This window comes from Halomonas heilongjiangensis, assembly GCF_002879645.1.
Lineage (GTDB): Bacteria > Pseudomonadota > Gammaproteobacteria > Pseudomonadales > Halomonadaceae > Halomonas > Halomonas heilongjiangensis.
Genome location: NZ_PNRE01000047.1, coordinates 56314 through 107622, shown reverse-complemented (window position 1 = coordinate 107622; position 51309 = coordinate 56314). Strand labels below are relative to the sequence as shown.

The 51309-nt window shown below is 65.4% G+C and carries 43 protein-coding genes and 1 tRNA gene; 24 read left to right on the top strand and 20 right to left on the bottom strand.

What is annotated here, in order from left to right:
• Positions 1-689 precede the first annotated feature (689 nt).
• Positions 690-2171, top strand: a complete 1482-nt coding sequence (locus tag C1H66_RS22600) for a hypothetical protein (protein ID WP_146010713.1) — start codon at positions 690-692, stop codon at positions 2169-2171.
• Positions 2172-4920: 2749 nt separating this feature from the next.
• Here C1H66_RS22600 and C1H66_RS10960 read toward each other — a convergent pair.
• Positions 4921-6291, bottom strand: coding sequence for a tyrosine-type recombinase/integrase (locus tag C1H66_RS10960; RefSeq protein ID WP_102627914.1), 1371 nt, complete (start codon positions 6289-6291; stop codon positions 4921-4923).
• 163 nt (positions 6292-6454) lie between these two features.
• Here C1H66_RS10960 and C1H66_RS10955 point away from each other — a divergent pair.
• A tRNA-Ile gene (locus C1H66_RS10955) sits at positions 6455-6528 on the top strand.
• Between the two features lie 114 nt (positions 6529-6642).
• On the opposite strand, the gene C1H66_RS10950 is transcribed toward C1H66_RS10955, so the two are convergent.
• The 12 genes from C1H66_RS10950 to C1H66_RS10895 all read right to left on the bottom strand — a co-directional run bounded on the left by C1H66_RS10950 (position 6643) and on the right by C1H66_RS10895 (position 16608).
• Positions 6643-6981, bottom strand: coding sequence for an AzlD domain-containing protein (locus C1H66_RS10950; protein WP_102627913.1), 339 nt, complete (start codon positions 6979-6981; stop codon positions 6643-6645).
• Positions 6974-7705 carry an AzlC family ABC transporter permease gene (locus tag C1H66_RS10945; protein ID WP_102627912.1) on the bottom strand — a complete coding sequence of 244 codons (732 nt, stop codon included), beginning with the start codon at positions 7703-7705 and terminating at the stop codon, positions 6974-6976. Before C1H66_RS10945 ends, C1H66_RS10950 begins: the two co-directional genes overlap by 8 nt.
• Entirely contained in the window at positions 7702-8232 is a 531-nt protein-coding gene (locus C1H66_RS10940) for a helix-turn-helix domain-containing protein (RefSeq protein ID WP_102627911.1), read from the bottom strand. The genes C1H66_RS10945 and C1H66_RS10940 overlap by 4 nt, the downstream gene beginning before the upstream one ends.
• Before the next feature lie 117 nt (positions 8233-8349).
• Positions 8350-9171, bottom strand: coding sequence for a formate/nitrite transporter family protein (locus C1H66_RS10935; protein WP_102627910.1), 822 nt, complete (start codon positions 9169-9171; stop codon positions 8350-8352).
• Positions 9172-9300: 129 nt separating this feature from the next.
• Positions 9301-10524, bottom strand: a complete 1224-nt coding sequence (gene sstT / locus C1H66_RS10930) for a serine/threonine transporter SstT (protein ID WP_102627909.1) — start codon at positions 10522-10524, stop codon at positions 9301-9303.
• A 648-nt stretch (positions 10525-11172) separates the two neighbouring features.
• Positions 11173-11727: a hypothetical protein gene (locus C1H66_RS10925; RefSeq protein WP_102627926.1), complete on the bottom strand. Its 555-nt coding sequence runs from the start codon at positions 11725-11727 to the stop codon at positions 11173-11175.
• 135 nt (positions 11728-11862) lie between these two features.
• Positions 11863-12057 carry a hypothetical protein gene (locus C1H66_RS10920; RefSeq protein ID WP_102627925.1) on the bottom strand — a complete coding sequence of 65 codons (195 nt, stop codon included), beginning with the start codon at positions 12055-12057 and terminating at the stop codon, positions 11863-11865.
• Between the two features lie 210 nt (positions 12058-12267).
• Positions 12268-14004, bottom strand: a complete 1737-nt coding sequence (locus C1H66_RS10915) for an isocitrate/isopropylmalate family dehydrogenase (protein WP_102627908.1) — start codon at positions 14002-14004, stop codon at positions 12268-12270.
• A 128-nt stretch (positions 14005-14132) separates the two neighbouring features.
• The gene (locus C1H66_RS10910; RefSeq protein ID WP_102627907.1) at positions 14133-14660 is read right to left on the bottom strand and encodes an HPP family protein; all 528 of its coding nucleotides are present in this window, start codon (positions 14658-14660) and stop codon (positions 14133-14135) included.
• 135 nt (positions 14661-14795) lie between these two features.
• Entirely contained in the window at positions 14796-15044 is a 249-nt protein-coding gene (locus C1H66_RS10905) for a hypothetical protein (RefSeq protein WP_146010712.1), read from the bottom strand.
• A gap of 79 nt (positions 15045-15123) precedes the next feature.
• Positions 15124-15906: a TSUP family transporter gene (locus C1H66_RS10900; protein WP_102627905.1), complete on the bottom strand. Its 783-nt coding sequence runs from the start codon at positions 15904-15906 to the stop codon at positions 15124-15126.
• A gap of 111 nt (positions 15907-16017) precedes the next feature.
• Positions 16018-16608, bottom strand: a complete 591-nt coding sequence (locus C1H66_RS10895) for a gamma-glutamylcyclotransferase (protein WP_102627904.1) — start codon at positions 16606-16608, stop codon at positions 16018-16020.
• A 146-nt stretch (positions 16609-16754) separates the two neighbouring features.
• On the opposite strand from C1H66_RS10895, the gene C1H66_RS10890 reads away from it, so the two are divergent.
• Positions 16755-17495 (top strand): tellurite resistance TerB family protein, encoded by a 741-nt coding sequence (locus tag C1H66_RS10890; protein ID WP_102627903.1) that lies wholly within the window; start codon positions 16755-16757, stop codon positions 17493-17495.
• 150 nt (positions 17496-17645) lie between these two features.
• Positions 17646-18212, top strand: a complete 567-nt coding sequence (locus C1H66_RS10885) for an NnrU family protein (RefSeq protein ID WP_102627902.1) — start codon at positions 17646-17648, stop codon at positions 18210-18212.
• A gap of 75 nt (positions 18213-18287) precedes the next feature.
• On the opposite strand, the gene C1H66_RS10880 is transcribed toward C1H66_RS10885, so the two are convergent.
• Positions 18288-18731 (bottom strand): YybH family protein, encoded by a 444-nt coding sequence (locus tag C1H66_RS10880; protein ID WP_102627901.1) that lies wholly within the window; start codon positions 18729-18731, stop codon positions 18288-18290.
• A 273-nt stretch (positions 18732-19004) separates the two neighbouring features.
• Here C1H66_RS10880 and C1H66_RS10875 point away from each other — a divergent pair, with 273 nt between their 5' ends.
• From C1H66_RS10875 to C1H66_RS10805, 15 genes are all read left to right on the top strand, one after another.
• A complete protein-coding gene (locus tag C1H66_RS10875; protein ID WP_102627900.1) occupies positions 19005-20084 on the top strand; it encodes an NAD(P)-dependent alcohol dehydrogenase in 1080 nt (359 codons plus the stop codon).
• 179 nt (positions 20085-20263) lie between these two features.
• The gene (locus C1H66_RS10870; RefSeq protein WP_102627899.1) at positions 20264-21379 is read left to right on the top strand and encodes an extracellular solute-binding protein; all 1116 of its coding nucleotides are present in this window, start codon (positions 20264-20266) and stop codon (positions 21377-21379) included.
• A 25-nt stretch (positions 21380-21404) separates the two neighbouring features.
• Positions 21405-22595: an ABC transporter ATP-binding protein gene (locus C1H66_RS10865; RefSeq protein ID WP_102627898.1), complete on the top strand. Its 1191-nt coding sequence runs from the start codon at positions 21405-21407 to the stop codon at positions 22593-22595.
• Positions 22579-23466: an ABC transporter permease gene (locus tag C1H66_RS10860; RefSeq protein ID WP_102627897.1), complete on the top strand. Its 888-nt coding sequence runs from the start codon at positions 22579-22581 to the stop codon at positions 23464-23466. Before C1H66_RS10865 ends, C1H66_RS10860 begins: the two co-directional genes overlap by 17 nt.
• Before the next feature lie 100 nt (positions 23467-23566).
• Positions 23567-24373, top strand: coding sequence for an ABC transporter permease (locus tag C1H66_RS10855; RefSeq protein WP_102627896.1), 807 nt, complete (start codon positions 23567-23569; stop codon positions 24371-24373).
• A gap of 67 nt (positions 24374-24440) precedes the next feature.
• A complete protein-coding gene (locus C1H66_RS10850) occupies positions 24441-26093 on the top strand; it encodes a GMC family oxidoreductase (protein ID WP_102627895.1) in 1653 nt (550 codons plus the stop codon).
• 201 nt (positions 26094-26294) lie between these two features.
• Positions 26295-26501 (top strand): cold-shock protein, encoded by a 207-nt coding sequence (locus tag C1H66_RS10845; protein ID WP_040185674.1) that lies wholly within the window; start codon positions 26295-26297, stop codon positions 26499-26501.
• 190 nt (positions 26502-26691) lie between these two features.
• A complete protein-coding gene (locus C1H66_RS10840) occupies positions 26692-28461 on the top strand; it encodes an SLC13 family permease (protein ID WP_102627894.1) in 1770 nt (589 codons plus the stop codon).
• Positions 28462-28548: 87 nt separating this feature from the next.
• Complete coding sequence (locus C1H66_RS10835) at positions 28549-29217, top strand: alpha/beta hydrolase (RefSeq protein WP_102627893.1); 669 nt, start codon at positions 28549-28551, stop codon at positions 29215-29217.
• Between the two features lie 187 nt (positions 29218-29404).
• Positions 29405-30871, top strand: a complete 1467-nt coding sequence (locus C1H66_RS10830) for a sensor domain-containing diguanylate cyclase (RefSeq protein ID WP_170064134.1) — start codon at positions 29405-29407, stop codon at positions 30869-30871.
• A gap of 47 nt (positions 30872-30918) precedes the next feature.
• Complete coding sequence (locus tag C1H66_RS10825) at positions 30919-31194, top strand: hypothetical protein (protein WP_240618281.1); 276 nt, start codon at positions 30919-30921, stop codon at positions 31192-31194.
• A 9-nt stretch (positions 31195-31203) separates the two neighbouring features.
• Positions 31204-31881 (top strand): hydrogenase subunit MbhD domain-containing protein, encoded by a 678-nt coding sequence (locus C1H66_RS10820; RefSeq protein WP_102627891.1) that lies wholly within the window; start codon positions 31204-31206, stop codon positions 31879-31881.
• Positions 31878-33365: a complex I subunit 5 family protein gene (locus C1H66_RS10815; protein WP_102627890.1), complete on the top strand. Its 1488-nt coding sequence runs from the start codon at positions 31878-31880 to the stop codon at positions 33363-33365. The genes C1H66_RS10820 and C1H66_RS10815 overlap by 4 nt, the downstream gene beginning before the upstream one ends.
• On the top strand, positions 33362-34867 hold the full coding sequence (locus C1H66_RS10810; protein WP_102627889.1) for a complex I subunit 5 family protein: 1506 nt from the start codon (positions 33362-33364) through the stop codon (positions 34865-34867). Before C1H66_RS10815 ends, C1H66_RS10810 begins: the two co-directional genes overlap by 4 nt.
• On the top strand, positions 34864-36669 hold the full coding sequence (locus C1H66_RS10805) for a complex I subunit 5 family protein (RefSeq protein WP_170064133.1): 1806 nt from the start codon (positions 34864-34866) through the stop codon (positions 36667-36669). Before C1H66_RS10810 ends, C1H66_RS10805 begins: the two co-directional genes overlap by 4 nt.
• Before the next feature lie 44 nt (positions 36670-36713).
• On the opposite strand, the gene C1H66_RS10800 is transcribed toward C1H66_RS10805, so the two are convergent.
• Positions 36714-38123: a PhoH family protein gene (locus C1H66_RS10800; RefSeq protein WP_102627888.1), complete on the bottom strand. Its 1410-nt coding sequence runs from the start codon at positions 38121-38123 to the stop codon at positions 36714-36716.
• A 419-nt stretch (positions 38124-38542) separates the two neighbouring features.
• On the opposite strand from C1H66_RS10800, the gene C1H66_RS10795 reads away from it, so the two are divergent.
• The 3 genes from C1H66_RS10795 to C1H66_RS10785 all read left to right on the top strand — a co-directional run bounded on the left by C1H66_RS10795 (position 38543) and on the right by C1H66_RS10785 (position 40407).
• Positions 38543-38920: a CidA/LrgA family protein gene (locus C1H66_RS10795; RefSeq protein WP_102627887.1), complete on the top strand. Its 378-nt coding sequence runs from the start codon at positions 38543-38545 to the stop codon at positions 38918-38920.
• The gene (locus tag C1H66_RS10790; RefSeq protein WP_102627886.1) at positions 38917-39627 is read left to right on the top strand and encodes an LrgB family protein; all 711 of its coding nucleotides are present in this window, start codon (positions 38917-38919) and stop codon (positions 39625-39627) included. The genes C1H66_RS10795 and C1H66_RS10790 overlap by 4 nt, the downstream gene beginning before the upstream one ends.
• Before the next feature lie 126 nt (positions 39628-39753).
• Positions 39754-40407 (top strand): sugar O-acetyltransferase, encoded by a 654-nt coding sequence (locus C1H66_RS10785; protein ID WP_102627885.1) that lies wholly within the window; start codon positions 39754-39756, stop codon positions 40405-40407.
• 170 nt (positions 40408-40577) lie between these two features.
• Here C1H66_RS10785 and nirD read toward each other — a convergent pair whose 3' ends face one another.
• The 5 genes from nirD to C1H66_RS10760 form a co-directional block, all read right to left on the bottom strand.
• The gene (nirD, locus tag C1H66_RS10780) at positions 40578-40949 is read right to left on the bottom strand and encodes a nitrite reductase small subunit NirD (protein ID WP_102627884.1); all 372 of its coding nucleotides are present in this window, start codon (positions 40947-40949) and stop codon (positions 40578-40580) included.
• A 187-nt stretch (positions 40950-41136) separates the two neighbouring features.
• On the bottom strand, positions 41137-43653 hold the full coding sequence (gene nirB, locus C1H66_RS10775; RefSeq protein ID WP_102627883.1) for a nitrite reductase large subunit NirB: 2517 nt from the start codon (positions 43651-43653) through the stop codon (positions 41137-41139).
• The gene (locus C1H66_RS10770) at positions 43650-44951 is read right to left on the bottom strand and encodes an NAD(P)/FAD-dependent oxidoreductase (protein WP_102627882.1); all 1302 of its coding nucleotides are present in this window, start codon (positions 44949-44951) and stop codon (positions 43650-43652) included. Before C1H66_RS10770 ends, nirB begins: the two co-directional genes overlap by 4 nt.
• A gap of 252 nt (positions 44952-45203) precedes the next feature.
• Positions 45204-46241 carry a CmpA/NrtA family ABC transporter substrate-binding protein gene (locus C1H66_RS10765; protein WP_102627881.1) on the bottom strand — a complete coding sequence of 346 codons (1038 nt, stop codon included), beginning with the start codon at positions 46239-46241 and terminating at the stop codon, positions 45204-45206.
• 26 nt (positions 46242-46267) lie between these two features.
• Positions 46268-46867, bottom strand: a complete 600-nt coding sequence (locus C1H66_RS10760; RefSeq protein WP_102627880.1) for an ANTAR domain-containing response regulator — start codon at positions 46865-46867, stop codon at positions 46268-46270.
• Positions 46868-47281: 414 nt separating this feature from the next.
• On the opposite strand from C1H66_RS10760, the gene C1H66_RS10755 reads away from it, so the two are divergent.
• Both C1H66_RS10755 and cobA read left to right on the top strand, forming a co-directional pair.
• Positions 47282-50032: a nitrate reductase gene (locus C1H66_RS10755; RefSeq protein ID WP_102627879.1), complete on the top strand. Its 2751-nt coding sequence runs from the start codon at positions 47282-47284 to the stop codon at positions 50030-50032.
• Complete coding sequence (gene cobA / locus C1H66_RS10750) at positions 49989-50906, top strand: uroporphyrinogen-III C-methyltransferase (RefSeq protein ID WP_102627878.1); 918 nt, start codon at positions 49989-49991, stop codon at positions 50904-50906. Before C1H66_RS10755 ends, cobA begins: the two co-directional genes overlap by 44 nt.
• The last annotated feature ends 403 nt before the right edge of the window (positions 50907-51309 follow it).

Below are 51309 nucleotides of genomic sequence, written 5' to 3'. Positions count from 1 at the left end.
CTCTGTCCATTAATGGACAAGGCTGATGTTCTGGAAGGGGAGGGGAAGGGGGTGGGCTGGGGCTGGGGCTGCCGTGCGGGTGTTCCACGAAGGAGTCACCGCCGATGGCGATTCCGACGCCTGGCTCATGCTCTGTCCATTAATGGACAAGGCTGATGTTCTGGAAGGGGGGCAGGCTGCCGTGCAAGCAGCTCCATGAAGGTGTCACTGCCGATGGAGATGGCGGTTCCGACACCTGGCCCACCCTATCTCCTGTCCATTAATGGACAAGGCTGAAGTTCCGGAAAGGGGCGGGCTGTCGTGCGAGCAGCTCCATGAAGGTATCACTGCCGATGGTGATGGCCGGTAGATCCGATGCCAGCTGGCGGCTTTGTCCATTGATGGACAAACTAATTTTCTGGATGGGGGCGGGCTGCCGTGCGGGTAGCTCCCCCGATGGCATCACTGCCGATGGCGATGGCTGATCCGATGCCAGTCGGCGGCTCTGTCCATTGATGGACAAAGACGTCATGCAGATCTGCCGACCGGACACAACGACACAGAGTGTCCTGATGGCGGGGATCTGAGCCGGCACCAAGTCTTGGACCTGTCCAGCGCTGGACAAGGCTGATGTCTTGTACATGATCGTTCATACGGCTGTTTCTTGTTGTGCCTGATGTGATACCATATTCCGACAATCACATCAGAAAATGCCTACCACCAAAAAATCGAAAGCCCATCGAGCACTCACCAGCTTTTTCCATTTCCGCCCTAAAGACTGGGATGTCCATTTATCTCAAGACCCATATTTTTCTTCCCTTCTCGAAAAAGAGAAGCGTGGGTTAGCTGCATTTATGTGGGCGATGTATGCCAATGCTATTCCCCATAAATCTCACCGTGTTGACCTCACGCCTATTCACTGGGAAGCGAAAAAATCTATTTTCGGTTCGGCAGCCCGATTCGATGAGATCAATGGCATGCTGGGTTGGTTTGAAAAAGAACTAGAGGGAGTGAAGGGCAAGTGGGCGTCTGGCTGGAAGCTGACCGATCATGGCTACAAGGTCGCATCTGGTTTTTTCCTGGAATTCCTCTTAAAGCTAGCCACAAAATATGATGATTTAGTAACTGGCTTGATCGACGCCGCAGGTTCTCCGTACCGTACTCCAGGTGATGCGTTTCGTAGTACTACGGCGACAGGGGCAAAATGCCGATTTCCTCGAAATGTCATGTCGTCTCTTGTAGAAGTAAACTCACAAAATCTCTTGGACTTGATCGGTGCGTCTGAGCGGTGGCTGAATAGGGACCCATTCCCAGAACATTTAGGATGGTTGAAATGCCACTGGGATGAGTATAAGCGGTGTTACGGCGATCAGAAATCATATAGTCGTGTTCTGCTAGCAGGCCGTCAAGCGCTTGTAATGCTGTCAATTGCCAATTCAAGTAAGAGTGATGATGCGTTGGTACCTACCATTTACTCTGAAAGCAAAGCTGGAAGGCTGTATGCGATGGGGCATGTTAATCTCCAGCGCTGCGTGGGTGAGGTCCGTCGTATGGCACTTCAAGGATGCTATGACGTCGATATAGAGAACTGTCACTGGTCGCTTCTTTCCCAGATGGCAATGCGGATCTGTATTGACACTCCATGCATATCCTATTACTTGGATAACAAGAATCTGCTTAGAAACGAGGTTGCACAGTTTGCTGGTATCACGCTTGATGATGCAAAGTTTGTACTGATTTCATTGATATATGGAGCTGTTCTTCAGTGCAGAGGAAAAATGGAATCATTTGAAAATAAACAAAATGCTATTGAGGCCAAGCTCGGAAGAGATGTGGTTGAGAGACTGGCTAGTCATCCGTTTCTGCAAGGCTTACTTAAGGATCTGAGAGAGGCGAGCAGGGGAGTTATTGATTATTATAGGGGGCAGACCAGTAAACGAGCTGGTGTCATAGTGAATGATGCAGGTAGAGAAATCAATGGTTCGCATTCTGACAGGGAAATTTTGTCCCACCTCTTGCAAGGTGCTGAGTCCGAAGCCATGAGAGTGATGATAGAAGAGTTGAGGGATAACATTGTGCTTCTACAGCATGATGGCGTCACAGTGATCGATAAGCCCGATGTTGTCGAATTGGAAAGAAGGATACTGGCTAGGACTGGGTACTCACTGAGCTTGGAGGTTGAATTGTTGTAAATTTTTTTGATGCCCTGTGCTAATTAGCGACGCCAGCTTGAAGCTGGCCTTGGTGCAGGGCTTCAGCGCTTTTATTTGTATGTGTTGTCCGGCTAATAGTATGTAATTGTCGTAAATATACACATACCTAATCTTTCATTATCCTCTAGCTCCTCCCATAACCCTTCATTCCATAGTAATTCTTAATATATGTTTATTGATTATACTAGATGTGTGAATGGTATTAAGGTTCTATGGCGATGTTGTTTAGGGCAATAGCGGATGTCCTATCCTGAAACTTTCATTCTTTACTCTTATTTTAATTTTCACCTCTTTGGTAAGGGTAGGCCTAGGGTATGGTCTGATTCAAATCCTAGTGAGTATTTTTGGCGTTCTATGGTGACCAGGTGAATGCTATTACATTTCACTAGGTATTATGATTCCCTGTGCCAATTAGTGGTACTGGCTTGAACCCGGCCGTGGTGGAGGGATTCAGGGCTTTTGTTTATACGTTTTGTCCGGCTAATAGTATGTATATGCCCCCTCCCTTTACCCTTTAATACATCATAACATGATCATATATATCGGTTATATATGAGCATTGTATTGTATGTGCTACCTTGTATATGCCCTTGACACCCTCCTTGTTATGCCTATATATCAATAATTTATTTATTTCCTTCTTTCTCTTGGAATTTATTGCTTGATGAGTGGGTATATCTCCAGCCTGCCATCAATTCGTATCGATTCTATACAAAAAATAAATGGTACATTTGATTTTGGCGTTGTCTTAGAGGATGTCGCTAGGGTGGGGGGCGAAATCAAAATAAACCCTTATTGTTATTATATGGCCTCGGCAACGAAAGGGGCAGGGACTCCTTGCACTGCGTGACTGAGCGACTACGTCGTGTTGGTGATCTCGCACACAATCTATTGGCGAGGTCGTAGGGCTGTGGCCACCAAGGGGGTCTACTCTGGGAGTGTGACGCCTCACTCCGCATGCCGTTGGGCACGCCGCCAGGAAGGCACTAAGCGTCACGCAGGGAGCGGTATGGCCATGGAGGCGCAAGGAGCAAAAACGAGAACGCCCCACGGGTGCGGGACGTAAAGGTTTTTGCCGGTGATTCGTTAGGGCGTGAGACAATGCCGGATATGTTAGACAGTGAGCGTTACATGACGTTGATGGGTGAGGAGAATCTTGACTGGTGCAGCTCTACCATTCAACTACATCCTATGACTTACTGAGATTTAACCCGTCGCACGATGCAGGCTGAGTTATTGTGTCACGGCTCCCTTTTCTCGTTAAGACCACCTCCCCAGTTGCATGGCTGTATTCGTACTGATCAAGGTGATGGAAGATTAGAATTTCATCACCTGTCTTCGGGTCTGTGCTGATGGAAAGCTCGCGCACATATATGGCTTCTAGCCAAGGGTTGTGTCCGCAGGTGATTGTTCCTGAAGATACTTGTGTTGCTGGATATGGGTTTTCACGAGGCCGCTTTGAAATATGAGCCTGCTCGACCAACGAGTAGCTTGAGACTGAGTAAAGTGTCTGAATGATCTCCGAGACCTTTTCGGAGGTGAGCCTTGGTCTGAGGATAGCCACTACCGGTCGTTCGATTGAAGCGTGGGCACCTTGCCAACGCCACCTGACCAACCAAGCACGCTGCTTGTAACCCATCGGTTCGTCCTGAGTCGAGATCCACTTCGCTTCTTCCAGAGAGTCGGATAGGTTGCCCTGGGACAGCTAGGCTGACCCAGGGCGGTGGCATTACAGCCTCAGCAAGCAGTACACCACTACACCAGTGACGAGCACCGCACCCCAAGCAGGGAGTGATGCAGCCAGAGCGGTGTATACGGTAGCGTATGCACATGCTTTGGCGATAAGGCCTGCTGAGCGCGTTGAGTTCGGGTATTTCATAGAGTTCCCTTGTCAACATCCCCCAAGGCTCTTGATGAGTCGGGAAAGGGGGGCTCAGACCTGCTGCCTGTTGGAGTTTAAGAGCAGTCGATCATGGCGGCAGCACCCGACTGCATAACCGGCTTCCCAAGCCGAAGCTCACTGAGCCATTCTTAATGTACCGTGACCATGGACTGAGGAAAAGTCCCTAGCTAGGTAGCCTTTGGTCGTAGAACATCAGCACTGGAAGTGGTCAGTGAAACTTGGACCACCGGATGTCCAGGTTGCGGGATGAGCGATACGGTGGGTATCTATCTGGTGTCAGGTGTCGAGATTGCTTAGGCGATCTGGCGGAGCGGGGAGGGCAGAATGCCCATGTGGTGGGAGCTGCTGTGGAGCGCCCATTGGGCATGCCGTCAAGAAGGCGCTACGCGTCACGCAGGGAGCGGATTGACCATGGAGGGCATCCTCGGGCCTCGCTCCCTTCACAGCGTTGATGGCCTTTTGGCAGCCTTGCCTCCTACGGCTAAGGTGGTAGAGTCACTCCAATGAGGACCTACCTGATGCCAGCCTACCGCACTATCACCCTATTTTTTTCTTCCAGGTCTGACCGATGTCACGTCGTATTTTCTCCAGATTGAGGCCAACGGCTGATAACCAGTTCGGGATTGAATATAAAGCGAAGGAAGTGTGGAGCGGCCGCCCAAGGTGTGAGTGTCTCAGGGTGGCCACCGATCAGAGGCTGTCCAGCACCTGCATCGAGCATTTCTGTTGTTAGGAGTGCACCTGTCGCTAAAACCTCCCACACACGGTGGTATACATGGCTCCGCCTTATTGTAAGTTTCTGTATTATTGTGTCGAGTTTATACCTTATTCGATGACTTTAAAGGTGATGCTTTTCTTTGCTTCGGTTTTATTGGGCTTTTGGTCTGGTGGTGCTATGGTGTGAACTTTGTCACCCTTGTAGGTCTCGGAAAATTCAATTCCGGCTTGCTCCAGGATCCATGCCTCATACTTTGTGTGCCAGTACCTAAGGATGTCTATGGGCCTAACTTCATAATGCCTTTCGGCAGTGGCGCTAGGCTTATGCCCTGCAATTTGATACACGATCCCTTTAGGTAAAGACACCCAGTTCGCAAGTGACACGAAGGATCTCCTGAGCCCATGAATCGTTAAATGATTAACTTTCGCTGCTTTTACAGCTTTATTGTGTGCTATATTTGGCTCCATCAAGCGCCCGCTTTTTGATCTTGGCGATGAAAACACCCATTCGTTAGTTCTGGGGAGTTGGCTCAATAGTTCTTTAACATAAGGGGTGAGAGGGATGGTTCTCCTACCATCAACTTTATCTTTTATATCAATTTGTGACCACTTGAAGTCAATGTTCTGCCACTGTAATGTAAGTATTTCTTCTCTTCTTGCACCCGTTATTAACATTGTCTGAAGATAGGCCGATATGATTGGGTTGAGTTTTTTGATTTCTCGAAACCATGGCTCTAATTGCTCTTTCTCTAATACATCTTTTTTTGCGCCTTGTTTGGGAACATTTTCTCTGACTTTTTTGGAATTAATTGCTTCGGCGGGCGCGAGTTGGCTGTATAACTTATCTTCTGAGCACCAGTTAACAAATCCGCGAAGCAGCCGGAATGCCAAGGCTGTCTGTGTTGGGCGTTTCTCCCTTTCTTTTTTAAGCCAGCTGATTACTACATCAGGTGTTAGATCATAGAGGCGAAGCTTTCCCAAGGGACTTAATATGCCTGGTTGTGTTCTTTTGGTGGACGTATTCTCCTTGTTATGATGCTTGTATGGCTCTCCTCCGGGCTTCATCATTTTCATATGATCGGAGAGAGTGTTTTCACTCCATACTTTGCGACGCTCTTCAATATATGAGTCCCAAGCTTGAGCAATAGTTATTACTCGCCTGTGTTGATTAAGTTTTTCATCCTTAATAGCTTGTTGCTTTTTTCTTTTTTCTTGTCGTGGATCGATGTTTTGGTCAATCAAGATTTGTATTCGACGAGCTTCTTTGCGAGCCTCATCGATGCTCCATGACTTGGGGTTTCCAATTGTTATTCTAATATCTTGTCCAGCAAGGTTGCCTTGGTAGACAAATGCCTTAGCCCCATTCTTTGTTGCACGAAGGCCTAAGCCTGGGGTGTTGGCATCCCACAGAAATTTTTGCTGCTTGCCATCAGAAGTGAAAGCGTTTATCCGTTTTTCTGTGAGGTTCTTGCGTGCCATGTGATATTCCTTTCTGCTTATATTGTGCTTGACATTCTCATGTAAGCGCTGGTGTAAGTGTATTTTGACTTTTTTGGACCATCGTGTCTAGCCGTATAACATAAGCATAAATTTCACAATCTGCAAGAATGTATTGAAAAACAATAGGATAGCAAGCCTTGAAAGGCCTATGGTTTGTGGTTAACCAGAGGACTCATAATCCCTTGGTCGCTGGTTCGAGTCCAGCTGGGCCCACCACGCTTTGTTTTCTCTGTAAGACGTGACCATATCTCTTCTCCAGCATCGTCCAATTGCGGGTTATTGCAGTGTCCAATTGCTGGCTGATGCCCCGTCCAATTGCGGGTTGATGGCTCAGCCAAGAAGCGTCACCACCACCCCATAGGCCGCCACGCCGGCGGCCACCGGCCAGCCCAGCGAGCGCAGTCGCCACCAGACCAGCAGGGTCACGAGCACGCCGAGTGCCGTGGCGAGCCAGGAGCTGGCGGCGGTGGTCACCGGGACCAGCGAGACGCCGAGTACCGCGGCGATCATCAAGGGGCCGAGGATGCCGAGCCACTGGGGCATGGCCTCGAGGCCGTCTTCACTGGCGGACTTCTGGAGACGGCGCTGCATCCACAGCAGCGGCAGCAGGCGCATCAGCAGGGTGCCTGCCGCCGAGGCCAGCACGGCCAACCAGAGTGCGCTACTCATCTCGTTCTCCTCTCGTTGTCACGTCGAACTTCACCAGGTAGAAGCACAGGGCCCCGCAGGCGGCGGCGAGGGGGATCGCGGCGTTGGTCAGCCCGTTCACGGTGAGCAGCGCCGCGATGGCGATGCTGCTGCCCAGCGCCAGCGACCAGCGCCGGGAGGTGAAGCGCGGCGCCACCAGCACCAGGAACAGGGCCGGCAGGGCGAAGGGCATGACCTCGCCGAGCAGCGGCCAGCGCGTGGTCAGCTCGTCGCCGGCCACGGCACCCAGTGCGGTGCCGCCGATCCAGCTGGCCCAGGCCAGCAGCGCGGCCCCGGTGAACCAGCCGAGGCGCTGCGAGGCCGGCAGCTGCGGCAGGCGGCTGTGGGCCAGGGCGAAGACCTGATCGGTCAGGCCGTGCATCAGCCAGGGCCACCAGCGGCTGGTGGTCAGCCAGGGCGCCAGGTTGGGGGCATAGACCACATGGCGCGCGTTGATCAGCAGCGTCATGACGACCACCAGCCACAGCGGTGCGCCGGCGGCGACCATGCCGACGAACAGGAACTGCGAGGCCCCGGCGTAGACGAGCGTCGAGATGATCACCGCCTCCCAGGTGCTGAAGCCGGCCTGGATGGCGATCAGCCCGAACGAGATGGCGACCGGCACATAGCCGCCCAGCAGCGGAATGGCCTCGCGCAGGCCCGCGAGCCAGGGGCGGGGTAGGGCGTGGGTGGCTTGCTGGCTCATGGGGGATCTCCTTGGCCGGTGTAGACGATGGTGAGCAGCAGCGTGGCCCAGGCGTCCTGGGTGCGATAGAGGTGTGGCCGGTCGGCGGCGAAGGTGAGGGTGTCGCCGGCCGAGAGCGTCTCGACGGCGCCTTCCGGGCCGGCCTCCAGCCGCCCGCTGATGAGGGTGAGCGACTCGCGGGCCCCCGGCGTATGCGCCTCGGCATGGCGTACGGTGTGGGGCGCGCAGCGCATCCAGTAGGCGTCGACCTGGGGGGTGTCCTTGCCCTGGTCGAGCAGCCGAACCTCCACGCCGTCCTCGCCCAGCGGCACGCGGATCGGCGCCACCAGGGTGCCGAAGGGCACGTTGAGTTGCACCGCCAGCCGCCAGATGGTGTCCAGGGTGGGGTTGCCGTTGCCCTGCTCGAGCCGCGACAGGTTCGACTTGGCGATGCCGGCGGCGGCGGCCAGTTGTGACAGCGACCACCCTTGGGCGAGTCGCAGGGTCTGCAGGTGTTGGCCGAGGGTGCCGAGCGAAAGCTTGTCCATGGTGTGCCCCTGCGTGTTCGTTATAAGGAACGTTCTATATAACGAACGGCATGCTTGTCAAGTAGCTGGCCAGCGGAGGGGGTACCAGGAGCCTGGGGGAAGGCACTTCCAGGGGGATCAGGCTGGGTCATCATCCGGTTGATCCGGGGCGCGCAGGTAGGCGAGCCAATACACGCATGCGACCAGCAGGGTGCCGCCGACGATGTTCCCGAGACTGACTACCGCGAGGTTGAGCAGGGAACCGGCGAGCGTCAGTGTCCCCGGCCCATCCATGGCGAGCCCCAGGGGAAGAAAGAACCAGTTGGCGATCGAGTGCTCGAAGCCGAGGGTGACGAAGGCGCTGATCGGTAGCACGATGGCCAGGATCCTGTCGGTGACGCTGTGTCCCCCCATGGCCAGCCATACCGCCAGGCACACCAGCACGTTGCACAGGATGCCGCGAGCGAAGGCCTCGACCAGGGAGAGTTCTGCCTTGGCATGGGCGATCTGCAGTGCCGTGGCTCCCACGCTGCCGCCCCCCAGGCTGGTGATCTCGGCGAGCATCACCAGCAGCACCGTACCCAGGCAGCCGACAACGTTGCCGAGGTAGACCAGGCCCCAGTTCCTCAGTAGCTCCCGGCCAGTGATCAAGCGGCTTGCCCAGGCCATGGCCAGGAGGTTGTTGCCGGTGAACAGCTCGGCACCCCCGATCACCACCAGGATCAGCCCGAGGCAGAAGCCCAGTCCACCGAGCAGGCGTGTCACGCCGAACCCCAGCGCGGAATCGGTCGTGATCACGGTGAACAGGATGGCACCCAGGGAGATGAAGGCGCCGGCGAGTACCGCCAGCACCAGCAGGGTCAGGCTGTCGGCACGGGCCTTGGCCACGCCCATGCTGGCCACTCGCTGAGCGATCTGTCGTGGTTGATAGGCATCGCCAAACAGGTGGTCCTTGTCCATGGTCGCTGCTCGCCCGTGCCGGAGATGGGGGTTTTCCAACTATAGCGGGTCGGGTGTGGCGCCTCGGCCGGTAACCGGCAGCGTGTGCAACTGATGGCCCCGCCGCCTCGCGGGGCCGGCGTCGTCATGTCACGCCTGCCGGTTCGCCTCGTTCTGGCAGGCGGCCGCGGTGAACAGCACGTCGGTGGAGGAGTTCAGCGCCGTTTCGGTGGCGTCCTGCACCACGCTGATCACGAAGCCGATCGCCACCACCTGCATGGCCACGTCGGTGGAGATGCCGAACAGGCTGGCGGCCATGGGGATCAGCAGCAGCGAGCCGCCGGCCACCCCGGAGACGCCGCAGGCGGCCAGGGCGGAGACGATGCACAGCAGCAGGGCGGTGGGGAAGTCGACGCCGATGCCTAGGGTGTGGGCGGCGGCGAGGGTGATCACGCTGATGGTGATGGCGGCCCCGCTCATGTTGATGGTCGCGCCCAGCGGGATCGCGATCGCGTAGGTGTCGGCGTGCAGCTTCAGCCGCTTGCACAGCTCCAGGTTGACCGGGATGTTGGCCGCCGAGCTGCGCGTGAAGAAGGCGGTGATGGCGCTGCCGCGCAGGCAGGTGAAGACCAGCGGGTAGGGGTTGCGGCGGGTCTGCCAGTAGACGATCAGCGGGTTGGTGACCAGCGCCACGAACAGCATGCAGCCGACGATCACCATCAGCAGGTGGCCATAGTCGAGCAGGGCGCCCATGCCGGACTCCGCCAGGGTGGCGGCGACCAGGCCGAAGATGCCCAGCGGGGCGAAGCGGATCACGATCCGGACGATGTTCGACACGGCGTCGGAGAGGTCGCTCAGCATCGTCCGGGTGCTCTCCTCGGCCTGGCGCAGCATGATGCCCAGCCCAATGGCCCATACCAGGATCGCGATGAAGTTGCCCTCCATCAGCGCAGTGACCGGGTTGGTGACGGCGCTCAGCAGCAGGTTCCGGAGGATCTCGACGATGCCGCCCGGCGGGTTGCCGCTGACCTCGGGCACGTCCAGGGCCAGGGTGGTGGGAAACACGAAGCTCGCGACGACGGCCACCAGGGCGGCGGTCAGGGTACCGATCACATAGAGCACCAGGACCGAGCGGATATGGGTGGGTTGGCCCTGCCGGTGGCCGGCGATGGCCGCCGCCACGAGCACGAACACCAGGATCGGGGCGACCGCCTTCAGGGCGGAGATGAACAGTTGGCCGAGTAGCGATACCGACTGGGCCGCCTCGGGCGAGACGGAGGCGAGCAGGATGCCGCAGACGATGCCGATGGCGATCTGGGGGATCAGCCCCAGGCGAAGCAGCGGGCGGCTGAGGGCGTGCACGGTGGCGAACATGGAGGGTCTCTCGGGGTTGTCATGGGCGGGCAGGCGCCACCCTGCCGGGCGCTCGGCGGTCGAGCCGTGGGCGCGGGTGAGCGCCGGGTCGAGCCGGCCGAGCCGCCCCGGGCGGGTAGCCCAAGGCAGGGGCGCCTGCTGTGCGCGCGAGATTCTAGCAATGTTCACGATACAGTTGGATGGTTTTCCTGCCTTTTAGACTAAAGGTAGAGGGCATTGCTGCCTTTACGGCATGACTCAGCATTCCGGCCGTGCGGCTAACCAGTGGCCAAGAGGGCGAGAGGGCCCCAGGAGCCCCGATGCCCGATGCGCTATCATCAGGCAGGAACATGGAGGCGGCGTCCGTGAGGCTGGACTTCAGGGCGAGAGGACGGGAGGCGATGGACAGGAAACAGGGCAAGAAGGGGCCACCGCCAGGCTGATCGGCCTGGGGGTATTGCTGCTGGTGGCGCTGACACTGCAGAACTGCGGGGTGATCTGAGCCACGGCCTGGTCGTGGGGAAACACGCGGCGGCCCCGGCCCGGCAGGGCCTGAGGGGGTCGGCGTGTGTTGCGCATTACCCGCTTGCGCGATGACCTGATGCTGGAGGCTGCCGAGACTGTCGACGCCGCATTAGGTCCCTGCACACCGGTAGATCCTTTCGTGGTCTAGCCTGGCGATAGCCTGTCGGTGGAAATGACCGGCAGGCTCGCGAGGTCGACGTCCCCGTGCTGGCTGGTCACCGTAAATCGGCTCTGGCTTCCCTGCTGCTGGGCAAGGCCGCCGATGCGATGGTCAAGGGTGTCATAGACCCGGAGGGTATCTCCGGTCTGCACGACGAGGCGCCGGGCCTGCGCAAAGTAGGCATAGCGCAAACCGTTCTGCTCGCCGGTCGCGTTGGGTGTGCCGAGTTCCGCCGGCCACCAGGCCGTGTTCGCTTCCGCGACGAGCCGGCCCGGCTGGTGGGCAAGGATCTCGCCAATCTCGTGGCACAGCGCATCCACCCGGGCGTTCAAGACATGGTTGAGGGGGGCGCTCAGCATCAGCATGCCACCCTGCATCCATTGGCCGGGGCCGCCGAACTCGGGATGCGAAAACATCGCCATCTGGCCATCACCGTCGGCCACGGCCGAGACCATATGCGCAATGGCGTCGCGACTGAAATGGTGACGCTCGGCGAGCCCGTCGACGACTGCGAGTGCCTGGGGGCTGAGTGAGATCATGATGCTAGCCATTTCCTGATGCCAATGCGCTAAGCCTAGTCGAAGAGCCATGCCAGCTCCTATTGCCGGATGGATGGCTTGCACAAACGGTCTCGCCAGGTCGTCAACGAGAACCCAGTGCCCTGCATCGAGTCCCTATGCTTCGAGCTCTGCCAGCGCCGCCGCAACGGCCTCCTCGTACTGGCCTTCCGTGATACCACAGTCGCTCAGCACGCTCTCGTCGGGCTTCTCCTTGGCCGCGGCACGCAGCTGCTCTGACGATTTTTCCTCGAAGCAGTGTTTGGCAAACGCCTTGGTCTGAGGGGCGTTGATATGGTTGATCAGTCGCAAGTCCATTCCTCATCGTTGGGCGTCTATGACAGTACCGATTGGCTGCTGGGGGAAACGAGTCGTCAGGCGAGATGCACTTCAGGGGCGCTCGTCCGCTGTGATGGTGATATCGCTCTCATTGTGACTCCGCGCCGAGCGACTTTCCCCAGTATCGACGCTGTGGCCGATATCGGCGAGCGGCGGCCTGACGTGGCCAGGCCGGCCGCCACCTCAGCCCAGGCGCTGGGCCACGGCATCGAGGAACCCCTGCATGTCCACGACCTGCTCCGCGTCCGGGTCGGTGGTCTTGCCCTTGAGGTCGCCGGTGATGATGCCGTCGGCGACGGTGTCGATCAGCGCGGCCTTGAGCCGCTGGGAGTAGTCGATCAGGGCGTCGTTGCTCTCGCGCTCGGCCAGCGTCTCGAGGGCGTTGGCCACGGCGTAGATCAGCGCCGAGGAGTTGAAGTGTGCCTCCTTGCCGTCGCTCTCGAGGTACGTCAGGTAGAGGTCGTGGGCGGTGCCGTGGGGGGCTTCGAAGAGCATGGTGCCGCTCTGGCTCTCGATGATCGAGCTGGCGGTGGCCAGGCTGCCGCCGAGCGCCGCGGAGATGTCCGAGAAGATGTCGCCGTCGAGGTTCTGCGCCGGGTAGAGGGCATTTCGCGGCGGGTCGGTGATCATCTTGATGAGCTGGCTGGAGGGCCGCATGATCATGAAAGAGGGCGGCGGGGTATCGGCCTGGGCCAGTTCGAGGCGTACCTCGGTGATCACCGTGCTGAAGACCTCGTCGTACTCCATGTACTCGCGCTTGAGGCCGAAGTAGACCTCCTTCTCCTTGCGCGAGGCGTCGCGGAACACCTGGCCGACCCAGTCCTTGATCGCCTGGCGGTCGTTGGACATCAGCAGGATGGGGTCGCCCTTCTTGACGCGCCGGGCGTGCTTCTCGTCGCCATCGACGACGACCTTGAGGATGCCGTCCTCTTCGGCGGGCATGTTGTAGCTGCCGTACTGGTCGCCGCCGCCGGCACTCATCCGTGACAGCGAGACATGGGCCTTGCGGCTGGGGATGCCGTGCCGCTTGAGCTGGTCGACGAGCTTGTAGAGCTTGCGGCCGGTGTTGTTGTCCGGCACGCCCCACAGCGCCCGCTCCGGCGGGGTGGCAACGAGGCGCGCGGCCTGGGCGTCGATCAGTTCGTAGTGGTACTCGAGCCCCAGGGCCTCGAACCGCCGGCGGTAGTCGGCGTCGAAGATGCGCTCGATGGCGGCCCGCATCACCCCGTCATAGCCGGCGATCACGGTGTCCTTCAGGCCCAGGTAGGCATCGCGCTGCTCGTCGAGGGCGCGCTGGAAGAAGTGGTGGGCCCAGGCCTTGACGTCATCCAGGTCGTTGGTGGCGAGCAGCCAGGGGTCGCCCTTGTTCACCTCGCGGCGGTGGAGCTCCACCGGGTCGCCACTGGCGCCGACGAACATCAGCTTGATCACTCCGGTGGCGGTGGAGAGCGCGTTGAAGCTGTCCTTGATGCCGCCCCGCTCCATGGTGTCGACCTCGATGTCGCGACCGACCCAGTCGGGCGTCCTGACCTGGAGGTTGCGGAACTGGATGTCCTCGCGGGTGATGTTGCCGCCGATGCCCTTGCGGATGGCGCCGTTGGGCGATTTGGTGGCGAGCGGATGCAGGCGGGTGCCGTCCAGCTCCGGGTGCTTGGCGAGCAGCTCGCCCAACTGTGTGCGGTTGACCGTCATGCCGGCATTCTTTACGCCCACCCCGTACCGCTTGAGGGCCTCGATGGCGTCGATCACCACCTGCCCGTTGGTGAGCAGGCGATGCTCCGCGGAGAGGTCGATCTCGACGAGCCCGATATCCAGGGGTGAGCTCACGAACTTCTCGAGGATCCTTTCGAAGGCCACCTGGGCCATCTCGTCACCGTGCAGGATGACCAGTGGTGCGGTCACCTTGATCCTGTTGCTCATCGCCTGCCTCTTTTTCAAGGGTATCGGGACTGCCGCTCATTCGGTTCAGAGTAAGCCCTCGATGTACCCCCGGCAAACGCCCCCGCCTCACGTCCGGCCGGGTGCCGAGGCGGCGACCGCTGCCGCCCCTACCAGAAACGTGGATAGCGGCGATGCCGCGCCAGGTTGTTCACCAGGATGGCGACCACCAGCATGACCGCGCAGCCGATGCCGATCGGCATCAGCGGATACCACCAGCCCAGGGCGGTGATCTGGGGGCCGCCGATCACCGCCACCAGGGCCGCGGCGGCGCCCGGCGGGTGCACGGTGTGGGTGAGCTGCATGAGCAGGACGGAAAGCGACACGGCGAGCGACACGGCCAGCGCCGTGGAGCCGAACAACTGGAAGCAGGCCACGCCCATCAGGGCCGACAGCATGCTGCCCACCAGCACGTTGCGCGGCTGGGCGAAGGGGCTCTCGGGGGCGGCATAGATCAGCACCGAGGTGGCGCCGAAGGAGGCCACGATCAGCAGGTGCTGTGACAGCCAGTGGGTGCTGAGCCAGCAGATGGCGCCCATGCCGGCGAAGGCACCGAGCCACGACCAGAGGGCGTCCTGCCAGTCGGCGCTGCCTGGCTGTGCGCGTTCGCCGCGCATCTTGTCCAGATATGTCTTCATTGTCAGGAGGGGGTGCACAAAATGAGTGCACGAGTCTCGCAGACTGCACCATGAATGTGAAGGCAGCGTTCTTCATGTCGTCATGAACGAAATTTGATCCACGCGGCTTGAGGGCCGCGCCTTCACACGAACTCTTCACACGAACTCTGGGTCGTCCGTCCTGACCGTCACGCCGACCTCGTCGCCCGGCACCATGACCGAGAACTCGCCGCCGCCCAGGTAGGTGACCTCGTGGCCCTCCCGGGTCCGGAAGGAGGGCAGCCCACGCTGGGTGGCGCCGGTGTGTTGGAGGTCGCTGATGTCCCGGACGCTGACGAAGACGTCGATGATGTACTCGCGGCCCTGGTCGTCGAAGGCCATGATGGTCGTTTCGTGCTGGGGCACTGGGTTCACCCTCCGCTGGGGATGACACCCTCATCATTAGCAGCAGGACGCCGGTTTGGCGAGTGCCGGGCCGCGCGCCTCACCCCGCGGGGTTGAGCAGCCCCACCACGCTGACGATGATCAGCACCACGCCCAGCACCCGGAAGTAGAGGCTCGTCGTGCCGGCCAGCATGTAGCGGTGGGCGCGTTCGCCGAGCAGGTGCCCGACCAGGGCGCAGGGCAGCAGCCAGAGATGGTGGACGAGCTGCAGGTCCACGCCGGCGATCACGAACGACACCATCTTGATCACCACCAGGATGAACCAGAGCACGAACAGGGTGTCGCGCAGCTGATGCGCGGCCACATGCGAGGCGAATACCGCGACGATCAGCGGGGCGCCGATCAGCGAGGTGCCGCTGACGTAGCCGCCCATCGCCAGCAGGGCGTAGTCCACGTAGCGGTGGTTACTGCGGAACGGCCTGTCGAGCACATAGCCGACCGCATAGACCAGCACGATCACGAAGATGATGCTGGTCATGACGTTGCCGGGCAGCGTCAGCAGCCCCACGACCCCCACCAGCTTGGGGACGATCATGATCTTCATCGCCTTGCGCAGGTACGCCCAGTCGATGTTGCTGGCGGCGGGCCGGCCGTTCTCGCTCGCGGCCACCAGTTGCCGGTGGCCGCGCCAGGCGATCCAGCTCGAGAAGATCATCAGGTGAACGGCGATGAGCGGCAGGAACACCAGCGGCTCGTTCAGTACCAGCAGCAGGAACGGCAGGGAGAGCACCGCGCCGCCGAAGCCCAGGCTCGTCCTGACGAAGCCGCTCCAGACGAAGATCAGGCCGATGAGGGCGAGCTGGTACCACGCCAGGTCCGCCATCAGCGTACGTCCCTCGCGGGCCGTTGACGCTGACGTGTCGCTGGGTGTTGCCGAGATGTCCTGTTCATGTGCGTTCCTTGCGCCTGTCTGAGGCCTCTCCGTGGTCGTGGTTCAGCGGCCGGAGGCAGCTGACGGGTGGGGCAGCCGCCGTGCCAGGGCGAACACGTGGGGGTCGTCCACGCCGAGGTCGCGAAGTGCCTGGACCAGGTTCAGCAGGTAGTCGCGATTCGGCCCGCTCGGGCCATGCGCCATGGCGATCTGCTCGGCGATGGCGTCGAGCGGTGCCTCGCCGAGAAAGGCGGCGTTGTCCTCGCTGGCGAGATAGAGCAGCCCCTCGGCGCTCTCCCCCTCGCCCTGGCCGTCATCGAAGTGCAGCCGGATGACCTCGCGCAGGTAGCCGTTCTTCTCGCGCACATCCAGGGGACGCAGCACCTCGGGCGCGATGCGATAGGCCATGCCGTGGCAGATGGCGCCGGGCTCGCGGACCAGGGTGGCGACCCGCCCCGGTGCCTCGGGGGTGCCGCGGTGGTCGTGGGAGCCCTGCCAGAAGCGCCGCACCCAGCCATGGATGTGCGCCGGGCGGCGTTCCAGGAAGGGGAAGTCCGCCTTCCAGATCAGCGAGCCGTAGCCGAACAGCCAGATCTCGTCGTGGCCGTCGAAATGGGTCATGCGCCGGTTGAGCAGGGTGGTGTCGAGGGTCATGGATGGCATCGGCAGGTGTCGGCGTTATCCGCCATGATGCGATGCACGGTGACGAATGTCGAAACTCGCCGGGCTTCGGCGGGTCAACGTGATGCTTGTCGAGGCCTCCTCGACCTTTACTCGATCATGACGCCAAGGAGAGCAGGATGAACGCCAGCAGGATTCTCGAGCAACTGATGCAGCAGGCCGGCGGCAAGCAGGCGGCCGGCGGGGTGGACGTGAAGGGCATGCTGGAGGGGCTGTCGCGCCAGCTCGGCGGCGGCCAGCAGGGCGGCCAGCAGGGCGGCCAGCAGGGCGGCCAGCAGGGTGGACAGGCGAGCGGCGGTATCGACATGAAGAGCCTGCTCGGTGGCGGTGCCCTGGGGCTGCTCGTGGGCTCGAAGCGCGGCCGCCGGCTGGGCGGCAAGGCGCTCAAGTACGGCGCCATCGCCGGGGTGGGCGCGCTGGCCTGGAAGGCCTGGCAGAATTCCCGCGGCGGTGCGCCGGCGACGCTGACGGAGGGCGAGCCGGTGGAGCGTCTGGGGGGCCAGGCACACGAGCAGCGCAGCCTCGAGCTGCTGCAGGCGGTGATCCTGGCGTCGCGGGCCGATGGGCATATCGACGAGAGCGAGCAGGCCCTGATCACCGAGCAGATCGATGCACTGGGCGCCGACCGGGAGCTGCATGACTGGGTGGAGCAGCAGCTCCGCGCGCCGCTGGACGCCGAGGCGCTGGCCCGCCAGGCCGACTCGCCCCAGGCCGCCCGCGAGATCTACCTGGTCAGCGTGGCGGTGATCGACGAGCAGAACCCCATGGAGCGGGCCTGGCTCGATCAGCTGGCCAAGGCGCTGGCCCTGGAGCCGGCGCTGGCCGGGGAACTGGAGCGCCAGGCCATCTCGGCCGGGTGAGCGTGGGGGGCTCCCTCAGTGACAGGCGGCATGGTTCGCGACCATCGGGCAGGGTGGTCGAGCCTGGCGGGCTGAGGCATCGCTGGTGCGACGCCGGGTGAGCGGCTAGGCTGGCGTATCGTTCAACCTTTGCTGATGGAGGCCCCACCCATGACCGTGATGATTCTCGGCCTGTTGATCTTCCTGGGAGTGCACTCGGTGCGCATCGTCGCCGACGACTGGCGCACCGCGCAGATCCAGCGGCTGGGCGAGATGCCCTGGAAGGGGGGCTACTCGGTGATCGCGGTCGTCGGCCTGGCCCTGGCGATCTGGGGCTACGGCCAGATGCGCCTCGACCCGACCTGGGTGTGGTTCCCGCCCGTCGGGCTGCGCCACGCCGTCGCCTTGTTGATGATTCCCGCCTTCATCCTGCTGGTGGCCACCTATGTGCCGGGCAACCATATCAAGGCGAAGCTCGGTCACCCGATGATCCTGGCGGTGAAGCTCTGGGCCTTCGCCCACCTGCTGGCCAACGGCCGGCTGGGCGATATCGTCTTCTTCGGCGCCTTCCTGCTCTGGGCGGTGTTCGACTTCCGCGCCGCCCGCCGTCGCCCGCGGCCGAGTGTGGCCACACCGGGCATGGCCGGCACCGCCATCACCGTGGTGGGCGGCCTGGTCGCCTACTATCTCTTCGCCTTCCATCTGCACGTGTGGGTCACCGGTGTCCCGGTGATGTAAGGCCGTCGCCAGGCGGCGCCTCCCCCGTGCAGGGCGGGAGAGGCACCGTCTTCGACACTCTCGTGGGGTCGAGGCTCAGGGCTCGAGGTCGAACAGCGCCTTGCCGCTCTCCATCTCGAAGGGAACGGAGAAGTGCTCGTGCACCACCTTCCACTGGCCCTCGATGCGCCGGTAGCCGCTGGTCATGCGCAGCCAGCCCGCCTCGGTCTCGCCCTTGTCGTTGGTGTTGCCGCAGCGGTGCAGGGCGTGGCAGAAGGCCACCTCGCCATCGGCGTGGATCGCGACCTCGTGGAGCTCGAAGACCATCGGCCCCGGGCACATCTCCATGCACGCCAGCCAGTGATCACGGTAGGCCGCCACGCCCTTGAACTGCAGCTTCGTCACCGCGTCGAAGGCGACGATATGCGGCGCATAGTGGGCGACGATGGCGTCGATGTCCTGGGCGTGTACCGCGGCCACCCAGCTCTCCAGCTGTTCCAGCACCGCGGCCTCGGCGGACAGGCCGATATGGGTCGTCATGGGTCACCTCCTCGGGTTGTTTCGTCTGGGGTCTGTCGTCAGTCTGGCACCTTCCTGTCGTTCGGGCGGTGATGAAATCGACCCCCGGCTGCGCGGTGGCGGCAAGCCGCCTACCTGGAGGGGGAGCGCCGTACGATCGGTCACCGCATGCCGGTTGTCCGGGCTATCTTGACCTGCGTCAAGGTGCCGTCTGCCGTCCTTGGTGGATAGTGTAGTGGTGGCCATCGGATTCACCTTCACCAACGACCAGCCGACCACAGGGGAGTCACGACCATGCCTGCCATGATGAAAGCCGCGATCTTCGTCGAGCCGGGGCGCATCGAGATCGACGACAAGCCGATTCCGGAGATCGGCCCCGACGACGCCCTGATCCGGGTGACCACCACCACCATCTGCGGCACCGACGTGCATATCCTCAAGGGCGAGTACCCGGTGGAGAAGGGGCTCACCATCGGCCACGAGCCGGTGGGCGTGATCGAGAAGCTGGGCGCCAACGTGCGGGGCTATGCCGAGGGGCAGCGGGTGATCGCCGGGGCCATCTGCCCGAGCTTCACCTCCTACGCCTGCCAGGACGGCTGCAGCGCCCAGGACGGCGGTCACCACGCCCATGGCTACAAGCCCATGGGCGGCTGGCGATTCGGCAACACCATTGACGGCGCCCAGGCGGAGTACCTGCGGGTGCCCGACGCCCAGGCCAACCTCTCGCCGGTGCCGGACGGCCTCACCGACGAGCAGGTGCTGATGTGTCCCGACATCATGTCCACCGGCTTCGCCGGGGCCGAGTCCGCCGGCATCCGGATCGGCGACAGCGTGGCGGTATTCGCCCAGGGGCCGATCGGGCTGTGCGCCACCGCCGGGGCGCGGCTGCGCGGGGCGGGGCTGATCATCGCCGTCGACGGCGTCGACGAGCGCCTCGCGATGGCCAGGCAGATGGGCGCCGACATCACCCTGGACTTCCGCAAGGTCGACGTGGTGGCGGAGATCCTCAGGCTCTCCGGCGGCCGCGGCGTCGACGCCTCCATCGAGGCGCTGGGGCTGCAGTCGACCTTTGAGTCGGCGCTGCGGGTGCTCAAGCCCGGCGGGACCCTGTCGAGCCTCGGGGTCTACTCCGGCGACCTGACCATCCCGCTGGATGCCTTCTGCGCCGGGCTGGGCGACCACCGGATCATCACCTCGCTCTGCCCCGGCGGCAAGGAGCGCATGCGCCGGCTGATGCAGGTGATCGAGTCGGGCCGCCTGGACCTCGGCCCCATGGTCACGCACCGCTACCCGCTCGAGCGGATCGTCGAGGCCTATGAGCTCTTTTCCCACCAGCGCGACGGCGTGCTGAAGGTGGCCATCTCCGCCAGCTGAGCAGCGTTGAAACGGCGACTGGGGCTTTCGGCACGGGGTGCTACTCTGATTTCAACGGCATTGAACGGCCATTCAATGTTCATCCCGCCGTCATGAAGTCGCGAGATAAGGGTCGGGTGGCATCAGCCTGTGCATCCGATCCGATGACCCTGTGCCTGACCCATCATGGAGAGCTCGTCATGTCGTTCACACGTCGCCGTTTCCTGCAGGGCACCCTGGCCGCCGGCGCCGCCGCCACCGTGCCGTCCTTCTATATCAACAAGGTGCTGGCCCAGGAGCAGACCCTGCGCATCTATGCCTGGGCGGGCTACTTCTCCGACGCCATGCTGGCCGACTTCACCGAGAAGACCGGCATCCGCGCCACCTTCACCCCTTATGGCACCAACGACGAGCTGATGAATTCGCTGCGCGCCGCCGACGGTAGCGGCTTCGACGTCATCATGCCCACCGTGGACAGGGTGCCGGGGTATCTCGACTATGACCTCGTCCAGCCGCTCGACGAGTCCCGCATCAACTGGAGCGGCGCGCTCGACAGTGCCATCGAGGGCTCCGAGGTCGGCGGCGTGGTCGACGGCAAGCGCTACTTCGCCCCCAGCGACTGGGGCACCGAGGCGATCACCTGGCACCGTCGCGATGCCCAGGTCGACCGCGCCGACCTCAGCTATGCCGACCTGTGGAACCCCGAGCACGGCCAGGGCGTGACGGTGCGCGGCCACTCGGCGCTGGTGGGCATCGGCCTGTGGCTGGAGCGCGAGGGACGGCTGCCGTTCCCGTTGCTCGACTCCTACAAGAGCGAAGAGGCGATGCGCGCCAACTTCGATGTCATCCTCGAGGAGGCGGTCAAGCACAAGCAGATGCTGGTGCAGTTCTGGGACACCGAGAACGAGGCCCAGGCGGCCTTCCGTACCAACGGCGCCATCATCGGCCAGACCTGGGACTCCACCGCCTTCCGCCTGCAACAGGAGGGCGAGGACATCGCCTACGGGGCGCCGAAGGAGGGGGCCCTGGCGTGGATGGAGGGCTTCGTGATTCCCAAGAACGCCCAGAATCCCGATGCCGTCTACGAGCTGATCAACTGGTACTACACCCCGGAGGCCGGCGCCATGTTCGTCGAGGCCACCGGCTACAACTCTACCTCGAAGGGCGCCACCGAACTGCTGCCCGAGGCGACCCGCCAGTTCTTCACCGACTCCTACACCGAGGAGGATCTGGCCAACCTCTGGTGGTGGCCGATCCAGGAGCCCTGGTACGTGGCGCTTCGCAACGAGTATCAGGACCGCTATCTCTCCGCCTGATGCGGGCATCGACAGCGAGGTGACCATGGACGGAAGCGTCCGGCTGGAGGAGGTGGTGATGCGCTTCGGCGACTTCACCGCCATCGAGAGGACGTCGCTCGAGATCGGGTCGGGGGAGTTCTTCAGCTTCCTCGGCCCCTCGGGCTGCGGCAAGACCACGCTGCTCAATATCGTCAGCGGCTTCCTGGTGCCCAGCGAGGGGCAGGTGTTCATCGGTGGCGAGCCGGTGGCCGGGGTGCCGGTGAATCGCCGGCCCACGGCGATGATCTTCCAGAACCTGGCGCTCTTCCCGCTGATGACGGTGTTCGAGAACATCGAGTTCGGCCTGGAGGTGCGCGGGGTCGGCAGGCAGCAGCGCCGCGAGGTGTCGGAGCGGCTGCTGGCGCTGGTGGCCCTGGAGGGTAGCGGCCCCAAGCGGGTCACCGAGCTCTCCGGCGGCCAGAAGCAGCGGGTGGCCATCGCCCGGGCGCTGGCGGTGGAACCGCGGGTGCTGCTGCTCGACGAGCCGCTCTCGGCGCTGGACCTCAAGCTGCGTCAGCACATGCGCGCCGAGCTCAAGGCGATCCAGCGCAAGACCGGTATCACCTTTATCTATATCACCCACGACCAGGGCGAGGCGCTGACCATGTCCGATCGGGTGGCGGTGATGTCGGCGGGGCGGATCCAGCAGGTCGCCGACCCCATGACCCTCTACCGTGCCCCGGCGACCGGCTTCGTCGCCGCCTTCGTCGGCGAGAACAATCGCCTCGAGGCCCGGGTGATCGATGTCGAGGGACAGCGCCAGCGGGTGCGCCTCGACGGCGGGGCGCTGGGCGAACTGAGCGGCTATGCCGGGGAGGGCGCGCGACTGGGAAATGGCGAGCGAGTCGCGCTCTACGTGCGGCCTGAGCATCTGCGGCCGGTCAACGATGCCAGCGGCGTCCCGCGCTTCGAGGCCGAGATCGAGGCGGTGCATTTCGAGGGGGCCTGGGTGATGCTGGAGACACGACTGCTCGCCTCCGGCGAGAAGCTGCGGGTACAGCTCGGCCATGAGGTCTCGCGGCGGTCGGCGGACTCGCTCGCCGTCGGCCGGCGGATGGCCTTCGGCTATGATCCGGCCGATGCGGTGGTGCTGCCCGATGACGGCAGCCCGGTGGTCGACGAGGCCACCGGTGAGGTGGTGGAGACGGATCGCGGTGCCACGCCAGCAGGAGGAGCCCATGTTCCGTCAGCTTAGGGCGCGTTTCGGCGGCCCGCTGGCGGCGGCCATCCTGACCCTGCTCGGCATCTGGCTGATCGTGATGGTCACCCTGCCGCAGTTGCAGATGATCGACTACTCGCTGCGGCCCAACCTGTTGCCGGCCCAGGTGGGCGGGCCCGAGGACGGCTGGACGCTGGCCAACTACATCACCCTGTTCAACAACGACATCCACCGGGCGATCTTCTTCAAGACCCTGTGGTCGAGCGTGCTGGTGACCCTGCTGACCCTGGCGGTGAGTTACCCGCTGGCCTGGTACCTGGCCAAGGTGGCCACGCCGCGGCAGGCGGCGCTGTGCATCCTGCTGCTGATCGTGCCCTTCTGGATCAACGAGATCCTGCGCACCTACTCCTGGTTCATCATCCTGGCGTTCCGCGGCCCGCTCAACGAGGTGCTGATGATGCTGGGGCTGATCGATCGGCCGATCCGCTTCCTCAGCGGCAACGGCGGGGTGATGGTGGGCATGGTCTATGCCTACATCCTGTTCATGGTCTTCCCGGTCTACAACGCCATCGAGAGCCTCGACGACAACCAGGTGCGAGCGGCGCGGGACCTGGGGGCGGGCACGGTGCGCACCCATCGGCGCATCGTCATTCCCCATGCCAAGCCGGGCATCGCCACCGGCTGCATCATGACCTTCATGCTGGCGGCCGGCAGCTACGCGGTGCCGGCGCTGCTCGGCTCGCCGGGCAGCCGCTGGTTCACCCAGATCATCTATAACTGGTTCTTCGAGGGCGGCAACTGGAACCAGGGCGCGGCCTACGCCTTCCTGCTGCTGGTGCTGTGCATCGGCTTCATGTCGCTGGTGATGAGGGTCTTCAAGGTGGGGCTGGGGGACATTGCCAAATGAGGAGCTGGGCCAAATGAGGAGCTGGGCCAAATGAGGAGCTGGGCCAAATGAGGAACCGGGCCAAATGAGCAGCGTGGCAAAGGCGTCAGGGACGGGCAGGATGAGCTCTCAGCGACTGCTGGCCTTCGGGCTGCGCTTCTACGTGGTGGTGTTCTTCGCCTATCTGTTCCTGCCACTGCTGGTGATGGGCGCAGCCACCTTCAACGACAGCCGCTTTCCCACCGTGACCCCCTGGGACGGCACCACCCTGCGCTGGTTCGGCGAGCTCGCCGCCGACGGCGGCATGTGGCAGGCGCTGACCAACAGCCTGATCGTCGCCGTCGGGGTGCTGGTGGTGGCGGTGCCCATCGGCATCGCCACGGCGCTGTTCCTCAACACCGTCTCGAGCCGCGCCAAGCCCTTCCTCTACGCGTTGATCCTCTCGCCGCTGCTCACCCCCGGGGTGATCATCGGCATCTCGACGCTGATCTTCTGGCGCCAGTTCGGCGTCAGTGGCGGCATCTTCCTCACCGTACTGGGCCAGGCCACCTTCATCGCCGCCTACGTGATGCTGATGGTCACCGCCCGGCTGCAGCGCTTCGACCGCACCATGGAGCGCGCCGCCCTCGATCTCGGCGCCAGCCAGTGGCAGATGTTCCGCCGCATCCTGCTGCCCTACCTGAAGCCGGCGATCTATTCGGCGGCGGTGATCGCCTTCCTGCAGTCCTTCGAGAACTACAACACCACGCTGTTCGTGGTCGGCTATGACACGACCCTGACGGTCTATATCGCCTCCAAGGTGCGCACCGGCCTGACCCCGGCGGTCAATGCCCTGGGGCTGATCCTGATCCTGTTCACCGTGGTGCTGGCCGTTGCCTACGAGGTGAAGCGGCGGCGTGAGGCAGCCGGTGCCGTGAAGGGCGTATAGTCGCCATCCACCACAACGAGGCGATGGCCCGGCACGCCGAACCCGGGCCATCGAGAGAGAGCACGTCATGGCCGAGCAGGAATTCGACTATATCGTGGTGGGCGCCGGCACCGCCGGCTGCCTGCTGGCCAACCGCCTGAGCGCCGACCCCGCCAACCGGGTGCTGCTCATCGAGGCGGGAGGGCGCGACAACTACCACTGGGTACATATCCCGGTGGGGTACCTCTACTGCATCAACAACCCGCGTACCGACTGGTGCTTTCGCACCGAGCCGGATGCCGGCCTCAACGGTCGCTCGCTGATCTACCCGCGGGGCAAGACCCTGGGCGGCTGCTCGAGCATCAACGGCATGATCTACATGCGTGGGCAGGCCAGGGACTACGACGGCTGGGCCGAGGCGACCGGTGACGCGGCCTGGCGCTGGGAGAACTGCCTGCCGGACTTCATCAGGCACGAGAACCACTATCGCCTGGATGGGAACGCCGACGCCGACGGCGAGCACCGGCGCTTCCATGGCCACGGCGGCGAGTGGCGGGTGGAGCGGCAGCGCCTGAGGTGGCAGGTGCTGGACGCCTTCGCCGAGGCGGCGGTCCAGGCCGGCATTCCCCGCACCCGCGACTTCAACCGCGGTTGCAACGAGGGTGTCGACTACTTCGAGGTCAACCAGCGTGCGGGCTGGCGCTGGAACACCGCCAAGGCCTTCCTGCGCCCGGTTTGCGTGAAGCGCAGCAACTTCGTGCTCTGGCACTCGACCCAGGTGCGGCGGCTGCTGTTCGAGGAGGGGGAGGGCGGCCGGCCGCGGGCCAGCGGCGTGGAGGTCGAGCGTGGCGGCCGGGTCCACGGCGTGAAGGTGCGTGGCGAGGTGATCCTCTCCGCCGGGGCCATCGGCTCGCCGCAACTGCTGCAACTTTCCGGCATCGGCCCCGTCGACCTGCTCACCGAGCACGGCATCCCCGTGGTGTGCGAGCTGCCCGGGGTCGGCGAGAACCTGCAGGACCACCTGCAGATCCGCTCTGTCTATCGCCTCACCGGGGCCAGGACCCTCAACACCCTGGCCGCGTCATGGCTGGGCAAGGCGCGCATCGGGCTGGAGTATGTGCTGCGCCGCACCGGCCCCATGAGCATGGCGCCCTCCCAGCTCGGGGCCTTTACCCGCAGCTCCAGCGAGTACGAGCACCCCAATCTCGAGTACCACGTCCAGCCGCTGAGCCTGGAGGCCTTCGGCCAGCCGCTGCACGACTTCCCGGCGATCACCGCCAGCGTCTGCAACCTCAACCCGACCAGCCGCGGCACCGTGCGCATCCGCAGTCGCGACCCGCACCAGGCGCCGGCGATCGCGCCCCACTACCTGAGCACACCGGAGGATCGCCAGGTGGCGGCGGACTCGCTGCGGGTGACACGGCGCATCGCCGAGCAGCCGGCGTTCGCGAGATACGAGCCGGTGGAGGTCAAGCCCGGGGTGCAGTACCAGAGCGACGACGACCTGGCGCGGCTCGCCGGCGATATCGGCACCACCATCTTCCATCCGGTGGGGACCACGAGGATGGGCCGTGACGACGATCCCCGGGCGGTGGTCGACTCGCACCTGCGGGTGCGCGGCGTACAGGGCCTGCGGGTGGTCGATGCCGGCGTCATGCCGACCATCACCAGCGGCAACACCAATTCGCCGACCCTGATGATCGCCGAGAAGGCGGCGGGCTGGATCCTTGCCGGCGCGTAACTTTCTTGTCATGCGGTGCAAATAAGGTTTGACGTGCGCCCGGCAAGGGGGCATGCTGCGTGCAGTTGGTTAGCAAGTCGAACATCGCAGGTGGTCATCGAGCAGCCCATGGCGTCGATTTCCCGGTGAAAAGTTTCTTGTTCTACCCACTGCAACTCGGGTATTTCCCGGCAAATCAAACGCTATTCGAGGAATTCGATAATGGCTACCGGTACCGTCAAGTGGTTCAACGACACCAAAGGCTTCGGCTTCATCTCTCCGGACGACAACGGTGACGACCTGTTCGCTCACTTCTCCGAGATCAAGGCTGAAGGCTTCAAGTCCCTGCAGGACGGTCAGAAGGTCTCCTTCGACGTCACCCAGGGCAAGAAAGGCCTCCAGGCTTCCAACATCCAGGTCATCGGCTAATCGCCATTCGATCTTGATGTGACTGCCTCACGGCAGTAGAAGAAGGCCCGCGCAAGCGGGCCTTTTTGCTGTGTGAAGGTCCGATTTTATTATTCATTTATCGAATAGATGAATTTCTAAAAATAACTTTTTAGAATATGCGATGGCGTTCACAATAGGCCGGTTGTCCTCCTGAGTGATCGGATGCCCCATGCCGCTGGATGCCTGGATTTCCCTCGTCGTCGTCATCGGCGTCTTCCCGCTGATGGCCTTCTCTCGTCTCGGTCCCGATATCGTCCTGCTCGGGGCGGTGATCCTGCTGTTGACCCTGGGCGTGATCGACGCCGAACAGGCGCTCGGCGGCTTCTCCAGCAGTGGCCTGTTCACCGTGGCCTTCATGTACGTGCTGGTCACCAGCATCCGCGAGACCGGTGGCATCGATCTGATCATCCGCCATGTGCTGGGGCGGCCCCGGGGCGAGGGCAAGGTGCTGGCTCGCCTGCTGCTGCCGGTGGCCTCGCTGAGCGGTTTCCTCAACAACACGCCGGTGGTTGCCACCTACATCCCGGCGGTGCTGAGCTGGAGCCGCCGGGTGGGCGTGCCGGCGCATCGGCTGCTGATGCCGCTCAGTTTCGCCTCGATCCTCGGCGGTACCATCACCCTGTTCGGCACCAGCACCAATCTGGTGGTGCATGGCCTGCTGATCGATCGTGACCCCTCGCTGGCCATGGGGCTGTTCGACATCGCCTGGGTGGGCATACCGGTGGCCGTGGTCGGCCTGGCCTACCTGATCCTGGTGGGGCCACGGCTGCTGCCGGCACGGCGAGGGGCCGAGGCGGTCTTCGAGAACCCCCGCGAGTTCACCATCGAGATGGAGGTCGATGCCTCCGGTCCGCTGGTCGATCGCACGGTGGAGGAGGCCGGCCTGCGCCACCTGCAGGAGCTGTTCCTGGTGGAGATCGAGCGCGATGGCAACGTGGTCAGCGTGGTGGGCCCCGGTGAGCGTCTCAAGGGCGGCGACCGGCTGGTCTTCGCCGGCACCAGCGAGGGCGCGGTGGAACTGCAGCAGGTGCGCGGCCTGGTGCCCACGCGCCAGGGCGAATCCAGCCTGGAGAAGGACTTCAAGGAGCGCCGCCTGGTCGAGGCGGTGGTCTCCAACCAGTGCCAGTTCGTCGGCCAGCGCATCCGGGACGGCCATTTCCGCACCCTCTATGGCGCCGCCGTGCTGGCGGTGTGTCGTGGCGGCGAGCGGGTCGCCGGCAACCTCGGCCAGGTCCGCCTGCAGCCCGCCGACGTGCTGTTGCTGGAGGCTCGGCCACCGTTCATCGAGCGGCATCGCCAGTCGCGGGACTTCCTGCTGATCAGCCAGGTCAATGGGGCGGCGCGTCCGGTGCACGAGAAGGCCTGGCTGGCCTGGAGCATCCTCGGTGGCGTGGTGCTGCTGGCCACCCTGGGGGTGATGAGCATGATGAATGCCGCGATGCTGGGGGCGGCCCTGGCGCTACTGACCGGCTGCTGCTCGGTGGGGGCGGCCAAGCGTGGCCTCGACGCCCAGGTGTTGCTGACCATCGCCGCCTCCTTCGGGCTCGGTGCCGCGCTCGAGGCCTCCGGGGCGGCGGTCGTCCTGGCCGGCGCCGTCCTCGACCTGGCCGACGGCAACCCGTGGACGCTGTTGGTGGCGGTCTATGTGCTGGTGGCCCTGCTCACGGCCCTGGTCACCAACAATGCGGCCGCGGTGATCACCTTCCCCATCGTCATGGCCAGCGCCGACAGCCTGGGGGTCGATCCCATGCCCTTCGTGGTGGCGGTGATGTTCGCCGCCTCGGCGAGCTTCCTCACGCCGATCGGCTACCAGACCAACCTGATGGTCCACGGCCCGGGAGGCTACCATTTCAGCGACTTCCTGCGCCTCGGCGGGCCGCTCAACCTGCTCACCGGGGCAGTGGCGTTGACCCTCATTCCGCTGATCTGGCCCTTCTGAGGCGGCCTGTCATCTCGCCGCCGTCCGTCGATTGCGGTAGGGTGTCGGCTTTCGATCGCCCCATCCACTGTCCCCGGAACCGACCCCATGAGCACTCCTGGTGAACTGATCATCGAGCCGCGCAGCGGCCGGCCTGCCGACGCCTGTGTCTTCATCCTGCATGGCCTCGGTGCCGACGGCAGCGACTTCGAGCCGCTGGTGCCGGCGCTCCCGCTGCCCAGCGACGACGCCGTGCGTTTCATCCTGCCCCATGCCCCACGCCTGCCGGTGACCATCAACGGCGGCATGGTGATGCCGGCCTGGTACGACATCCTCGAGATGAACCTCGACCGCCGTATCGACGAGCGGCAGCTGATGGCCTCCGCCGGGCGCATCCAGGCCCTGATCAGCGAACAGATCGACCACGGCATCGACAGCCGCCGGATCATCCTCGCCGGTTTCTCCCAGGGGGGCGCCGTCGCCTACCAGGCGGCACTGTCGTTCGCCCAGCCGCTGGGGGGGCTGCTCGCCCTGTCGACCTACTTCGCCACCGCCGACAGCATCGAGCTCGCCGAGGCCAATCGCGGCCTGCCCATCGAGGTGCATCACGGCAGCTTCGATCCGGTGGTGCCCGAGGCGCTGGGCAGGGCCGGTTTCGAGAAGGTCCGGTCGCTGGGCTACCCGGCGAACTACCGCCGCTATCCCATGGCCCATGCGGTCTGCCCGCAGCAGGTCACGGATATCGGCACGTGGCTCTCCGAGCGGCTCGCCGCTTGACGCCAAGCCCGCGTCGACGGGCTCGGTACGGCGGGTCAGGGTGTCTCGCCGCCGAAGTTGGGGTACTGTAGGCCGAGAAGGCCCACTAGAGGCCGATCGCTGTCGTCAGCGAGAAACCCCAAGGTAGGTGTGGCGCATGGATAGAGCCAGGCCAGGGCGTAGGGAAAGACATGAGGGTCAGCATCGGGTGCGACGTCGCTGGGCGTTCGGCGCCATGGCGGCGCTTGCCCTGGCGTTGATGGTCGGCGGTGCCGGTGCCCTGCTCGGTGTCTGGCCGGCCCTGGGGCTGGTAGGGCTGGTCCTGGCCGTCAGCCTGGTGGTGATCCAGCGCCTCGAGGCCCGCGCCCGCGACCGGCGACGCAGCGCCGAGGAACGCCTGGCCGACCGGCTGCTGGCCGGCTTCCCCGGGGCGGTGATACTGGTCGATGACGCGGGAGTGGTGGAACAACTCAACCCCGACTTCGAGCACCATGCGGGCTACCCGCCCGGACAGCTGCTCGGCAGGCGTGTCACTACCCTGGACGTCAAGCCGCTGCATGGCGACATGCACCATGCGTTGAACTTCGCCGCCGCCCGTGGCCAGCCGTGGCAGGGTGTGCTGGCCTGTCGGCGTGCCGATGGCGAGCGATGCTACCAGGATACCGTGGTGTTGCCGCTGCTCGAGGAGCCCGACGGCCGACGGCGGTTGCTGCTCGTCCAGCGCGACGTTACCCGCATGCGCCAGCGCTACCTGCACGACCAGATGCTGCTCGAGCAACTGCAGGGTACCGTCTCCCGGCTGCCCGCGGTGATCTTCCAGGCCCGGCAGGATACCAGTGGTCGGATCGGCTTCCTCTACCTCAGCGAGGAGTTGCAGCGGCTCTGTGGCTTGAGCCCGGAAGCGGTGCTGGACGATGCCGATCGGCTGCTCAAGCGGGTCCACCCGGAGGATCGCGATCGGCTCACCGCATCGATCGCCCAGTCGGCGGTGAGCCTGGAGCCCTGGTGGCTGGAATACCGGCTGCTTGTGCCGGACGGCGTGCGCTGGCTGGAGGGCCGGGCGGTACCTCGTCGCCGGCGCGACGGCCAGACCTTTTGGGATGGCCTGCTCATCGACATCGGCGAGCGCAAGCAGGCCGAGCAGCGGGTCCAGCAACTGGTCGGTACCGACATGCTCACCGGGGCGCTCAATCGGCGTGCCTTCTTCGAGCAGGGGGAAGCCGTGCTCGCGCTTGCCGAGCGTCATGGTCGTCGGGTGCCGCTGGCGATGCTCGACCTGGACCATTTCAAGCACCTCAATGACACCCATGGCCACGCGGCCGGCGATCTGGCGCTGCAGGCCTTCGCCATGAGCTGCCGTGACAGCCTGCGACCGTACGATCTCTTCGCCCGCATCGGTGGCGAGGAGTTCGCGGTGATACTGGTCGACAGCGACCCGGATCAGGCCTGGGAGATTCTCGAGCGTCTGCGTCTGGCGGTGGAAGCCATCGAGCTGGAGGTGGATGGCGTGATGCTCCGTTTCACCGTCAGCCTCGGGCTCACTATCCTCGAGCCGGGCGGCAGCCTGGACGGGGCGTTGTCCCGGGCCGATCGGGCGCTCTACCGGGCCAAGCGCGAAGGCCGCAACCGCATCAGCGCCCAGGGCCCCTCCGTCACGTCCCGCGGAGCTTCGTGACGCGACCGGATTGGCATCCCCGCCTTGAAGGGTGCAGGATAACCCCCATGACTGGAGAAGAGGTCTTCGTTTCCCGCCATGCCATGGAGGAGGTGAGCATGCCCGATCTTTCCACCGATTTTCGCCTGCCCGTGGCCTGTCCCAACTGTGGCAGCCATCGCATGCGGGTCTCCCAGGTGAAGAATCCCGACGACAAGGTGTTCTGTGCGTCCTGCAGGCGTTACGTCTGTCTCTATCACGAGGCCGAGACCGTGCTGCAGCAGGGGCCGGGCAGTGACAGCGAAGCGTTGATCGAGAAGGCCGCCAACAGCCCTTCCGACTGATCCGACTGGATGTCGGCCTTCGTCCCTCTCGTCCACGCCGGGCTGCTGGTGGGCCTGGCGCTGGTCTGTCTGGTCGATCGTCGGCTGGCACGGGCCTGTCTCGCCTTCATCGGCTTCGCGTTGATGATGGCGCTGGCCTGGTGGCATCTGGGGGCTCCCTGGCTGGGCCTGGCCGAGGCGCTGTTCGGTGCCCTGTTCACCGGCCTCGCGCTGCTGCATGCCCTGGGTACCTGGTCACGCGAGCCGGGGCCGCCCTCCCATGATCACTTCCTGAGGCGCCGACGCCAGGTGCCGATCCGGCTGCTGGTGGCGGTGGCGTGGGCGATCCTGGTCGCCATGGGGGTGGGCCTGCTGCTCGGCACCGGCGTGGTCGAACTCCTGGCCGAAGGGCGCCGGCGACCGCTGTTGCCGGCGGGGCTCGCCATCATGACCCTGGGGGCCTGGGCCTTCGCCACCCATACCCACCTGCTGCGTCGACTGCTCGCCTTCAATCTGCTCGGGTCGGGTATCTTCCTGCTGTTGGCGGGGCTCGCCGGCGCCCGGGCCGAGGTCCAGGCGCTGATCCTGGTGGGGCTGGTGGTGGCGTGGCTCGGCACTCTGCTGGGGGCGGTCCTGATCCGTCGCCTGCATGCCCTGGAGAGTCGCGTGACCCTGGTCGCCGAGGACGAGCCGGGAGGCGGCGAATGAGCGCCTGGTTCGGCCTGGCCGCTTCCCCGGAAGCATTTCCTCCCGCCATGATGGCGGCACTGTCGCTGGCCCTGCTGGCGCCGCCGTTGCTGGGAGTGGTGGCCATGCGCTTCCCTCCCCGCCATCCAGCACCGGTGGTGGCGGTCGCGTTGCCGGCGATCACCCTGTGGCTGTTGACCGCCGTGGCAGCGCACGGCGGTCATCATGCGCCCGTGTCGCTCGGGGCGCTCGATCTGCAACTGCGCCTCGATGCCCTCTCGGCACTGCTGCTGTTGCTGACTCAACTGCTGATGCTCGCCAGTGCCGCCTATGCCGTCGGCCATCGCCAGGCCGCGCGCATTCCGCGGCGGGCGGCCGCTTGGCTGTGGCCGCTGTTGGGCGGGCTGACCACCTCGCTGGCACTGATCTGGCTCGCCGCCGACCTGCTCACCCTCTATGCGGCACTGGAGCTGATGGGGCTCTGTGCCGTGGCCATGATGCTGTTGCCGGGCCAGGCAGACGCTCTTGCGGCGGGCATGCGCTACCTGCTCTTCGCCCTGGTGGGGTCGTTGGCCTGGTTGCTCGGGGTGGCGCTGTTGCTGGGCGCCTGGGGGCGGCTGGACCTGGCCGGCCTCTCGGCGACGGTCGAGCCCGGGCCGGTGACCTGGATCGCCGTGGCGCTGCTCAGCGCCGGGTTACTCCTCAAGGCGGCGATCTTTCCCCTGCACGCCTGGCTCGCCCCGGTGCATGGCAGTGCCTGGCCCCCGGTGAGTGCGATACACGGCGCCCTGGTGGTCAAGGCCTCCTTCTTCATCCTGTTGCAGCTTTGGCTGTTGCTGATACCGGGCCAGGTGGCTGGGGCCTGGGTGCTCGGTGGGTTGGGCAGCGCGGCGGTGCTGTGGGGCGGACTGCTGGCCTGGCGGGCTCGGGGGCTCAAGCAGGTGGTGGCCTTCTCCACGGTGGGCCAGCTGGGCTACCTGCTGCTGGCCTTTCCATTGCTGATCGGCACCAGCGAGGCGGTAGCGGCACTCGCCTGGCAGGGCACCTGGCTGCAGCTCGCCGGCCATGCCCTGGCCAAGGCGGCGATGTTCATGGCCGCCGGCAATCTGCTGCTGGCCACCGGCCACGGCGGACTCGCGGAGCTGGCCGGTACCAGCCGGCGGCTGCCGTTGGCGCTGATGACCTTTGGCATTGCCGCCGTGACCCTGATGGGGCTGCCGCCCAGCGCCGGCTTCACCGCCAAGTGGCTGTTGCTCCAGGCGGCGTTGCTCGCCGGCCAATGGCCCTGGGTGCTGGTGTTGGCGCTGGGGTCGCTGCTCACCGCTGCCTATGTCTTCCGGGTGTTCCGTTACACCTTCGTCGAGGAGGCACCGCGTCATGACTTCCGGCAACTGCCGGTCGGGATGGACCTCATTGCCTTGCTGCTGGCGCTCACGGCCCTGGGGCTGGGCCTGGCCGCCGACTGGCCCCTGGCCATGCTGCGCCCGGGCGGGGGGGAGCCATGACTGGCGCCTGGTTTCCCCTGGCCGCCCTGGGGAGTTCGCTGCTCGCCGCGGTGCTGATCTTCATGCTGCCCGAGCGGGCCTTCCGGGCGAGGACCCTGCTCAACCTCGGGGCGGCGGTGATCAAGCTGGGGGTGGTGGCCTGGATGGTCTGGGGGCTGCGTCAAGGCCGGGAGTATGCCGTCGAGTTCCCGGTGATGGAGGGCATGAGCTTCGTGCTGCGGGCCGATGCCCTGGGCATCATGTTCGCGGGGCTCTCCTCGTTGCTGTGGCTGTGCACCACCCTCTATGCCATCGGCTATCTGGAGGATTCGCCCAACCGCAAACGCTTCTTCGGCTTCTTCAGCCTCTGCGTGGCCAGTACCCTGGGCATCAGCCTGGCCGGCAACCTGTTCACCTTCCTGATCTTCTACGAGCTGCTCACCCTCTCCACCTATCCATTGGTGGTGCATCGGGGCACTCCCAAGGCGCTGGCGGCGGGAGCCGTCTACCTGCGCTTCACCCTGAGCGCCGGGCTGGTGCTGATGATCGGGATGGTGGCGCTGCATGGCCTGGTTGGGGACATCCGCTTCGGCGAACGCGAGATCCTCGCCGAGCTGGGCGCGGAGCGGCATCCGATGCTGGTGACGATCTTCGTGGCGCTGATCCTCGGGCTCGGGGTCAAGGCGGCGCTGGTGCCGCTGCACGGCTGGCTGCCGAGGGCCATGGTGGCGCCGGCGCCGGTCAGCGCACTGCTGCATGCGGTGGCGGTGGTCAAGGCCGGTGCCTTCGGCATCGTGCGACTGGTCCACGATGTCTACGGCATCGAGTTGAGCCACCAGCTGGGCCTGCTCCATGGGCTGGTGGCCATCGCCACCGTCACCATCCTCTATGGCTCGCTGCGTGCCCTGGCCCAGCAGGAGCTCAAGCCGCTGCTGGCCTTCTCCACGGTGAGCCAGGTTGCCTACATCGTGCTTGGCGTCGGCCTGTTCGGGCCCCTGGGCACCATCGCTGCGCTGTCGCACCTGCTGCACCAGGGCCTGATGAAGATCACGCTGTTCTTCTGCGCCGGCAACTATGCCGAGGAGCTGGGCATCCATCGCATCGACGATCTGGATGGCGCCGGCCGGCGCATGCCGTTGACCAGCCTGGCCTTCACGGTGGGCGCGTTGGGCATGGTCGGCCTCCCACCGGTGGTCGGCTTCTTCAGCAAGTGGTACCTGGGCACCGGCGCGGTGCAGGCCGGCATGCCCTGGGTGATCGCGGTGCTGGTCGCCAGCAGCCTGCTCAACGCCGCCTATTTCCTGCCGCTCCTGCATCGATTGTGGTTTCGTCCCGGTCCCGACCACGGGCGGGGTGAGTGGCCCGGGGAACGCCGCCTGGGCCGTTTCGAGACCAGTGGCTGGCTGCTCTGGCCGACGCTGGCCACGGCGGCCTTCAGCGTGCTGGCCGGTGTGCTGGCGGGCATGCCCTTCAGCCCGTTGGAGTGGGCCACCCGGGTCGCCATCGAGGAGTACCTGCCGTGACCTCGCTGCTCTTCGCGGCCGGCCTCTGGCTGGCCCTGCTGTGGCCACTGGCGCTGGCGCTACGGGTGCCGGTGCGCGCCGCGCTCGCTTCGCCGGGCCACTCGCGGCGGCTGCTCGACGGCCTCTGGTGCACGGCCCCGCTGCCGGCGCTCGGCCTGGCGATGCTGGCACCGCCGGGGCAACTGGTGCTGGAGTGGTGGATGCTCGGTGGGGTCTGGGAGCTCGATGGGCTGCGCCGGCCGCTGCTGGCCTTCACCGCACTGCTGTGGGGGCTGGCCGGCTTCCATGCCCGCGGCTATCTGGCCCCGGAGCAGGCGCGCCTCGAGGCCGGTGACGGCAGCGCCGGTGGCCGGCTGCAGCGCTTCGCACTGCTCTGGCCGCTGACGCTCGCCGGCAACCTGCTGCTGATCGTGGCCGAGGACATCGCCAGCTTCTACCTGGGGTTTGCCGTCATGACCTTCGCCGCCTACGGCCTGGTGGTGCACGCCGGAACCCGGGATGCCCGTGTCGGCGGCCTGGCCTATCTGGTGATGGCGGTACTGGGCGAGGGACTGATCCTCGCCGGGCTGCTGTGGGCCGCGGGCAGTGCCGGCACCCTGACCCTGGGCGGGTTGCGCGAGGCCATTGCCGCGGCGCAGCAGGGTGTCTGGATGGCCGTGTTGCTGTGGCTCGGCTTCGGGGTCAAGGCGGGGGTGGCGGGGCTCCACCTGTGGCTGCCTCTGGCACACCCGGTGGCGCCGACGCCGGCCAGTGCGGTGCTCAGCGGCGCCATGGTCAAGGCCGGCCTGGTGGGCTGGCTGGGGTCTCTGCCGCTGGGCGACCCGGGCGCCGGCGAGGCCTTCGCCCGGCTGGGCCGGGTGATGCTCGTGGCCGGTCTGCTGGCGGCCCTCGGGGCGGCGCTCTACGGTGTCTGCCAGCGCCATCCCAAGGCGGTGCTGGCCTACTCCAGCGTCAGCCAGATGGGCATGATCACCGCCCTGGTGGCGATGGGGCTGATCGCGCCCATGGCCTGGCCGGCGATCTCGGCGGCGGTGGTGCTGTTCGCCGCCCACCATGGCTTGACCAAGGGCGCCCTGTTTCTCGGTGTGAGCATCGGCGAGCACCCCCCACGCGTTCCGGCCTGGCTGCTATGGAGCCTGCTGGCGCTCCCGGCGCTGTCGCTGGCCGGTGCGCTGGGCTCTGGGCTGGCCACCAAGTGGGCCTTCAAGTCGCCGCTCTACGAGTCGGGCCATTCCGGGGTGGTGGCCTGGTTGAGCCTGGCGGCGGTGGGGACCACGGCGCTGATGGCCCGGGCGCTGTGGCGGCAGTGGCAGAGCGGGGTTCAGGCCCGGCGTGATGGCCTGATACCGTTGGCCGGTCCCATGCCGCTGGCCTGGTTGGGAATGCTGCTGGCGGCCGGCACCCTGCCCTGGTGGCTGCCGCTCGGGCGACCGGCGTGGCCGCCGGTGGATGAGCTGCCCGGCCTGCTGTGGCCGGTGGCACTGGGGGTGGGGCTGGCCGTGGCGGCGGCATGGGCTGCGCGTCGCTGGCCGTGGCACCTCCATGGGCGGCTGCCGCCCGGCGATCTCTGGTGGCCGCTTGCCGCTGCCTGGTGGGGGTGTCGGGGCCGGGTACAGGGCCCGATGGCGTGGCTCGGCGAGACCAGGGCCGTGCTGGTCGCGTGCCTGGTCGAGGGAGAGCGCAGGTGGAAAGGCCGGCTCGTGGCGGTGTCCCGCGCCGAGGGGTGGCTACGCCGCCATGCGGCGGTGTTGATGATGGTCATCGCCATCGTGCTGGCGATGACCATGTGGGGCACTGCCTGAGGGCCGGTCGACTCGCCTGATCGACCCGTGGCGCCCCGGTGGGTTTAGAGCATCTCCTCTCCGGCCAGCGCCAGCCGCGAGCGCTCGACGCTCTTGAGGGTGACGTGACCGGCGTGGGGCCAGTCGCGGAAGCGCTGGACCACGGCCGCCATGCCGCAGGTGTTGGCGGTCAGGTAGGGGGTGTCAATCTGGCCGACGTTGCCCAGGCAGACGATCTTGGTGTTGCGGCCGGCCCGGGTGACCAGCGACTTGAGCTGCTTGGGCGTGAAGTTCTGTGCCTCGTCGATGATCAGGAAGGTGTCGTTGAGGGTGCGGCCGCGCATGAAGCCGGGGGCGCGGATCTGCACCCGCGAGCCGAGCAGTTGGCGGGTGGCGCCGTTCTCCCAGCTGCTCCCGCCATCCTCGTCGCGCAGCAGGTTGTCCATGTTGTCGTGGAAGGCGCCCATCCAGGGCGACATCTTCTCCTCCTCGGTGCCGGGCAGGAAGCCGATGTCCTCGCTCATGGAGATCGGCGCCCGGGTGAAGACGATGCGCTCGAAGCGCTTGGTGTCGAGGGTCTGCTGGAAGGCGGCGGCGAGCGTCATGAAGGTCTTGCCGGTACCGGCGCTGCCGGCGATGGTGACCAGGTCGATGTCGTCGTCCATCAGCAGGTTGAGGGTGAAGTTCTGGCGGCTGTCGTGGGCATGCACGCCCCACACGCTGGCGCCGTGACGGTAGTTGGTCAGCAGTTCGAGGCTGGCCAGTTGCGGGCTGACCTCGCGCACGATGGCCTCGAAGCTGGCGCCGTTGTCGCTGTCGGAGACCAGCATGCCGAGGTGCCACTCGGCGGGGATGTCGCCGGTGAGCTGGTAGACCACCTTGTCAGCATGGCGCTCGACCCGTACGTCGACCTTCAGGCTGTCCCACAGGCCGCTGCCATCGTGGCCGGCATCGGGGTAGATCCGGGCGCCATCGATCATGGCGTCGGAGTCGTCGAAGACGCGGTCGTTGAGGTAGTCCTCCACCGGCACGCCCAGCGCCGCGGCCTTGACGCGCAGGTTGATGTCCTTGGTGACGAGTATCACCGAGGCATCGGTGCGCTCCTCGCGTAGCCGGCAGGTCTCGGCGAGAATGCGGTTGTCGGGGCTGTCGGGCAGGGGATCCAGGGGCTTGAGGTCGTTGTAGCACAGCAGGCGCAGGCGCCCCTCGGGGCCCGCGAGCCGGGTGATGGGAATGCCATCGCGAATCAGGTCGACGTTGACGTTGGCGGTCAGGTCCGAGAGGGTGCGGCTGACCTGGCGAGCGGTACGGGCTATCTCGCGGATACCGTTCTTGTGCTTGTCGAGCTCCTCGAGCACGGTCATGGGGATGACCACCTCGTGCTCATCGAACTGGTAGAGGGCGGCGGGGTCGTGGATCAGGACATTGGTGTCCAGCACATACAGCCGGGTGGCCTTCTTGTCGATGCGTACCATCGGCGCAGCTCTCCTTGTCGTCATGGTGTCGACACTCACGGCGCACGATGTCAACCATGTGACAGGGCGCTGGTCGTGCCGTCCTGCTCAGCGCGTCTGCTCACCTCCTGTTTCTGCTTGGACACTGGATATGTCCATACTATCAGCATGGACATGGATTGCTCATGCTGCAAAGCAGCGGATCAACGCTCTCTCAGCGAGAGATCTCCGGGTCCATGAAAACGCTCTCCCCGTCCAGAGTGCCATCGGCGTCGATCCGGTGGAAGAGGGTATCGCGATGGCAGCCGATACCCGTCGCGCCGACCCACTCACGCCATAACGATAGCGTGTTAACATTATGCCCTATCCATTCATGGCGCCGTGGCCTTTCGTCGTTTGGCAGCAAGAGGTATTCACCTGGGTTTCTTCGTGGAGATGGCATGAAGCTGTTGCGTGGGTTCCTGTGGCTGCTCGGTTTCCAACTGCTCGGCCATGTCGTCGTCGAACTGCTGTCCCTTCCTGTTTCCCACGCCATGGCCGGGCTGCTGTTGCTGCTGGCCTGGCTGCTGGTGAAGCGACGGCTGAACGAGAGCGTGGCCACGGCGAGCCAGGCGCTGATACCGCTGCTCGCCATGCTGATCATGCCCGGAGTGGTGGGCGTGTTCTTCGTGATCGATGAGTTCGCCGGCCACTGGATGGCGATCATGGTCGCCCTGGGTGTCGGCACCTTCCTCAGCGTGCTGACCACGCTCTGGCTGATGCGGCGCTTCATGCCCGAGGAAGCCGCGAACGCCGACGCACGGAGGCGCGAGCCATGAGCGACCTGCACGCTTCCCTGCTGAACACCCCGATACTCGCCATAGCGCTGACCCTGGCGGCCTATCTCGGCGGCATTCATCTGTTCGAACGGCTCGGCCGGCCAAGCTGGTGCCCGGCGGTGTTGATCGGCGCCGTGCTCACGGCGGCAAGCCTCTGGCTGCTGCGCTATGAGTACGCCGACTACCAGCGCAACGTGGCCTGGCTGACCCTGCTGCTGGGCCCCGCCACGGTGGCGTTGGCGGTGCCGCTCTACCAGCAGCGACAGCATATCTTCGCCTTGTGGAAGCCGATCCTGTGCTGCCTGCCGCTCGCCGCCGTGCTGGCGGCGTTCTATTCCGTCTTGATCGCCTGGCTGCTGGGGGCGCCCTCCGTAGTGCTGGCCTCCCTGGCGCCGAAGTCGGTCACCGCGCCCCTGGCCATGGGCATCATGGAGCAGATCGGCGGCTCGCTGTCGCTGATGCTCGGTGGGCTGCTGATCACCGGCGTGATGTCGACCATCTTCGTCTCGCTGCTGGCCCGCCTGCTCAGGATCACCGACAAGCGTATCCTCGGCTTCGCGCTGGGCGTGAACGGCCACGCCATCGGCATCGTCCGCGCCTTCGAACTCGGCCCCACGGCCGGCGCCTTCGCCTCGCTCGGCATGAGCCTGACGGGGGTGTTCACCGCGCTGTTCCTGCCGCTGGTATGGCGCCTGCTGGGCCTGTGACGTGACGCTGCCGTTGGACGGTGCGTTCGCCGGTCCGCCCAGCACGAGACCGTTCCCATCGGGTGATCTAGAGTGAGTAAGTGCTTGCTGGATGGGGGGCGCTTACCGCCAACGGATGAGGAAACGATGCGCACGGAAAATGAGAAGATGCTGAGCGGCGATCTCTACGACCCGCTCGACCCGCAGTTGGCCAAAGAGCGGCATCGCGCCCGCCTGCTGATGAAGGCGTTCAACGACTCCCGCGACGACCAGGGGAGGGAGCGCAAGCGGCTGCTGCTCGAACTGGTCGGCGCCATGGGCAAGGGCACCTTTATCGAGCCGCCTTTCTACTGCGACTACGGTAGCAACATCACCCTGGGCGAGCGGGTCTTCTTCAACTTCAACTGCGTGATCCTCGACGTGGCCCAGGTCACCATCGGCAACCACGTGCTGTTCGGCCCCAATGTGCAGGTCTACACCGCCACCCACCCGCTCGATGCCGAGCAGCGCCGCAGCGGCCTGGAAGCCGCCAGGCCCATCTCCATCGGCGATGATGTCTGGATCGGCGGCGGGGCGATTCTCTGCCCCGGTGTCACGATCGGCGTCCGTTCGGTCATCGGCGCCGGCAGCGTGGTGACGAAGGACATCCCCGAGGATGTGTTTGCCGCTGGCAACCCCTGCCGGGTGATACGCGCTCTCGAAAGTGGCGAATCGCGACTCCCTCTACCCAGTACGCGAACGTCGAGAATCGAAAAGTGCATACCGAGCATTCTCGAGGGTAAGGGCTTGAACGATCGCTGATCCCGGGTATGTCAGGTGAGTAAGTACTGACTGGAGGGCTTGTCGCACCCTTGCTATCTGATGCGAAGTCCTTGCCAGGGAATCGGCCATGGGTAACGAACACTCACCAGTCTCACCACCAGCATCCACCGCTTCTATCCGCCGGCACTCCCCGAGTACCGGCGGCTTCCTCACGCCTCGATCCACACCTCATCGCCCTTGAAGCTTACCTTCCAGCTGCGCAGCGCGACGCTGTCGTCTTCCAGGCATTGGCCGTCTTCCAGGCGGAAGTGCTGTTTGTAGATCGGTGAGGCGACGACGAGCTGGCCCTTGAGGTCGCCGACGATGCCGCGGGCGATGACGTTGGCGTTGGAGAAGGGGTCGTGATGGTCCAGGGCGTAGAGTTCCTGTTCGTGGCCGGGGAGGTAGAAGAGCGCGACCTGTGCCGGCCCTTCGGCGGTTTCCACCCAGGCGGCGACGCCGGAGAACGGCACCAGGGCGGCACGGGCACAGAGGGATTGCCAGGTCTGGGTCATGGTCTTGGCTGCAGTGGCGTTGGTCATGGAAAACTCCTTGTGTTCGGTTGGCGAGTTGCCGGCGCGGGGAGACCCTCCGGGGTCAGACCCCGGCGGCGGTGATGCCGCCCGCGAACGGCACGACACTGGCCTCGGTAACCCGGTTGGGGTCTGACCCCGGAGGGGCGGCCTCGGCGCTTGTTATCGGCTGACCAGGGGCGTTGGGCCCGGCTCATCAGGCAGGGCGGAGCTGGCCGCGCTCTTCGGTCACGATGATGTCCGGGTCGGGGCGCGAATCATTGACGAAGCTGCGGAAACGCTTGAGCTTCTCCGGGTCCTTGATGGCGTTGGCCCATTCGCACTCGTAGCTGTCGATGACGGCCTGCATCTGGCTTTCCAGCTCCTCGCCAAGGCCGAGGCTGTCGTCGAGGATCACCTCCTTGAGATAGTCCAGGCCGCCCTCGAGGTTCTCGCGCCATACCGAGGTGCGCTGCAGGCGGTCGGCGGTGCGCACGTAGAACATCAGGAAGCGGTCGATGGTCCTGATCAGGGTCTCGTCGTCGAGGTCGGTGGCCAGCAGCTCGGCGTGGCGCGGGCGCATGCCACCATTGCCGCAGACATAGAGGTTCCAGCCGTTCTCGGTGGCGATCACCCCGACGTCCTTGCTCTGGGCCTCGGCACATTCGCGGGTGCAGCCGGACACGGCGAACTTGATCTTGTGTGGCGAGCGCAGGCCCTTGTAGCGGTTCTCGAGGTGGATCGCCATGCCCACGCTGTCCTGCACCCCGTAGCGGCACCAGGTGCTGCCGACGCAGGACTTCACCGTACGCAGCGACTTGCCGTAGGCGTGACCGGTCTCGAAGCCGGCCTCGATCAGCTCGCCCCAGATGTCCGGCAGGTCCTCGAGGCGTGCGCCGAACAGGTCGACGCGCTGGCCGCCGGTGATCTTGGTGTAGAGGCCGTACTTCTGGGCCACCTGGCCGAGCACCACCAGCTTGTCCGGGGTGATCTCGCCGCCGGGAATGCGCGGCACCACCGAGTAGGTGCCGTTCTTCTGCATGTTGGCCATGAAGGTGTCGTTGGTGTCCTGCAACGGGATATGCGCCGCATCGGTGATCGGCTCGTTGAAGCAGGACGCCAGTATCGAGGCCACTGCCGGCTTGCAGATATCGCAGCCGAGGCCCGGGGTATGTGAAGCGCCATGCTTCTCGATCAGCTCGCCGAAGGTCTTGATGCCCTCGACGCGCACGATGTCGTAGAGCTCCTGACGGGTATGGGCGAAGTGCTCGCAGATCGACTTGTCGACCTCCACGCCGCGGCTCTCGAGCTCATGGTCGACCAGGCTCTTGAGCAGTGCCGCACAGCCGCCGCAGCCGGTGCTGGCCTTGGTTTCGCCCTTGACCGCGGCGAGGTCTACCGCCCCACCGTCGATCGTGGCGCAGACGTCGCCCTTGGTGACGTTGTGGCACGAGCAGATGGTCGCGGCCTCGGGCAGGGCATCGGGGCCCAGTGCCGGAGCGCCTTCGCTGCTCGGCAGAATCAGCGAGGCCGGGTCCTCGGGCAGTTCCATGCGGTTGGCGTAGTACTGCAGTAGGGTGTCGTAGACGCTGTTGTCGCCCACCAGCATGGCGCCCACCAGGCGTTTGCCGTCGCTGGAAACCACCAGCTTGCGGTACTGCTGCTTGAGCGGGTCGAGGTAGCGGAACATCCGCGCCCCGGGGGTGCGGTCGCCATGGGCATCGCCGATGGAGCCCACGTCGACCCCCATCAGCTTGAGCTTGGTGCTCATGTCGGCGCCGCCGAAGGTCATGCCGCCTTCCAGCAGGGTCGCGGCGGCGGCCTTGGCCATCTGATAGCCGGGGGCCACCAGGCCGAAGATGCTGTTGTTCCAGAGCGCGACTTCCCCCACGGCGAGAATGGCCGGGTCGCTGGTCAGGCAGCGGTCATCGATCACCACGCCGCCGCGTTCGCCCATCTCCAGGCTGCAGTCGCGGGCCAGCTCGTCGCGGGGGCGGATGCCGGCGGAAAAGACGATCAGGTCGGTCTCCAGCACCTTGTCGTCCTGGAACACCATGCGGTGGCGGCTAGCCTCGCCATCGATGATCTCCTGGGTGGCACGGCCGGTGAGCACCTGCACGCCCAGCGCCTCGATCTTCTCGCGCAGCAGTTCGCCGCCCTCGCTGTCGACCTGCATCGGCATCAGGCGCGGGGCGAATTCCACCACGGCGGTGTCGAGATTCAACCCGCGCAGGGCGTTGGCCGCCTCGAGGCCGAGCAGGCCACCGCCCACCACCACCCCGGTGGTGGCCGTCTCGGCCGCTTCACGGATGGCGTCCAGGTCCTCCAGGGTGCGGTAGACCAGGCAGCCGTCGCGATCGTTGCCGGGAATCGGCGGCACGAAGGGGTAGGAGCCGGTGGCCAGCACCAGTCGGTCGTAGCGGTAGCGGCCCTGGGGGGTCAGCACTTCGCTGCCGTCGCGGTCGATGGCGGTCACCGCCTCGGCCAGGCGCAGCTCGATGCCGTGCTCGGCGTAGTAGTCGGCGGTGGACAGCGCCAGCGAGTCGGCATCGCGGCCGCTGAAGTACTCGGAGAGGTGCACCCGGTCGTAGGCCAGGTGGCGCTCCTCGCCGAAGACGATGACGTGGTAGCGCTCGGTGGCGCCACGCTCGACCAGCTGTTCGACCAGGTGGTGGCCGACCATGCCGTTACCGATGATGATCAACTGCTGTTTGTCGGAATTTGGCGTGTTCATGCGGCCTCCTTCAGGGGGCTGTCCTGGGGTTCGGGGGAGTCGAGAAGCAACTGGGCGTCGGCGGCGCCGAGCAGCAGCGCCTGGCGGCAGGGACCGAGATCGGTGCCGGCCAGGGAGCGCTCGAAGTACCAGGGGCCCATGGCGGTGTCGCCATAGAGCACGGCACCCTCGATGCGTCCGTTGCGCAGCAGCAGGCGGCGGTACTCACCCTGTTCGGGGTCGTGGTAGGCGAGCACCTCGTGGCCGTCATCGGGATCAATGGGGCCGAAGGCATAGAGCGAGACGCCGCTGATCTTGAGCTTGGTGGCGGTGGGGGCCTCCCGGTAGCCGGCCACGGGCGCGTCGCCGGGACGCTGACAGAGCCGGTCGACGAGGACGTCCACCTGACGCCAGATCGGCTCGACCAGGCCGTAGAGCTGGCCCTCGAACTGGCAGCACTCGCCCAGGGCGTGGATCGCCGGGTCGGACGTGGTCAGGTGGGCGTCCACCAGGATGGCGCGCTCCGTGGCGAGTCCGGCCTGGCGGCCCAGCTCGGCGTTGGGGGTGATGCCGATCGCCACCACCACGCAGTCGGCGGGCAGCCGGGTGCCGTCCTCGAGGCGCACCTCGTGCACCCGGCCCTGGCCGTCGTCGAGGAGCGCGGCGATGTTGGCCTCGGTGAAGATGGTCAGGCCGCGGCGGGTCAACTCCGCCTCCAGCAGGGTGGCGGCGGTGGCGTCGAGCTGGCGGTTCATCAGCCGGTCGTCGCGCTGGATCAGGCTGACGGCCATGCCGCGCTTGCGCAGCCCCTCGGCGGCCTCCAGGCCGAGCAGGCCGCCGCCGATCACCACGGCGTTGCCGCCGGCCTCGGCGGTGCGGGTCAGGGCGGCGGCGTCGTCCAGGTCGCGGAAGGCGCGTACCCCGTCGAGCTCCAGGCCGGGCAGCGGCGGCATGGCCGGGCGCGAGCCGGTGGCCAGTACCAGGCGGTCGTAACCGAGGGTGCGACCGGCATCGGTGGTGAGGCGGCGTGCCTCGCAGTCGAGGGTCGCCACGCGCTCGCCGAGGATCAGCTCCACGCCCTGCTCGGTGTACCAGTCGGCCTCGCGCAGGGTCAGGGCATCGCGGGTCATGTCACCGGCGAGCAGCGGCGAGAGCAGGATGCGGTTGTAGGCCGCTACCCGCTCCTCGCCGATCACGGTGATGCGGGCGGGGCGGTCGTCGCGCTTGAGCAGCGTCTCGACCAGCCGGTGGCCGGCCATGCCGTTGCCGACGATCACCAGGTGCTCGGTCGCCGGGGAATCGGGATGTCGATGACGCATGTCCTGACACCTCTCTTCTTTGATGCGGAAATGATGAAACGAAGAAGACGCCTCGGCGTCGCCTCCCCTGGGGGAGTGCGCAGAGACGTCTTCGTCATGATATGGCGTGCGATCGCCGTTGATCGCCTGGTGTCGTTACTCAGTCAAGAATCCGGCCAGAATGCCAGGAAGTTCAGTTTTTTTAAGTTGATTCATGTGGTTGTGAGCGGGGTGGTATGCCGATGCCGTCCCGGTCAGGAGTGCTGTTGCACATCAGTGGTGCGTGGCCGCATCGAAATGCACAGGGCTGTAGCACTCCTCCAGGGTATGCAGATCGAGCGTGCGCCCGTGGTCGCGCATGTGCCGGCCGAGGTGCTCGGCGAAGCGGCCCGCTGTCGCGGGGCTGGGGCGGAGCACCCCCTCGCCGTGGAGGCGCTGGTGGATCGGCGCGCTGTCCAGCCCCAGGCCGTCGAGGTGGCAGATCGAGCGGTCGAGATAGGGCGGCAGGGCGAGCCAGTCCCGGGCCCGGCGCCCATGCTCGGGGGAGTCGGCGAGCCAGCTGCTCGCCCGCGCCAGGGCGCGGATCAGCGCCGCCTGGGTGGCCGGGTAGCGCCGCGCCCAGGAGCCGGTCACGCCGAGCACCTTCTCCGGATGGTCGGGCCACAACTGGGCGCCGGTGGCGACCAGCCGCCCCGCGCCGCGGTGGCGGGCCAGGGTCCCCCAGGGCTCGCCGGCGCAGAAGCCGTCGATGCGCCCCTCCTGCAGGGCTTCCACCATGCGCGGGGGCGGCAGGGCGATGAGCTCCACCCCTCGCTCGGCGTCGATGCCCGCCAGCGAGAGCCACTCGCGCAGCAGATAGTGCTGGCAGGAGAAGGGATAGACCATGGCCAGGCGGGGGCGGCGTTCGCCCGCTTGCCGGCGCAGCCAGTCGCCCAGCGCGCGTGCGCCCGTCGCGGGATCCGCGCCGAGTGCCGCGCCGCTGTCGTGGCAGAGCCTCTCGGAGAGCGTGAGGGTATTGCCGTTGCGGCTCAGGATGATCGGTGCCCGGGCATCGCAGGGCGCCCGGCCCAGTCCCAGGCTCATGGCCAGCGGTAGTGGCGCCAGCATCTGGGCACCATCGAGCAGGCCGGCGGCGACCTTGTCACGCAGCGTCGACCAGGCGTTCTCCCGCGACAGCGAGACCTCCAGGCCCTGCTCGGCGAAGAAACCCTGTTCCCGGGCGATGATCAGCAGGGCGGCATCCAGCAGGGGAATGAAGCCCAGGGTCAGGCGTTCCAGTTCGGGGGATGGCGGCATGGCCGTCGTGCTCATGGCTGTCTCTTTCATGACAGGGGCCCCTACTCGGGTGATCGAGTGTTCAGGCGTTCGAGAATGTCGATGACGCTGTCGGCGACCTCGGCCAGTCGTTGGCCGCGATCCATGGCCAGCTTGCGCAGCATGCGATAGGCCTGCTCCTCGTCGCAGTCCTGGTGCTTCATCAGCAGGCCCTTGGCGCGCTCGATGCGTTTGCGGTCGGCCAACTGGTTACGCGCCTGGTCGAGTTCCTGGCGCATGGACTGGAAGGCATCGAAGCGGGCGATGGCGACCTCGATGATGGCCTTGACCCGGCCGGGCACCAGGCCGTCGACCACGTAGGCGCTGACGCCCGACTGCAGTGCCGCCTGCATGGTGTCGGGGTCGTGCTGGTCGGCGAAGAACACCACCGGACGCGGGTTCTCGCGGTTGAGCAGGGCCATGCTCTCCAGGGTGTCGCGATCGGGCGATTCCATGTCGATGATCACCACGTCGGGCTGGTGGCGGGCGACCATCTCGTTGAGGCTCGCCGGGCTCTGCAGATGGCAGATGACCGTATGACCCTCGCTGGTGAGGGCCTCCTCGACCATGGCGGCGCGCACGACCTCGTCGTCGATCAGCAGGATGTTCAGGGGTGGTGGCATGGCTGTGTCGCTCGTCGTGTTGCGTGCGTTTACTGCGTTGCAAGATGCATTCCAGTTACCGCTACCTCGAGGCGGGACGCCAGTTCCGGGCGGGTGGGAGGGAGGCGTGGCCGTCGTGTCGAGGGCTGTCGGCACCAGGGTGGTGCATGGTGTGGCCGGTCATGATAGTCATTGGTGCGGCGGGCGGGGGCATGGTTCCCGGCAGGAGGGGCGAGGGAGTCCCAGGTCTTTGGAGTGACAGCAGAAATTACAGCATGGCATGTGTGTTGCTTGAGGGGTGGCACTAGCTGATCACACGGTAAGGAGAGCCATGCCGGTTCTCCGACCAGGCAACGACGCCCGCCAACGGCCCCCTGCTCAGGGGGGTGTTGGCGGGCGTCGCCGTTTCCAGACCTACCGCGACAGGAGATCGTCATGCATCAGGCCCGAACCACCTGCCCCTACTGCGGCGTCGGCTGTGGCGTGCTGGCCTGCGTGGAGAACGACCGGATCACCGGGGTGGACGGCGATGCCGATCACCCGGCCAACTTCGGGCGGCTGTGCGTCAAGGGCTCGGCACTGCACGAGACCCTGGGAGACCACGGTCGACTGACCCGTCCGCGGGTCGACGGTGCCGAGGTGGACTGGGAGACGGCACTCGACGCCGTGGCCGAGCGACTGCAGGCGACTCGCCGCGACCACGGCAAGGGGGCGGTGGCGGCCTATCTCTCGGGGCAACTGCTCACCGAGGACTACTATGTCGCCAACAAGCTGTTCAAGGGCTTTCTCGGTACGCCACACCTGGATACCAACTCGCGGCTCTGCATGGCCTCGGCGGTCGCCGCCTACAAGCGCTCCCTGGGGGCCGATGCGGTGCCGTGCAACTACGAGGACATCGAGGAGGCCGAGCTGGTGGTGCTGGTCGGCTCGAATCTGGCCTGGAACCACCCGGTGCTCTACCAGCGCCTGCGCACCGCCAAGAGTCGCAACCCGCTGATGCGGGTGGTGGTGATCGATCCCCGGGTGACGGACACCTGCGAGATCGCCGACCTCTACCTGGGCCTCAAGCCCGGCAGCGACGCCCGGCTGTTCAACGGCCTGCTGGCCTGGATGGCCGACAAGGGCAGGCTGGACCGCGTCTATCTCGAGAAGCACACCACTGGCCTCGATGACGCCCTGGCCGCGGCCCGGGAGGGCGACGGCGCGGTGGAGGCCATCGCCGCCGACTGCGATGTCGACCCGGAACGCCTCGAGACCTTCTTCTACTGGTTCGCCAGCCAACTGCACGTGGTGACCCTCTACTCCCAGGGAATCAACCAGTCCTCCAGCGGTACCGACAAGTGCAATGCCATCATCAACTGCCACCTGGCCGGCGGCAAGATCGGGTTGCCGGGCGCCGGGCCCTTCTCGATCACCGGCCAACCCAACGCCATGGGGGGCCGCGAGGTGGGCGGATTGGCCAACCAGTTGGCCGCTCACATGGACTACCACAGCCCCGGTGCCATCGACCGCGTTACCCGCTTCTGGGCCACGGAGCACCTGACGCCGGATGTGCCGGACGGGCCGGGCCATAAGGCGCTGGAGCTGTTCGAGGCGATCGAACGGGGCGAGGTGAAGGCGGTGTGGATCATGGCCACCAACCCGGCGGTGAGCCTGCCGAGAGCCGATAGGGTACGGGCAGCACTCGAGAAATGTCCGCTGGTGATCGTCTCCGAGTGCGTGGCCGACACCGACCTGCTGCCCTATGCCGACATCGTGCTGCCGGCCTCGGGCTGGTCGGAGAAGGACGGCACCGTGACCAACTCCGAGCGGCGCATCTCCCGCCAGCGCGGCATCCTGCCGCCGCCGGGCGAGGCGCGTCACGACTGGTGGATCATCACCCAGGTGGCCCGCCGGCTCGGGTTCGGCGAGGCCTTCGCCTTCGAGCACCCGGGCGAGATCTTCGACGAGCATGCCCGGCTGTCGGGGTTCGAGAACCGGGACGGCGCCGACTCCGCGCGGCTGTTCGATATCTCCGGCCTGGCCGGGCTCGACCGGGCGGCCTATGACGCCCTGGCGCCGATCCAGTGGCCGGTGACGGCCCGGGCACCGCAAGGGACGGCGCGGCTGTTCGAGGATGGCCGTTTCGCCACCCCGGACGGCCTGGCCAGGCTGATCCCGGTGCGGCCCCGCGAGCCCGAGCAGGCGCTGAGCGAGGCACGGCCGCTGCGCCTCAACACCGGCCGGGTGCGCGACCAGTGGCACACCATGACCCGCACCGGCCGGGCGCCGCGGCTGATGAACCACCGCGCCGAGCCCTTTATCGAGCTCACCCCGGAAGATGCCCAGGCCCTGGGCATCGAGGATCAGCAACTGGCGCGCTTGACCGGCGCCGGCGACGACTACCTCGGCCGGGTGCGGGTCTCCAAGGGGCAGCGCCGTGGCGAGGTCTTCGTGCCCATGCACTGGACCGGCCAGTTCAGCGGTCGTGCGAGCATGGGGGGACTGCTGGAGGCGCATCGCGACCCCGTTTCCGGACAACCCGAATCCAAGCATGGCGCGGTCTCGCTCGAACCCCTGGCGGCCGGCTGGGAAGCGACCCTGCTGGTGGCCGCCGACCTGGCGGTCGACGCCGACTGGTGTGACACCGCCGGCTACTGGGCGCGCATTCCCCTCGGCGGGTGCCAGCGCTGGCAACTGGCCGGCGGTCGGTCGGGCGAGCGTCCCGACTGGCTGGCCTGGCTGAGCGCGCACCTGCCGGTGGCCCCGGCGCTGTGGTGCGAAGACCCGGCCAGTGGACGCCTGCGCGCCGCGGGGATCGAGGCGGGTCGCCTGCGCTGGTGGCTGATGGTGGCGCCTCCCCGGGAGCTTCCCGGCCTGGCCTGGCTCGACGAGCGCTTCCAGGAGAGCGCCCGCGGCGAATCGCTGGATGCGGCCCGTCGCCGACGCCTGCTCGCCGGCTGCGACGATGGCGCCGCCGATAGCGGCCCGGTGGTGTGCAGCTGCCACCAGGTGGGCCGGTCCTCCATCGTCTCCGCCATCCACGCCGGCGACACCAGCGTCGAGGCGCTGGGCGCCCGGCTGGCCTGCGGCACCCAGTGCGGCAGCTGCATCCCCGAACTGAAATCCCTTATCGAAGAAAGTGCCGAAGAGGAGAGGGCCCATGCGCGCGCTGAGCCGAAGCCTGAAAGCATTGACGTTGCCTGATGTCCCCAGCGCCCTGGCACGCCTCGGCGCCGTGGCCAGTCGGTACCTGGAGGGGGTGAGGGGAAGCACCGGGGGGCAGGGCATCCTGCTGCCACGGGATGGCGATTGCCGTCCCGGTACCGTCTATCTGGTGGGGGCCGGCAGCGGCGACGTGGCGCTGTTGACCCTCAAGGCCGCGCGGCTGCTGATGCAGGCCGATGCCGTGGTCTACGATCGCCTGGTCGGCGATGAGGTGCTGGCGCTGATTCCCGTCGGCCGCGAGCGCTACTATGTGGGCAAGGCCCGGGGCCACCACAGCGTGCCCCAGGCCGAGATCGGCGACCTGCTGGTCAGGCTGGCCGGCGAGGGCAAGTCGGTGGTGCGCCTCAAGGGGGGCGATCCCGGGGTGTTCGGGCGCATGGGCGAAGAACTCGCCGCCCTCGCCGAGGCCGAGGTGCCCGCCGAGATCGTGCCCGGCATCACCGCGGCATCGGCGGCCTGCGCGGGCATGGGCATCCCGCTCACCGACCGGGCCCATGCCCAGCAACTGCGCTTCGTCACCGCCCAGCTGTGCCGCGAGGACGGCGAACCCGACTGGGCAGGCCTCGCTCGCCGCGACGAGACCCTGGTGTTCTACATGGGGCTCTCCAAGGTATCGGCGATCTGTGCCGGATTGAGACGCGCCGGCTTACCCGGCGACTGGCCGATGATGCTGGTGGCCAATGCCAGTCTGCCCGGGCAGGAGGCCCTCGTCGGCACCCTGGCCGATATGCCCGACAGGCTCACCGCCGCGCCGCTGCCCTCGCCGTGTCTCATCGTGGTCGGCAGCGTGGTACGGATGGTCGAGGCCAGCCCGGCGAGGGCCGGGCGGCAGGTCCAGCCCGAGATGGCATGAAACGCCCTCACCACGATACCCCCACCTCCACTACCAGGCTTGACCACCGCGACAATCCCGCTTGGGCACTCGCCGGCGGGGTGCCAGGGCGTACGGTAAGCCAACTCTCTGAAATGCCGGGAAACGCGATGGATATCCTCTGCGTAACAGCGGCGTTTCATCGAGAAACGTGAGGTTAACCCGATGTTTGTCCTGGGAATGATCCGCATGATTTCTCGAGCCGCTCCCGCCATGTTTCAGCGGTGATACATAAAAGGCTCTGCTCCGGTCTCGGCCGGCGCCTCTTCTCTCCGGCTGGCGTTGACGAACGACTCATTATCTCCCGGGTTTCCAGTGGCTTGGCAAACCCGTGGGCGGTGGTGGCATGGATCGTGCTGCATGGGTCTGTGACTGCGAGCGGGAA

Coding starts and splice junctions, on each gene's coding strand:
- C1H66_RS10960 (WP_102627914.1), bottom strand. CDS start 6,291: ATGGCACGCAAGAACCTCACAGAAAAACGGATAAACGCTTTCACTTCT.
- C1H66_RS10790 (WP_102627886.1), top strand. CDS start 38,917: ATGAGCGACCTGCACGCTTCCCTGCTGAACACCCCGATACTCGCCATA.
- nirD (WP_102627884.1), bottom strand. CDS start 40,949: ATGACCAACGCCACTGCAGCCAAGACCATGACCCAGACCTGGCAATCC.
- C1H66_RS10810 (WP_102627889.1), top strand. CDS start 33,362: ATGACTGGCGCCTGGTTTCCCCTGGCCGCCCTGGGGAGTTCGCTGCTC.
- C1H66_RS10945 (WP_102627912.1), bottom strand. CDS start 7,705: ATGAGCCAGCAAGCCACCCACGCCCTACCCCGCCCCTGGCTCGCGGGC.
- C1H66_RS10850 (WP_102627895.1), top strand. CDS start 24,441: ATGGCCGAGCAGGAATTCGACTATATCGTGGTGGGCGCCGGCACCGCC.
- C1H66_RS10815 (WP_102627890.1), top strand. CDS start 31,878: ATGAGCGCCTGGTTCGGCCTGGCCGCTTCCCCGGAAGCATTTCCTCCC.
- C1H66_RS10795 (WP_102627887.1), top strand. CDS start 38,543: ATGAAGCTGTTGCGTGGGTTCCTGTGGCTGCTCGGTTTCCAACTGCTC.
- C1H66_RS22600 (WP_146010713.1), top strand. CDS start 690: ATGCCTACCACCAAAAAATCGAAAGCCCATCGAGCACTCACCAGCTTT.
- C1H66_RS10800 (WP_102627888.1), bottom strand. CDS start 38,123: ATGGTACGCATCGACAAGAAGGCCACCCGGCTGTATGTGCTGGACACC.
- C1H66_RS10840 (WP_102627894.1), top strand. CDS start 26,692: ATGCCGCTGGATGCCTGGATTTCCCTCGTCGTCGTCATCGGCGTCTTC.
- C1H66_RS10935 (WP_102627910.1), bottom strand. CDS start 9,171: ATGGACAAGGACCACCTGTTTGGCGATGCCTATCAACCACGACAGATC.
- C1H66_RS10870 (WP_102627899.1), top strand. CDS start 20,264: ATGTCGTTCACACGTCGCCGTTTCCTGCAGGGCACCCTGGCCGCCGGC.
- C1H66_RS10940 (WP_102627911.1), bottom strand. CDS start 8,232: ATGGACAAGCTTTCGCTCGGCACCCTCGGCCAACACCTGCAGACCCTG.
- C1H66_RS10755 (WP_102627879.1), top strand. CDS start 47,282: ATGCATCAGGCCCGAACCACCTGCCCCTACTGCGGCGTCGGCTGTGGC.
- C1H66_RS10880 (WP_102627901.1), bottom strand. CDS start 18,731: ATGACGACCCATATCGGCCTGTCCGCCGAGGCCGCGGTGCTGGAACAG.
- C1H66_RS10865 (WP_102627898.1), top strand. CDS start 21,405: ATGGACGGAAGCGTCCGGCTGGAGGAGGTGGTGATGCGCTTCGGCGAC.
- C1H66_RS10825 (WP_240618281.1), top strand. CDS start 30,919: ATGACTGGAGAAGAGGTCTTCGTTTCCCGCCATGCCATGGAGGAGGTG.
- nirB (WP_102627883.1), bottom strand. CDS start 43,653: ATGAACACGCCAAATTCCGACAAACAGCAGTTGATCATCATCGGTAAC.
- C1H66_RS10925 (WP_102627926.1), bottom strand. CDS start 11,727: ATGATCTCACTCAGCCCCCAGGCACTCGCAGTCGTCGACGGGCTCGCC.
- C1H66_RS10820 (WP_102627891.1), top strand. CDS start 31,204: ATGTCGGCCTTCGTCCCTCTCGTCCACGCCGGGCTGCTGGTGGGCCTG.
- C1H66_RS10785 (WP_102627885.1), top strand. CDS start 39,754: ATGCGCACGGAAAATGAGAAGATGCTGAGCGGCGATCTCTACGACCCG.
- C1H66_RS10915 (WP_102627908.1), bottom strand. CDS start 14,004: ATGAGCAACAGGATCAAGGTGACCGCACCACTGGTCATCCTGCACGGT.
- C1H66_RS10835 (WP_102627893.1), top strand. CDS start 28,549: ATGAGCACTCCTGGTGAACTGATCATCGAGCCGCGCAGCGGCCGGCCT.
- C1H66_RS10845 (WP_040185674.1), top strand. CDS start 26,295: ATGGCTACCGGTACCGTCAAGTGGTTCAACGACACCAAAGGCTTCGGC.
- C1H66_RS10860 (WP_102627897.1), top strand. CDS start 22,579: ATGTTCCGTCAGCTTAGGGCGCGTTTCGGCGGCCCGCTGGCGGCGGCC.
- C1H66_RS10760 (WP_102627880.1), bottom strand. CDS start 46,867: ATGCCACCACCCCTGAACATCCTGCTGATCGACGACGAGGTCGTGCGC.
- C1H66_RS10950 (WP_102627913.1), bottom strand. CDS start 6,981: ATGAGTAGCGCACTCTGGTTGGCCGTGCTGGCCTCGGCGGCAGGCACC.
- C1H66_RS10765 (WP_102627881.1), bottom strand. CDS start 46,241: ATGAGCACGACGGCCATGCCGCCATCCCCCGAACTGGAACGCCTGACC.
- C1H66_RS10770 (WP_102627882.1), bottom strand. CDS start 44,951: ATGCGTCATCGACATCCCGATTCCCCGGCGACCGAGCACCTGGTGATC.
- sstT (WP_102627909.1), bottom strand. CDS start 10,524: ATGTTCGCCACCGTGCACGCCCTCAGCCGCCCGCTGCTTCGCCTGGGG.
- cobA (WP_102627878.1), top strand. CDS start 49,989: ATGCGCGCGCTGAGCCGAAGCCTGAAAGCATTGACGTTGCCTGATGTC.
- C1H66_RS10855 (WP_102627896.1), top strand. CDS start 23,567: ATGAGCTCTCAGCGACTGCTGGCCTTCGGGCTGCGCTTCTACGTGGTG.
- C1H66_RS10875 (WP_102627900.1), top strand. CDS start 19,005: ATGCCTGCCATGATGAAAGCCGCGATCTTCGTCGAGCCGGGGCGCATC.
- C1H66_RS10895 (WP_102627904.1), bottom strand. CDS start 16,608: ATGACCCTCGACACCACCCTGCTCAACCGGCGCATGACCCATTTCGAC.
- C1H66_RS10890 (WP_102627903.1), top strand. CDS start 16,755: ATGAACGCCAGCAGGATTCTCGAGCAACTGATGCAGCAGGCCGGCGGC.
- C1H66_RS10885 (WP_102627902.1), top strand. CDS start 17,646: ATGACCGTGATGATTCTCGGCCTGTTGATCTTCCTGGGAGTGCACTCG.
- C1H66_RS10900 (WP_102627905.1), bottom strand. CDS start 15,906: ATGGCGGACCTGGCGTGGTACCAGCTCGCCCTCATCGGCCTGATCTTC.
- C1H66_RS10910 (WP_102627907.1), bottom strand. CDS start 14,660: ATGAAGACATATCTGGACAAGATGCGCGGCGAACGCGCACAGCCAGGC.